Here is a 57,671-nt window from a genome sequence, read left to right on the forward strand (position 1 = left end):
ACAAGATAGTTTTTTCATATTTCCATAAAACAGGCTATAAAATTTTTGATAAAAAGGATTTTGTTCGTTCTTCCTGCGGATGAGAAAAAATAGCTTCCGGCGTACCTTCTTCACAAATAACTCCCTCGTCAATAAATAACACCCGATCCGCGACTTCTCTGGCAAATCCCATTTCATGCGTAACGATGGCCATGGACATTCCTTCTTTTGCCAATTTTTTAATAACATCCAACACTTCCCGTACCATTTCCGGATCCAAGGCCGATGTCGGTTCATCAAAAAGCATAAATTTAGGTTTCATAGCTAACGCTCTGGCAATAGCCACGCGTTGTTGTTGTCCCCCGGAAAGGGTTTCAGGATAGGCGTCTTTTTTATCTACTAAGCCCACTTTCTCCAACAGCTGCAGAGCAAATGTTTCCGCTTCACTTTTGCTTTCTCGCCGAATTTTCATAGGCGCCAATGTAATATTACGCAATACGGTCATATGGGGAAATAAATTAAACCGCTGAAATACCATACCGACTTCCATACGCATTTTATTAATACTTTTAACATCACCGGCAATCATTCCGTCCACTGCGATCGTGCCGGCCGTCGGTTCTTCCAAATGATTAATACAACGTAAAATAGTACTTTTTCCGGAACCGGACGGACCGATAATAACAACGACTTCTTTATCATGAATCGTTAAATTAATATTTTTCAGTACTTCATGACGACCGAATTTTTTTGCAAGTCCTTTAATTTCTATCATCTGTTGCAAACCTCCGTTCCAAATAGCTGACCAACTGTGCAATGCTCAGCGTCATCACTAAATATATGGCGGCAACGGTCAACCAAATTTCAAACGAACCGTATGTTTTAGCGATAATCAATTGCCCGCGCCGGGTCAATTCTTCAAACCCGATGACAGAAACCAGAGACGTTTCTTTCGTCATGGAAATAAATTCATTCCCTAATGGAGGTATAACTTTGCGAAAGGCTTGCGGTAAAATAATATACCACATGGTTTGCATCCACGATAATCCCAAGGAACGGCCCGCTTCCATTTGTCCCCGATCAACAGCCTGAATACCGGCACGGAAAATTTCCGATACATACGCGCCGCTATTGATGGAGCATGCCGCAACGGCGGCAAGAAAAGGATTGATACGTTGTCCGATTAACATGGGCAAGGCAAAATAAATAAGAAAAATTTGTACTAACAACGGCGTTCCGCGCAATATATTAACGTAGCATACGGCAACGGCTTTTAAAATTTTCCACCCTGAAAGACGGCACACACTCACTACCAACCCCAAAATAAAACCGAGTCCTACAGAAATGGCCGTAATTTCAATAGTTACACCGGCCCCGGCTATTAATAGGGGTAAAGAATCCCAAATAAGTCCGAAATCAAATGATGACATTATGTTTACACTCCTCTATTCCCACACTGTAAACAACGTATTTGTTTACGTAACTAACATTATAGTTGTATTATTATGCGTTGTCAACTCATAAAAAGAAAAAAGGTCGAGAAACGATATTTCTCGCCTTTTCCATCATTTTCTCCGGCCAATTTTAACGACCTAAAATATGAACCAACGTATACAAATTATGATCCAAAGGATAACGAAAAGCTTGGGCCTCTTCATAGGGAGTAGCTACAACCTGCTGTTCCCAAAGCCCGATGACACAATTTTTTTTGTGTGCCGCCAAACTGTCTACCGCACATTGGGCAAATCGCCCGGCCATAACCGCATCATACGCCGAAGGAGAACCGCCTCGTTGTACATAGCCCAGTACCGTTAAATTCGTTTCTAATGAGGTGTGCGCTTTTATATAAGCGGCCACTTCATTCCCCGTCGACGCCCCTTCGGCAACAATAACAATGCTGCTCATTTTTTTCTGTTCATGAGAGCGGGATAATTGCGTGCATACATCTTCTAAATTCACCGCATATTCAGGAACTAAAACCACTTCCGCACCTGCCGCCATCCCCGCTTCCAAAGCAATAAATCCGGCAGACCGACCCATTACTTCAATAACGGCTACGCGCTCATGAGAAAATGCCGTATCGCGAATTTTATTAACAGAAGATAAAACGGTATTCACCGCCGTATCGAAGCCGATCGTATATTGCGTGCCCGCCATATCATTATCAATGGTACCGGGAATAACCATCGTAACGATTCCGTAAGCACTGAGTCCCTGTGCGCCCCGCATTGAACCGTCGCCGCCGATAACTACCAACGCCTCAATTCCTTGATTTTGTAAAAAAGCGGCCGCTTCTCTTCGTTTTTCTTCCTGATAAAATGCGGCACAGCGCGCCGTACGCAACATGGTACCGCCGCGATGAATGATTTCTCCTACATCGCGACGCCCCAACGGTATCATTTCCTGATGTAAAAGACCTTCATACCCACGTACTATACCATATACTTGCCACTGTTTCGCCAAGGCATACCGTGTAACCCCGCGAATCACGGCATTCATTCCCGGCGCATCGCCGCCACTGGTGAGAATTGCAATTTTTTTCGTCATCCTTGTCTCACTTCCCTTTTACTCCGTTGTGCAAAAATAATATTTTTTTTACGAACGGTTTTTATAATATTATCCACAATTTGAATGGCGCCCCCGCCGGTTGTATCAATGACACAATCACAATAGGGGTATATCGTTTCCCATTCTTTTAACATCTTTCGAACAAAATCATGTAAATTATCATAATCAACCGTAGGCCGTTTGCCGATATGCCGACTTACCCGTTCTTCTACCCGAAAAGGCTCGGTAAGCAACGCGGCAATAAAGCCGTATCGATGCAAAATACGATACGTTTCTACGCTCATAGGAAAATTTCCTCCGAACGAAATAACCGCCTCATGATACCGACTCACTTGTTGCAAAATATTTATTTCCCGCTCTCGAAACGCTTTTTCACCGGCTGAAAAATAAAAATCCGCAAGAGACTTCTCTTCCACACGCTCTATTCGCCGATCAGTATCCACAAACTGCCAATCCAACCGTTGTGCCAATTTTCGACCGATGTGACTTTTTCCGCTTCCCATCATGCCGACAAGCACAATATTTCGTTTCATTGTATCGAGCCTCCTTTCTTTACTACTGCCATCAGAAATTTTCTAAATTTTATTATAACAAAAAAACAGACGATGTATACAAAAAAACTCTTCTCTTTTATTTTTTATCTATAATAGTAATATAATTCCCTATTACCCACAAAAAAGCGGCCCCGTACGGCCGAAATGTACCGACCTGTTCGCAACGGGACCGCTTTTTATGTGATCGTCTTATCGTTTTTTCTTCATGCGTTGCCAATTATGATAATAGGCAACCGAAGAACTGATAATAAACACAACGGTGAAAAATATGGCCGCATGAAAAATCGGGGGAGTATACGAAATCCATGTTTTTCCCCAACAAAAAACCGCGCATGCCAAAATGAACGTTCTTCCCATACCTGTGCAGAGTTATCTCCGCTCCTCACCCCCTCTACCGTATCATACACAAAAGCGCCGCAGTTGTCGATAATATGACTTTTACCGACAAGTAAAAAAATGCTATAATATGTATATTCTATAGTAATAGCAGGTGATACTATGAAAAAACGTTCCCTTAAATTTTATTGGCAACTTTTTACATCCACATTCGGTATTAGTGCCTTTACCGTAGGCGGAGGCTTTGTTATTGTACCGCTATTAAAAGCCAAATATGTAGATGAATATGGCTGGATTTCAGAAAAAGAAGCCTTGGATATGGTGGCGATTGCCCAAACTATGCCCGGTGTCATAGCGGCAAATTCAACCATTCTTCTCGGTTATCGTATGGCCGGCATTGCCGGCGCCGCTACAGCCTTATGCGGAACCGTGTTGCCTTGTTTGATTACCTTAACTTTAATTTCTTACTGCTACTCTTACATTGTAACGAATCCCTATATAGACCTGATTCTTCGAGGCATGCAATGCGGCGCTACCGCAATTATCGGCAACGTCGCTTGGAATTTATTTTATGCACAATGGGAAAAAAAATTTCTGTTGCCGTTACTTATTATTATCGTCACGTGTATTGCCAATTTATTTTTTCATGTACCCATTATGGCTTTATTGGGAATTGATGCCTTAGTCGGCCTCTTTTTATTACGTGATCCTAAATATAATTAGGAGGAACTATGCTCTATCTTATTTTATATGGAGAATTTTTCCGCATCGGTCTATGTTGTGTAGGCGGCGGCTATGCAGCCATGCCGTTTATTCAGGAAGTAGTCGTCTATCAGCACCATTGGTTAACCTTACGTCAATTTGTCGATATATTCACGATTTCACAAATGACCCCCGGTCCTATCGGCATCAATGCGGCGACCTTTGTCGGTACTAAAATCTCCGGACTCGGAGGAGCGCTTGCCGCTACCTTAGGGTTTGTCAGCCCTTCCCTCCTGTTGGGCATACTGTTGGCCCGTTTGTTACAAAAATATGGCGCCTTTGACCCTATTCGCGGCATACTGAACGGGTTGCGACCGGCCGTTATTGCCCTCATCTTACTTGCGGGGTTGAGTTTTTTTTGCCTTACCCTATGGCAAAGCGACTCGCTGCCGACACATCTTTCTATGCCTCATATGGGACATCTATGTATTCTCTGTCTCTCCTGGATAGGCCTGCGCAAAAAAATGAACATTATTATCGTTTTATTGTTATCAGGGTTACTAGGGTTACTGACCGGGGTCCCCGCCTTATTTTCATAAGAAATGCCGCGTATTCTTTTTCCTTCTGTAAGTGTTGCATTTTATCTTGTATTATGATAAAATTTTTTCTAGTGTTCTTATAGTCTAGGGAGGTGAACCAATTGCCGCAAATTAAATCCAATATTAAAACCATGGAAAAAGATGCAGCTCGTCATGCAGCAAATTCCCAAGTAAAATCTTCTGTTCATACAGCTATTCGTCGTACGGAAGAAGCTATTACGGCAGGAGATATTGAAGCTGTAAAAGTTGCCTTCAATAAAGCCGGCAGTGTCATTGACAGTGCCGCACAGAAAGGTGTACTTCACAAAAACACGGCTGCTCGTAAAAAATCCCGCTTGGCTGCTAAAGTCAACGCTATGGCAAAATAATTGAATGCTGATAAGCCCCGCCGCTGACGGGGCTTGTTTTCGTTTATATATAATAAAGTAAGGAGCGTGTATGTACTTGCCACATGCTTTTCAATTCAAACATTTTTTCACTCTATTTTTTCCCCTTTTACTTACACAAGCGGCGCAAGTCGGAACGAGTACCTTCAGCAGTATTTTCAGCGGACAAGCCGGGACCTTGGATTTAGCCGGGGTAGCCGTAGCTGTAAATATTTGGTATCCCCTTTTCGCCGGTATAAGCGGATTATTTTTCGGGGTTTCTCCCATCATCGCCCAATTACGCGGCGCCAAAAAAACGGCCGACATTCCGCAATACATTATACACAGTATGTACATAGCCATATTTTTTACAGTATTGCTTCTCTTCATCGGCTATTTTTGTCTTACGCCCGTATTACGACTCATGGGTTTGGAACCGACTGTGTATTATATTGCAAAACATTACTTATTGGCGCTCGCGTTCGGTATTTTACCGATTTTTTTACAAGCTACCTTACGGTATATTGTAGATGCCCATGGTATGACGCGAGTTTCTATGGCAATTCTATTACTGAATTTAGGAGTTACATTGCTGCTATTTCGTCTTTTAATTTTCGGTGCCGGTCCGATTCCGGCGATGGGAGGCATCGGAACAGGATATGCCATTACGATCGGCGCCTGGATCTCCTTTTTGATTTTTGCAGTTCTTCTTCATTATCTGGAACCGTTTCGTTCCTATCAACTTTGGACTAAATTTCGCCCCTTTTGTCGCCACTATTGTCAACAAGAATTAAAAATAGGTATTCCCATTTTTATTGCAGTATTTTGTGAAGCCGGTCTTTTCAGTGCTGTAGGCTTACTGATGGCGGAGTTCGGAACCGTTTACTTAGCGGCCAATCAAGCGGCAATCAGTTATTCCACATTTTTATATACCTTCCCGTGGAGTGTCAGTCTGACAGCGACCATCGTCATCGGCTATGAAGTAGGTGCGAAAAATTATGAAGGAGCTCGTCAATATGCCCGCCTTTGCCAAATGACCGCCCTGGGAACTTCGGTTATTATCGCCTTTTTGACGCATACTTTTATGACGCCCATCGGGCGCTTATTCACGCAAGATCCTATTACGTTACAAGCCATTACGCATTTTCTTTTTTTTGCCGTGCTATTTACGATTGCCGACGCTGCCGGCACACCGGTACAGGGAATCTTACGCGGCTATAAGGATGTAACGTTTATTACTTATATTGCTTTTGTAACCTACTGGCTAATCAGTATTCCTATGGGATATGTCATCGCGCATTATACCTCTCTGGGCGCGTACGGCTATTGGCTCAGCTCCGTTATCAGTCTGAGCTTAAATGCGGCTGCACTTAATTTCCGTCTTTGGCACTATACGGCCTATCCCGACCATACATAATTTATACGAAAGAGGTGTTTTCATGCCCGCACAACAAGTTTTACGTGCTTATGCACAGGTATTATTACAAAAAGGAATTAATTTACAAAATAAGCAACTATTAGTACTCAGCGCGCCTGTAGAAGCGCATGAATTTGTAGCTATTATCGCGGCAGAAGCCTATAAAGCCGGAGCCTCTCAAGTCATTATGGATTGGCGCTGTGATCCGCTTACCCGTTTGCGTTATGAACAGGAAGAAGTATCCCGTTTTACAGAATTTCCGTCGTGGAAGCGAGATTTTTATTTACATTATTATCATAAAAAAGCGGCTTTTATAAACTTAATTTCTGCCAATCTTTCCCTTCTGCAAGGCATATCGTCCGAAAAAATAACAGCATGGCAACATGCCCGTCATAGCGCGTTACAAGAATATATCAGCGGCATGATGGCTTCTCAGGTTCCTTGGCTGATTGCCGCAGTTCCCGGAAAAGAATGGGCGCAATTACTATTTCCCGCTGCCGGTACAAAAGCGATAGAGTTATTATGGCAAAAAATCTTATCGGCAGCCCGTGCAAACGGCGAAAATCCTTTGGCGGATTGGGACAGACATTTATTACAATTAGAAAGAAGACGCCGTTGGCTGACAGCGCATCATTTTGTATCGCTACATTATAAAAATGCCCGCGGTACCGATTTACAAATCGGGTTACCCGAGCACCATATTTGGCAAGGAGGCCAAGAAGAAACTGCATATGGTCATTTTTTTAATGCCAATATTCCGACCGAAGAAGTGTATACGGCACCGCGTGCAGATCAAGTAAACGGTACGGTATATAATACGAAACCCTTAGTATACAACGGAAATATTATTGATCAGTTTTCGCTTACCTTTCAAGCCGGCAAAGTAGTCGCCGCCGATGCCGAAATCGGCAATGAACTCTTACAAACTATCTTACAAATGGATGAAAATGCTTGCCGCCTTGGTGAAGTTGCGTTAGTACCGTATCATTCTCCCATTTCCCTGAGTCATACGCTGTTTTATGAAACCCTGTTGGATGAAAACGCCTCTTGTCATTTAGCGCTGGGTGCCGCTTATCCTACTTGTATTCAAAACGGTTCCGCCATGACCAAAGAAGAATTACAACAGGCGCATATTAATGATTCTGTCATTCATGTTGATTTCATGATCGGTTCTGAAGATTTGCAAATCACCGGACGCACAGCCGACAATAAAGAAATTCCCATATTTACAAATGGTGATTGGAGCGCTTCGGACCCGCAATCCTAAATCACATAACACAGCAAAAATCCCTCCCGGCGGACTACTTGCCGGGAGGGATTTTTGTTTATTTTTTTATTCCTTACAACATCTCACAAGGCGCCGGACCGTTCATTTCTTCCAACGAATGCAAGCCGTACCGACTTTCGGCAATATGCCACGGCACATACAGAGAGGGCGATATGTGTACCGCTTGTTTAGATGCCAATAAGGGCAACACCTCGGTCAACGCGGTCGCTTTACCGTCCGCTTCCACTTTAACCGCCGGGGGCGTATCCATTGCTCCCCATCGTTCCCATTCTTCCTGCAATCGCTGACATTGTGACTGCCATACATTTACGCCTTCTCCGACCAACCTGCCGTCTAAACTCATAAATTCATACTGCCGACGATTTACTTCGCGCAGTACAAAAATCTCCGAATTCGCCGGTATATATGCACCGGCTGCCCGCTGATAAACATATAATATATTAATAAAAATATTTTTTACCGGTATACCGGGCATTTTATCTTTTTTTAATAACGCCATAACCGTATCCAAATCACCGGCATATAAAGGGTCTATTTCTTTACGTGCAATAAAATTACCGCACAGCCGAAAATCCCGACCTTCATATTGTACCAACAGTTTATCGGACCGTCTGCCCAACCGATACAATAAAATGCTTTGATTGTCCAATTCCACTTGTGCCCGTACACCGGCATTCATCAGCCGCGATAACGCGATTAATGACTCTTCTCGTGATTTATGTAAAATGCCCATACCGTTTTGTCCCCCCATTCCCCGCTCTTAACGTATAGCATTTTCATTGCTTACCGCTCTTTACGGTGCCCCTGTGTATCCAACCCTTTTTCCGCAATAAAATCGGAAAGCATATCGGCGGCGGTAGCCGTAATATTAATGCAATATTTACGATATTCAGGCGTGCCGAATTGCAGCCGATTCAAGCACCTGCAACAAGTGGCGCCGAAATGTTTTTTAAACCGATCATGAAATTCACCGGTATATTGATATACCTCCGGTAAAGGCTTTTCCGACGGATCAACTCGGCCCGCTAAGGCCCCCAAAATGAGACAAGCCCCGGAAAGCGCCCCGCATACACAGCCGGATCGACCTAACCCGCCCCCCATACCGGATACCATACGAATAGCCGCCTCCGGCAAATGTAAAGATAAGCTGTCATTACAAGTTTTTACAATAGATTCGACGCAATTATTGCCTTCTAAATGGTATTTTCTTGCCAATTCATACTCTTTTTTCATAGAAAACTCCTTTCACTCTTCCACTTCATTTATAGCACATTGTTTTTTACGTCGCTGTCCTAAAAAAACATAGACACTTACAATAACCAATGCCGAAACCAGCAACCGCATGACATGTTCTTCACCGGACAAGACATCATGCCCTACGACCACTTCCAAGGCTACAGAAGGAAATTTTCCCACTAAACAGGCCAGCATGTAATCTTTGTACGACAATTGACTTACCGCCCCCAAAGCCGTCACCAATCCGTTCGGCGAATACGGTACAATACGTGCCGCCAACATCGCACGGAACGTACTGTATTGCTCTAACTTAGTTAACATGCGACTTTTGTGAATAAGAATTTGCGCTTGCCGCCGCAAAAAGGTTCTCATCAACCAAAAACTTATAATGACCCCGATCGTTTCGGATACCCACGAAAGGAGGATCCCCCCTACGAGGCCAAACACAATGCCGTTGGCTGCGGAAATAAAAATAGACGGCAAAATACCTGTCATGGTAACAAAAACAGTGATGCCGGCACTTAGTACCGCTGCCCGCATCCCGAACGAACGCAAATAAGAAACCGTCCCCTCTATATCGCCCGTATAAGCGAACTGCCAGACGTGCGTATAAAACCCGGGCATCAGAAGCCGCACCATAACCCCCAGAGATACCAAGGCGCTGAGCAGTAAGAGTTTCATCTGTGATTCCGTAATATCCGGTTTAAAAATCATATATCACTCAACTTTCTTTATGTTTCGTCAATTCTTCCGCATGTGCCAACCGATCATGTTTTAATTTTGTCAAATACATAGAGCCGCCGATGATACATAAGCCGCCGGCAACGGTCATGAAAGTCATCATTTCATTGAACACGACAAAGCCCCAAAATGCATTGAAAAATACGGCAATATACGCCACAAAACTGACAATCACCGGATTGGCATACGCATACGCATCGGTCATCAAAATCTGTGCAATAACCGTAATAATTCCCAACATAATGTACAGGAACCATTCCCATTCATCAGGCATTTGAAAATGACCGCCCATAAGAATAATCCCCGACAGGCACGCACACACTAAGAAATAAAAAACAATTTCATATTGATGATGTTTACCCGAGCCGGTCAATTTACTGATCGTAGTATACGCCGCCGCCGCACAAATTGCTTGTATAAGAACAAATACGGAATAGACATTAAAAGAAGAAAAATTCCATGGACGTACTACCAAACAAGCCCCTACCACAATAATAATAAGCGGCAATACACTATTACGGGGCATCACTTCTTTTAAAAATACAGCCGCAAAAATCATTACAAAAAAAGCGGATAATTGCGACAAAATAGATACATCCGCCAAAGGCATACCGCCTAAGGCGATAAACAAACAAATCATTCCTGAACCGCCCATGACACCGCGAAATAACAGTGTCCCTCTATCTTCTTTAGAAAAATGAATACCTTGCGCTTTCATCAGCGCTAAAATAATGATAGAACTGAACAGTCCGCGAAAAAACGCAATTTCCCCGGTTCCCATAGTATACGACAGTTCTTTGACAATCATATTTTGTACACTGAAAGAAAGAGCCGAAAAAATCATACAAATAACGCCTTTATTCATTCTTGTCACTTCGATTCCGTTGCATTACGGCAAAATCCAACACGGTTTGTGTTAACTCTGCCGGTGTTACTGTTTCCTTAAAACGGCGCGGTCGTGTGACCAATTCGCCCAATGCCGGCGGCACGGAAATACCGGTGTTCGCCTGTATTTGTAACGCCATGGCAAAAGGATCTTCCTGTTCGTCCAGATGCAACGCCCGCCCTACGGTAAAAGGAAATTTGTAAGGATGTGCCGTTGCCATAATCACCGTATGCGCCTCTCCCAATTGACGACGAACTTTTTCATAAACCCCATAAGCAACCGCCGTATGCGGATCACATACATATCCGTACGTATGATAGACATAACGAAGCCAATATTCGGTTTCCTTATCATCTAGATACCCTGCCAACCAATTACGCTGCATTTTTTCCAGCAACGCGTTGGGCAACGTAAATTTATTTTGCTCCGTCAATTGTGTCTGCCAACGGCTGACCGCCTGCCGATCGCCGTCCGACAAATAATATAAAAACCGTTCCAAATTACCGGCTGTCAAAATATCCATAGAAGGACTGTTCGTTGTATAAAAAGCTCGGTTCCTGTCGTATGTACCGGTCATTAAAAAATCCGTCAATACATGATTCCGATTAGAGGCACAGACGAATTTTCCTATGGGAATTCCCATTTTTTGAGCTAAAAATGCGGCTAAAATATTTCCGAAATTTCCTGACGGAACCACCACATTAAAGGACTCGCCGCGTTCTATACAGCCTCGTTCCACCAACTGCCGATATGTCCATACATAGTATGCAATCTGCGGCAATAACCGCCCGATATTGATAGAATTGGCACTGGAAAAAATATACCCTTGCCGGTTTACTTTCTCCCGTATACCTGGATCCGTAAAAACTTCTTTCACAAAGGTCTGCGCTTGATCAAAATTTCCGACCAATCCCACTACCTTGACATTCTTTCCCGTTTGCGTTTGCATTTGCAACTCTTGCAAAGGACTGACTTTTCCGGCCGGATAAAACACGAGAATATCTACGCCTTCTACATCTTTAAACGCTTCTAAAGCCGCTTTCCCCGTATCGCCGCTGGTGGCGGTTAAAATCAATATATCCTCCGTCGATGCCGATGTCTGTTTTGCCGCCGACAATAAATACGGGAAAATGGATAATGCCAAATCTTTAAACGCCAAGGTTGCGCCGTGAAACAATTCGCTGATCGTAACCTTTGCCTCCGGTGAATAAAAAGGTACAATATCCGCATGATCGAAGCGATTTTCTCCATATGCTTTTTGTACCGCTTCTTGTAAAACAGGGCCGGTAAGATCGGAAAAAAAATAAGACAACACATGAAGCGCTACGTCCTGATAAGATAATCCCGGTTCATCCCAATCTTGCAATACATTTTCCGGAAACACCTCCGGTACATATAGGCCTCCATCCGCCGCCAACCCGCGTAATAATGCCTCCGCGGTCCTTACTGTCTCCTGTGAACGCGTACTTTTATACTGCATAAGAGATTCCTCCCCCTATAATATCCGATATCTATACTGTATTATACCATATTTACCGCACTTCAACTATCGTACTCCGACATACATAAAGGACGCCGCTGTCCGCTGCGGCGTCCTTTCGTATTAAATAACTTGAAAAAGATAAAATTTTAAATAATTCGTTTCCGGTACATTCCAAAGAATCGGATGATCCGGCGCCTGCTGCCGTTCTTCAATTTGCCGCAACTGTACGCCCGCATCTTTGGCCGCTTCCCGTAACATGCGACAAAACAATTCATTCGTCATAAAATGAGAGCACGAGCAAGTCGCTAAATACCCGCCACGCGGCAACACCCGCATGGCCTTCATATTAATTTCTTTATAGCCGCGTACGGCCCGTCCGACAGTTTTTCCCGATTTCGTAAACGCCGGCGGATCCAAAATAATAAAATCATACTTGTTACATTTTGCTGCCGCTAATTGGGTCAGTAACTCGAACACATTCGCTTGTTGTACCGTTACTACCGATGCCAAACCGTTGCGCCTGCTGTTTTCTTCGGCCATCGCTACCGCTTCCGCCGATACATCTATCGCCGTAACGGCAGCGGCACCGCCTTTGGCGGCATTTAATGCAAACGCACCGGTATGCGTAAAACAATCCAATACATGTTTTCCCGCAGCCAATCCGGCCACTGCGCGACGATTATATTTTTGATCTAAAAAAAATCCCGTTTTTTGACCATTTTCCACATCTACAGTATACGTAATGCCGTTTTCCGTAATTTCCGTCAAAGTACTGCCGGGCGTCGGTAAAAAATCGGCTGTATACCAACCTTTTGTCTGTACCAATCCATCCAATTCTCGTACTTTTACATCGTTTCGTTCAAAAATCCCGCGCACGACAATCCCCATGGCGGCCAAACTCCGGACAAGGGCGCGAAAAATAATGTCTTTTCGTTGTTCCATCCCGTAACATAACGTTTGACATACCAATACGTCCCCATATAAATCTACCGTTAATCCCGGCATTTCATCCGCATCGCCGAAAATCAAACGACAACACCGCAAATCATCACCCATAACGGTTTGTCTATACGACACGGCATATTGTACGCGACGTTGCCAAAATGCTTCGTCAAAACGGTCATTAGCGTTATGTGACAACAAACGCACCCGAATTTTTGAGATGTCATTGGCAAAGCCCGTACCTAAATAACGCTTTTTAGCGGAATACACATGAACCAGATCACCCGTTCGGTAGTCGCCCTCCACCTTTGTAACTTCTGCGCCGTATACCCACGGATGTCCTGTTTTCGCTGCCAATTCCCCTTTTCGATTAACATATACTGCCGCAAATTTTTCCATACCGCTCCTTTATAAAATATAGTGACTCAAATCCGTATTATCTACAACCGTTCCCAGTTTTTCGTCCACAAACTCTTTCGTAACGGGAATTGTCTTTTCCGTAATATCCGGTGCGGCAAAAGCAATATCTTCTAAAATTTTTTCCAACATAGTATGCAAACGCCGCGCACCGATATTTTCCGTTTCTAAATTCACGCGATAGGCATATTCCGCCAATGCTTCAATGCCTTCCGCCGTAAAATCCAAGTCCACGCCGTCCGTTTGCAACAAAGCTTTGTATTGTTTTACCAAGGATTGATTCGGTTCTGTCAAAATACGTTTAAAATCTTCCGCCGTCAACGATTGTAATTCTACACGAATCGGAAAACGTCCTTGTAATTCGGGAATCAAATCACTCGGCTTGGATACATGAAAAGCGCCGGCGGCAATAAAAAGAATATGATCCGTTTTCACCGCCCCGTATTTCGTATTTACCGTAGCGCCTTCCACAATCGGTAAAATATCGCGCTGTACCCCTTCACGCGAAACATCGGGAGAACCGCCGCTGCGACTTTTTTCCGCAATTTTGTCAAATTCGTCAATAAATACAATCCCTGCCTGTTCAGTGGCGGTAATAGCTTTTTCAATCACCACATCCATATCCAGACACTTTTCCAACTCTTCCTGCCGGAAAATATCCCGCGCTTTCGCTACGGTCATTTTCTTACGTTTTTTTCGTTTCGGCATAATACTTCCCAACATTTCTTGAAAATTGTTAGTCAGTTCTTCATTTGAACTTCCCATCAACACGCCTTGAACAGGACGTTCCTGCGGACTTACTTTCACTTCAATTTCTTTTTCATCCCACTGATGACTGCTGATTTTTTCCAGCATCGCCTGCCGCTTATCGGAACCGACAGAAACGACGGAATCCGTACAACTCGTACTTTCCTTATGGTCATCGTCGGCAGCATGTTCTTTTTTGGGCCAGAAGATTTGTAAAATACGTTTATTAGCCGCCTCTTCCGCTTGTTGTTGAAAACGCCGACTTTCTTGTTCTTGCACCATGCGAACGGCATTGGTAACTAAATCGCGAATAATCTGTTCCACATCCCGTCCCACATAGCCGACTTCCGTATATTTTGTCGCCTCGACTTTTATAAAAGGAGCTCCCACCAATTTGGCCAGCCGCCGGGCAATTTCAGTTTTTCCCACCCCGGTAGGCCCGATAAGTAAAATATTTTTCGGAATAATCTCATCTTGCATGTCCGCCGGCAAGTGTTTCCGACGCCACCGATTGCGCAACGCAATCGCTACGGATTTTTTGGCTTCCGCTTGCCCGACAATATATTTATTTAATTCCCTGACAATTTCTTTCGGTGTTAATTCTGCAGTTCCCATCATTATCCCTCTTTTTTAATTTCTTCTACAATAACATTATGATTCGTATAGACACAAATGTCGGCCGCTATATGCAATGCTTTTAAAGCAATATCTTGTGCCGATAAATCCGTGTTTTGCAATAGCGCCCGTCCGGCCGCCAACGCATAATTGCCGCCGGAACCGATGGCCGTCAAGCCGTCATCCGGTTCAATAACTTCCCCGTTTCCGGAAATAAGTAAAATTCGTTCCGCATCCGCCACTAATAATAAGGCCTCCAATTTATGTAAAATTTTGTCGGAACGCCAATCTTTCGCCAATTCCACAGCACTTCGCACTAAATTGCCGTTATGTTCGTTTAATTTGCCTTCAAACCGATCGAATAACGCAAACGCATCTGCTACTGAACCGGCAAATCCGCTAATAATTTTTCCATTATATAAACGACGCACTTTTCGCGCCGTCGCTTTCATAATTACGGCATTTCCCAACGTAACCTGTCCATCGCCGGCAATTGCCGTCTGTCCGTTTCGTTGTACCGCAACAATGGTAGTTGCATGAAAATCGGTAGCCATATATTCATTCATTTATATCTTCTCCTTCATTCGTTCCACTTCCGCCAACGCCCGGGTCGCCAGCAAGGCATTTTTTTCTTTCTTCTTCATTCGCTTGCGAACGTCTAACGAGGCCATAATGCCGAAATTAATATTCATCGGTTGAAAATGAGGATTCGGTCCGGTGGAAATATATTGGCTCAACCCCCCTATTGCCGTTTGTCGGGAAAACGTAATACACGCATTTCCCGCTGCGCAATGCGCCGCATTAATTCCTGCCAATAATCCCGTCGCCGCCGATTCCAAATATCCTTCCACGCCGGTTAATTGGCCGGCAAAGAAAAGCCGCGGTTCTTTTTTATATTGCAGCGTCGGCAACAACAGTTCCGGAGAATTAATGTACGAATTGCGGTGCATGACCCCATAGCGTACAAATTCCGCCTCTTCCAAACCGGGAATCATGGAAAATACGCGTTTCTGCTCGGAAAATTTTAAATGCGTTTGAAAACCGACAATATTATATAATGTGGCACTGCCGTTATCTTGTCGTAATTGCACGACGGCATACGGAACTTCCCCCGTGTCCGGGCGTGCCAAACCGACCGGTTTCATAGGGCCGAACCGCATCGTATCCACACCCCGTTGCGCCATTATTTCAATAGGCATACACCCCTCAAAAACTCCGTCATTTTTTTCAAAATCATGTAATGCCGCACATTCGGCAGTCGTTAAGGCTTGCCAAAATCGTTCATATTCCGCTTGCGTAAAGGGACAGTTTAAATAATCGGCACCGCCTTTGCCGTATCGTGCCGCGCGATATACTTTGGTCATATCCAGCGATTCGACCGTAACAATCGGTGCGGCCGCATCATGAAAATGAAAATAATCCTGTCCCGTAAGCGCTTGAATATACGCTGCCAGGTCGCCGCCGGTCAACGGTCCCGTGGCAATAATACAAAGCCCCTCCGGCGGCACTTGAGTCCTTTCTTCCGTCCGTATCGTAACTAACGGCTCCGCTTGTAATTTTTCCGTGATATACTTGCTGAATGAAATGCGATCCACAGCCAACGCTCCGCCGGCGGGAACACGTGTCGCATCGGCGGCTTCCATAATTAACGAGTGCAGCTGCCGCATTTCTTCTTTTAATAAGCCTACAGCATTTTCAATATTCGCCGCACGCAACGAATTACTGCACACCAATTCGGCAAATAAATCCGTATGATGTGCCGGCGATTGTTTATACGGCCGCATTTCCGCCAATTCCACCGGTACGCCGCGCCGACAAAGCTGCCAGGCCGCTTCCGCGCCGGCCAGTCCGGCGCCGATGACCGTTACCTTACGTTTCATTTACAACTTCACCCTTTTTATGATTTTCACATGTATCATTACTGCAAAACAGTTTATCCGGTCCCTTTTTATAATGCTTGATCACCATAATCTCACCGCAACGTGCACAGCGTTTATTGACCGGCTCATTCCAAAGCATAAATTCACATTCCGGATACTTACTGCACCCATAAAACACGCGTCCTCGTTTTGATTTTCGACGAATTAACGAACCTTGACCGCATTTCGGGCAAGGAATTCCCAAATCATCGACAATCGCTTTCGTATTTCGGCACTCCGGAAAATGGGAGCATGCCAAAAACTTGCCGAAGCGACCGAATTTAAACACCATAGGAGACCCGCAAAGCTCACATATTTGTCCCGACTCCTGCCCGGCAATGGTCACTTTTTCCATGGCCTCTTCCGCCTCTTCCATTTCCGGTTGAAAAACATTATAAAATCCTTGCAATACATTTTCGTATGAATCTTTTCCCTGCTCAATCCGATCCAATTCTTCTTCCATATGCGCCGTAAAACCGACATTAATAATTTGCGCAAAATATTTTTTTAATAAATCCACAATAATCCCGCCTAATTCAGTGGGAATAAATTGCTTATCTTTCTTTTCTACATAATTTCGTTTCTGTATAGTATCCATAATAGGCGCATACGTACTGGGGCGCCCGATGCCCTTTTCTTCCAACGTTTTAATCAGACTGGCTTCGGTATACCGTGCCGGCGGTTGCGTAAAATGCTGCGTCGGTTCCAATTTTTTATTATGCACCACCGTTTGCGGCAACGGCTCCGGCAATTCTTCGGATTTATCCTTTTGATTATCCTCATACAATTCAGTAAAGCCTTTAAATATCACCTTATATCCGGCCGCCCGCAATTCATACTTGCCGCAACCTAACAAAATAGCCATATGTTCCGTTTCAACAGCTTCCATTTGACTGGCTAAAAACCGATTCCAAATTAAAGTATATAACCGTAATTGGTCTCGTGTTAAAAACGGCGCCACTATTGCCGGCGTATATTCCAATGACGTCGGTCGAATCGCTTCATGGGCATCTTGACTGGATTGCTTTGATTTGTATATTCGCGCTTGTTTCGGCACATAGGCGGCACCGTACTCTTTTTCAATATAAGCGCGTGCCGCCCGAATCATATCCTCATTAATGCGAATAGAATCGGTACGCATATACGTAATCAGACCCACATGACCGTGTTCTCCCATTTCCAAGCCTTCATACAGCTGTTGCGCCAACATCATCGTTTTTTTCGCGCCGAAATTCAACTTGCCTACCCCTTCTTGTTCCAATGTGGACGTAGTGAACGGCGGCTGCGGCTGACGTCGACGACGCCGTTTTTCCGTTTTCTGAATACGATCCGGATCATGCGGCAAGTCTCCTCGTTGTTCCCAACGCAAATCGGCCAGAATTTGTTGTACCTGTGTTTCGTTCTTAATCTCCGCTTTTTTACCGTTAATTTTAAATAATTCCGTATGTAACGTAATACCGTCATCGGTTTGATAGGTACCGGCAATCGTCCAATACTCTTCCGGAACAAACGCCTTTATTTCTTCTTCCCGTTCACAAATAAGCCGTACCGCCACCGATTGTACGCGACCGGCACTAAGCCCTTTGCAAACTTTTTTCCATAGCAACGGACTCAATTTATAGCCTACAATTCTATCCAGTACACGCCGCGCCTGCTGCGCATCCACTTTCGGTAAATCAATGGAAGCCGGACGGGCAATCGCCGCTAATACCGCTTTTTTAGTAATTTCATGAAACATAATGCGACAAGGTGATTTCGGATCCATTTCCAATAAATGGGCTAAATGCCATGAAATCGCTTCTCCTTCCCTATCCGGGTCAGTCGCAAGAAATACATTTTTAGATTTTACATATTCTTTTTGCAATTCCTCTATCAATTTTCGTTTATCCCACATATTCGTATATGTAGGTGTAAATCCGTCCTCAATCTTCACGCCTAATTGATTTCGCGGTAAATCCCGTAAATGACCGCGACTGGCCAATACTTTATAATCTGCTCCCAAAAAACGTTCAATCGTCTTAGCTTTAGCCGGTGATTCGACAATAACCAGATTTTTTGCATTCTTCGGGGGTACAGCAGGCTTTTCCAATTTCGGTTTGGGACGCACATTAACCGTACCGTGAATAACGGTTTTTTCACCGTCTTTTTTCTTGCGCCCCTTCTTTTTTGTATCATCAATAATAATGGTTCGTTTTATCGGGAACTTCAGCATATTCGCCCTCCATATTTTCTCCTCATTCCACCCAAAATGCCTACCAATCTAATTTCTAATAATACACTATAATATCAACACTAGCAACTGTCTCTGTGCGAACGGAAAAAATTCCTGTACCGCCTTCCTTAGTGCCGACTGTTAAAGAAGAATCATTCTTGTCAAAATGAAAAAAGACACGTATACTGAATATATCGTGTACGTAGTATTTATACAAGGAGAACTATGATGAAAAATTATGATGTTATTATCATCGGCACAGGCGCCGCCAATATTGTTGCCGATGCGGCCATTGCCGACCACAAGTCCGTGGCGATTATTGAACGGGGAAAATTTGGCGGCACCTGTTTAAATCGCGGTTGTATTCCTACCAAAATTTTAGTGACCGCCGCCAATCGTATTCGTGAAATCCGTGAAGCCGCCCATTTAGGTATTCACGTAGAGAGCGTGCATGCGGATTGGGCTGCCGTCAGCCGTCGTATGTGGCATAAAGTTAATGAAAATGACAGTATTCGTACTTATTATGAACAATTTAAAAACGTAACAGTCTATGCCGGAACGGCTTCGTTTGTAGATAAAAAAACCGTACGCATAACCGATGCAAACAATCACACGGAAGAAATAACCGGAACCGCGATTATTATCGCTACCGGCGGACGCACGCATGTCCCCTCCGTAGCCGGACTGCAAGAAAGCGGCTATATTACTTCCGAAACCTTTTTCGGTGCGGCTTATCCTCCCGAACCTTACAAGAGTCTCATCATTATCGGCGGCGGGCCTATCGGTTGTGAATTCGCCCATGTCTTCAATGCCTTCGGCACTCATGTAACTCTTGTCCAGCACAATATCAGGTTATTACCTAAGGAAGATGAAAGTGTATCCGCCTATATGTTACAACAATTTGAAGATTACCGTATTCAAGTTCATCTCAATCAGGATACACTTTCCGTACGTACAGAAAACGGAGAAAAAATTCTTACCTGCAGCGATCGCACAAACGGAAAAAAATAGAAGTGCACGCGGAAGAAATTCTGGTCGCTCCCGGCATCAAACCTTTGTCGGATATACTGCACACCGAACGTGCCGGCTTGGCTACGGATGCGCGCGGGTATATTCGTACAAATGAATTTTTAGAAACAAATGTGCCGGGAATATGGGCTTTAGGTGACTGTAACGGACAAGCGCCCTTTCGTCATAAAGCCAATTATGAAGCGGAAACCTTAGCGCATAATCTGTTTAGTCATCAACCTCCGGAAAATTGGCGCTGGGTTCGCTATGATGCGGTTCCGGCGGTCACCTATACCTATCCGGAAACAGCGCATATCGGATGGACGGAAGCAGGCGCAAAAAAAGCCGGCTTTACCGTAGAAACCGCCATAAATCACTATTCGGCGACGGCCAAAGGATATGCCTTGGGATTTGAAGAAGGTGCAAGAAATGACGGGTTTGTCAAACTCGTATTGGATAAAGACAGCAAAAAAATTCTCGGCGTACACATTGTCGGTCCCGAAGCATCCATTCTGTTACAACCGTTTTGCAATCTCTTCTACTGCGGCACGCAAACCATCCAAATAAGAGAAGCGGAAATTGCATCCCCAACGGCCGCACGATTGCGAAAGCTCCCCTTAACACGTACCCTCCCGCCGCTTTCCGTGTATACGCTGAGTGAAACCATGACCCCTCATCCGGCTTTATCGGAATTAACAATGTGGACGCGTTACTATTATGAAAAAAAATAGCGGCACATTAGCATAATCGCCATCATATAAGAATTGAAAACAGGACGATTTTCCTTTATATTATGGAAAAATCGTCCTGTTTTCATGCTGTCTTCGCCCTTTCTATGTTCGAACACCCTACAACAAAAAAAGAAGCCTGTCAAAAGACAGACTTCTTTTAGGAGAAAAACGCTTAAGCAATACCTTTATGCTTTTTAACAGCTTCGATAATCAACGGCAATACTTCATGAGCATCTCCTACGATACCGAAATCGCATACATTAAAGATCGGAGCGTCTTCATCTTTATTAATAGCGACAATGCAATCCGATCCGAGAATACCTGCTAAATGCTGAATAGCGCCGGAAATACCTGCTGCAATATAAAGTTTCGGGCTGACAGTTTTACCCGTCTGACCAATTTGGAACAACGGATTGATCCAACCTTGGTCGGTAACAGCACGAGAAGCTGCTACGGCGCCGCCTAATATATTAGCTAATTCCACTAAGCAACCGCCTTCTTTGAAATCTTCTTCTTTCATGCCGCGACCGCCGGATACAACAACATCCGCTTCTTCCACTTTAATTCCGTCGCCGCCGACTTTAATCAGTTCAATAAATTTCGTTAAGAAATCTTTTTCCGTCAAATCGGCTTTTTCATCAATCACATCACCGGCAGCACCTTCTGTCGGTTCCGGTTTTTTAAATACATTCGGGCGAACAGTCCCCATTTGCGGACGATTATTCGGGCAAATAATTTCCGCCATAATATTGCCGCCCAATGCCGGACGCGTCCAAATGATGGTTTTCTTATCGTCATCCACACCCAATTCCGTGCAATCCGCGGTTAAACCGGTTTTTAATTCATTGGCAATACGAGGACCGAGATCACGGCCGATATTCGTAGCGCCGATTAAAAATACATTCGGTTTATGTTTTGCTGTAAAATCTTCAATAACTTTTGTATACGCCGTAGTATTATAATTTTCCAAAGCAGCGTCATCATACACATATACTTTTTGTGCACCATAATTCAAAAGTTCCTGTGCCAACGGTTTTACATTATGGCCGATTAATACAGCACCCACTTCTTCTCCGAGGGTTTCCGCCAATTTTTTTCCTTGTCCCAACAGTTCGAAGGAAACGTTACGTAATTTGCCTTCAAATTGTTCAGCTATTACATACACGCCTTTGTATTCTGCTAAATCCATCTTCACTATACCTCCTCAGTTTAAATAACTTTCCGTGCAATTAATTTTTCCATCAGTTTATCCACATTTGCCTGCGCTTCTTCTTCTTTGAAGATTTCGCCCTGTGTTCTCTGAGGCGGAGTGAAAATTTTATGAACCTTTGTCGGAGAACCGCTCAAGCCGATACGAGTTTCGTCCACACCGATGTCGGCCGCACTCAACGTCGGAATTTCACGACGTTTTGCCTTCATCGTACCGCGAATGGTCGGGAAACGAGGTTCATTTAAGTCTTTAGTCGCCGTAATTAAAACGGGGAAAGCCGCTTCCGTAACAATATACCCTTCTTCGTTTTGCTGTTCTACACGTGCTTTTCCGTCCGCAACCGTCAATTTGGCAGCGCCCGTGATCTGAGGAATCCCCAATTCACTGGCTACTTGCGGGCCGACCTGTGCCGTATCGCCGTCAATAGCCTGTTTGCCGCATAAAATCATATCGAACATTTCAATGCCTTTATCTGCGGCCAATTTTCTGATAGCGGTAGCAATGGCATAGCCCGTAGCTAACGTATCGGAACCGCCCAATTTACGATCCGATACCAATACCGCATCATCGGCACCCATGGCCAATCCTTCACGAAGTACATCTTTCGCTTGTTCCGGTCCCATGGACAACAACGTAATATGTACGTCATCCTGTGCTTCTTTCAGTTGCAATGCCGCTTCCAAAGCATTTTGGTCAAAGGGATTGAAAATGTTCGGTACACCGGCACGAATGACCGTATGCTTTTCCGGATCAATCTTAACTTCCGCAGTATCCGGAACTTGTTTCACACACACCAATATTTCCATTTACGTTTTCCTCCTAAAATATCTTTATTTCAACGGGCATGATTTTATCCCAAAATCATGCCCGAAGAAGACAACAATTAGCGTAACAAAGCTCCTGATGTAACCATCAACATAACTTCGTTCGTACCTTCATAAATCTGCGTAATTTTGGCGTCACGCAAATGACGGGCCGCCGGATATTCTTCACTATAGCCGTAACCGCCGAAAATTTGTACGGCTTCCACCGATACTTCCATAGCGACATCGGACGCATAGCGTTTGGCAATCGCCGCATCCACTGTAAACGGCTGGCCTTCCTGTTTTTTGAAAGCGGCCTTATATACAAGATTCCGGGCAGCTTCCACTTTCATTTTCATATCCGCCAGTTTAAAGCCGATATTTTGGAATTTGCAAAGCGGTTTACCGAACTGTACACGCTGTTTGGAATATTCCACCGCGTCGTTTAATGCCGCTTCCGCAATTCCCAATGCCTGTGCGGCTACGCCGATACGACCGCCGTCCAGAGTCATCATGGCAATCTTGAAGCCTTCCCCTTCTTTACCGAGCAAGTTTTCTGCCGGAACTTTCGCATCTTGGAATACCAATTCCATTGTTTTGGAAGTATGAATCCCCATCTTATCTTCCAATTTGCCGAAGGTAAAGCCTTCCGTTCCTTTTTCTACAATAAAGGCACTAATTCCCTTGGTGCCTTTGGATTTATCCGTCATGGCGAACACGATATAAATATCTGCCGAACCGCCATTGGTGATAAATACTTTGGAACCGTTCAAAATATAGTAATCGTCTTTCTTGACCGCTACCGTTTGCTGTCCCGAAGCATCCGTACCGGCATTGGGTTCCGTCAAACCGAATGCGCCCAACTTTTCACCTTCAACCAACGGCGTCAGGAATTTTTCTTTTTGTGCTTCCGTGCCGAACTGCCAAATCGGATTCGCACAAAGAGAAACGGTTGCCGACAAGGTAATGGACATACCGGCATCATATTTTGCCAATTCTTCTACTGCCAAAATATAGCTGAGCACGTCACATTCCGCACCGCCGTATTTTTCTTCAAAATACGCTCCGGTCAACCCCAATCCAAGCATTTCCGCTACCAATTCTTCGTTAAATTCACCCTTGTGATCACGTTCCATAACGGTCGGCAATAATTTCTTTTCACCAAAATCCTTTGCAAGTTTTACAAATTCCTGTTGCACGTCTGTCAAGTTGAAATTCATGATGGTCACTCTCCTCAATAGTATGTTGAACCACAAAATTAAAGCAAATTTACTTGAGCCAGTTCCGGAATCTGACATTGTCGACTTCAGCAGCGCCAATATCAAATAAAACCATAAGTTTTTTACAGTCTTGTTGACACGAAGACACAACCTGAAATACTTATACATGAATTGTACAACTTTTCACATGGTAAATCAATAGATAAATCATAAAATCATCATTGTCATTATTCCATTTTGTCATTATAAAACATCAAAGAGACCTTTTGTTACTACCTTTCATGTGGCATTACTATCGTATTCGACAAAACCCGCTCCTTTTTCACCCCATCATTATCATCAATTACTATGCGTTCCGCGCAAGTAACAAAGACGTGCGAACAACTTTTCGAAACAATAAAAATTTATAAAAAATAATACGTTAACCAAAATATAGCTATTGCAAATATTAAGGCTGTCTTACGTTTGTATTATAGCACGAATGCCCAGGAAGTTGTCAAGGATTTGCGCAGTAATTCCCCATATTTTATAGTTTTTATAGGTGAATATCTTCACTTCATAAGTAGTACGCGGTCGCCAATTTTCCGGAACCCCCATCGTTATTAGCGAGGGACTGAGCGGGCGTCCTTGTAATTGAAAATAAGCAATTTCCGGAGTTTGCTTCTGCAAAAACGAAAGCGGTATCGTAAATACATGGTCCACTTCCGCCCGTGCCGGACGCCATCGACGAGTATCCAGGCGGGCCGCAAACGGATAGACCCGCACGCCGATCGGCGATTCCACATAATCCAGGGCGCCTATATAATGAATCCCGGCAGCGTCAATCCCCAATTCTTCCGCGGTTTCCCGCATAGCTGCCGCCCAAGGAGAAGAATCGGCAGCTTCTATATGTCCCCCGGGAAAACAAATTTCTTTCGGTTGCCGTCGCAATCCGGCACTCCGCACTTCCAACAGCACTTGTTCTTCCGTTGTTTCCCGATCATAAAGAAGAGGTACTAATACTGCACAATCTTCGGTTTGTAAACAAGAATTTTGCCTTACAGCTCGTACAGGCCATGACGTATATCCGTTCATCGCATCTCCTAAAAAAAGCGGGAGCTGCTATCTTCTCCCGCTTTTATACTATTTCACAACCAGATTAATAATTTTTTTCGGTACAATAATACATTTCACTACTGTTTTATCTTTCAACCATTCCTGTATACGAGGTTGTTGTAAAACCGAAGCTTTAATATCTTCGGCGGTGCAATCCGTCGGCACCGTAATATGCTCTCTCACTTTACCGTTAATTTGTACAGGCATTTCTATTGCCGCCACTTTCAGCGCTTCCGCTTCCACTTCCGGCCAGGACTGCCCGTGTATACTGCCGGAAAAACCGGCCTGATGCCAAAGTTCTTCCGCAATATGAGGCGTAAAGGGCGCTAAAATTTTCAACAAATTCCGTATTGCTTCTACGCCGACTTCTTTTTGAATCGTCTTTTCTTTGCCCGCATAGGCATATAAAGCATTGACATATTCCATGATAGAACTTACAGCCGTATTAAAAGAATATTTTCCGTCTCTTCCCTGAATATCCTCGCCGACTTTGGCAATCGATAAAAATTCCTGTCGCCGCAGTGCTTTTTCCGCCTCTGTATACGGTCTCTTTGCCGTTTCGGCCGTATCAAGCATGTCCATATATTGTTCAACAATACGCCACACGCGGTGTAAAAACCGATACGAACCTTCTACGCCCTGTTCGGACCATTCCAGATCCCGTTCGGGCGGCGCGGCAAAGAGAATGAACAAGCGTCCTGTATCGGCGCCGTATTTGGCAATAATATCTTCCGGCGACACTACATTTCCTTTGGATTTCGACATTTTACTGCCATCCATCAACACCATTCCTTGGGTCAACAAACGTTCAAACGGTTCTTTAACGGCGACCAACCCGGCATCATGAAATACTTTCATACAAAACCGGGAATACATTAAATGTAAAATGGCATGTTCAATGCCGCCGATGTATTGATCGACACCCAACCATTTTTTTGCATATTCGGGATTCCACGCCTGCGCAGTATTCCTGGCATCTATATATCGCAAATAATACCAGGAAGAGCAGACAAAGGTATCCATCGTGTCCGTTTCTCTGGTTGCAGGTCCCCCGCATTTCGGGCATGTGCAATGAACAAACTCCCGACTCGTTGCTAACGGTGAAACGGCACCGGCCGTAAAGGTCACATCTGTCGGCAACGTAACCGGCAATTGTTCTTCCGGTACTAATTGCTCGCCGCATTGCGGGCAATAAATAATGGGAATCGGTGCGCCCCAATACCGTTGTCGGGAAATTAACCAATCACGCAGCTTGTAATTCACGGTGCCTTTTCCCAGTTTTTTCTCCTGCAGCCACTGCGTAACGGCTTTTCGCGCTTCCGCATCGGTCAGGCCGTCAAAATCGCCGGAATTTACTAACGTGCCGCTTTCATGATAGGCCTCGGTCATGGTTTCTATAGATAACGTATGCGTCTTATTTTGAATGACGAGGTGCACCGGCAAATTAAATTCATGCGCAAAATCCCAATCTCGCTGATCATGTGCCGGTACCCCCATGACCGCACCCGTTCCGTAATCCGCCAATACATAGTTGGCGATCCATATGGGGACCTGTGCTCCGTTTAAGGGGTTTACCGCATAAGCGCCTGTAAACATCCCTTCTTTTTTCGCATCATTCGCCGTACGTTCTATATCACTCATATTTTTCATACGTGTAATAAACGCTTGCAGTTCCGCTTCATTCTCTTTATCTTTGATTAATTCCGCCACATACGGATGTTCCGGCGCCAATACAATATACGACACGCCGAATACCGTATCTACCCGCGTAGTAAACAGTTGTACACGTTTATGAATCGACGGAACGTCAAAAGACAGTTCCGTTCCCTCGCTGCGACCGATCCAATTTTTTTGCATCGTTTTTACACGTTCGGGCCAGCCCGGCAAAAGTTTTAAATCCTCCAATAACTGATCGGCATAGTCCGTAATTTTAAAAAACCACTGCTTTAAATCTTTTTTCACAACCGGCTGATCACATCGCCAACAGGTACCGTCTATTACTTGTTCATTGGCCAACACCGTATTGCAATGTTCACACCAATTCACTTTTGCTTCTTTTCTGTAAGCCAGCCCGCGTTTATAAAACAATTCAAAAATCCATTGTGTCCATTTATAATACTCTTCATGACACGTTGCCACTTCTCTATCCCAATCATAGGACAGTCCCAACTCGCGCTGTTGTCGCGTCATATTTTCAATATTTTTATATGTCCATTCTGCAGGAGGAATATTATGCTTTATTGCGGCGTTTTCCGCCGGCATGCCGAACGCATCATAGCCCATGGGATGTAATACATTAAAGCCTTTCATGCGTCTATATCGGGCCATAACATCGCCGATAGTGTAATTCCGCACATGCCCCATATGCAAATTTCCGGACGGATACGGAAACATTTCCAACACATAATACGGGGGACGCGCATCTTCATTTTTACAACCGTCACGATGCTCTTGCCGCCATATTTCTTGCCATTTTTTTTCAATTTCTTGGGGAATATATTTTTCCAAGGTAACATCCTCCTAACCTGCGTAGCTGCCAACCTACTCTTATATGGTATTTATTATAGTGTGCCGCCTGAATCAAGTCAATTCATATTTTATAAAATATTGTCAAAACTTAAAATTCGCAAATTATTTTCACTACCCATACACTTCCCCTAAATTATATTTTAAAATAATATTATTTTTTTCATACAATCCCGGTTTATCTTCACCGCCTGTTTGTACGCGTCCTTCCGAAATATTTCGTAATTTCTATGTAAATCATGTATAATAAATGCGGTTTATGTTGCTATTGCCCGCAAGTATCTATGCAAGGAGGTTTTTACATTGCATCAATATCTTTTTTTTATAGGTTCCTTTCCCTTACGTGCCTACGGCTTACTTTTTATGTTGGGAATTATTTGTGCCGCCATTACCGCCTATGTATTGACAAAAAAAGACGGACACGGCCTGCATCGACATATTTTGGACTTTACAATGTGTTGCGCCGTCGCCGGCATTATAGGCGGACGTCTGTGGGATGTCTTTTTCTTCGATTGGAGTTATTACGGTCGACACCTGCTGCAAATTCCCTTTGTCTGGCAAGGAGGTATGGCTATTCAGGGGGGCATTGTTTTCGGCACACTGGCCGGCATAGCCTATACCAAAATACATCACATAGATACCTGGCGGTTTGCCGATTTATTAGCACCGGCCATCATCCTCGGCCAATCGGTAGGGCGTATGGCCAATGTAATGAACGGCGATGCTTTCGGTCATCCGACGGGAGGAAATTTCGGGATCCTATACCCCGACACCACGTTAGCCTATGCGACCTACGGCAATCAACCGCTCTGGCCGGCAGAAATTTGGGAAGGGCAAATTGATATCCTTATTTTTGTCGCTCTCCTGTTATTCAGTGTCTTTCCCCATCATAAAGGGCAAGTATTCTGTTTATATGTCATGTTATACAGCCTAGCCCGTTTTTTCTTGGAATTTTTACGTGGCGATTATACGGTCTTGGCGCTGGGATTGAAATCGGCGCAATGGACTTCTTTAATCGCCTTTATCGTCGCCCTTATAATCTTCATTTTTCTTATCTATTACCGTCGTACACCAAAAATAAAGAATACTTGCCGTGCTTAAAAGTAAGATGGTTTATTATTTATGTATCTAGCTATTCCGTTCCCCCGCCTTATTTCGCCTATTATATGCAAATACGGACACATGCCTATCTTTTTAGTTGACGGAAAATGATTTTCTATATTATAATAATTATCAGTAAGATTTCTTTTTCTCGACACTTTTCCAATAGGACTTGAAAAAGAAAAGTTGATGGCATACGAATCTCGTTTTTCACGCGTATGCCCGATGTATTCCGACCTGAAGGAGGTAAAAAGATGAAACTGACCAATGAAATGAAAGAACTGATCAAAGTGCAATTGGCTTATATTGCAACCGTTGATGCGAACGGCAATCCGAATATCGGACCGAAACGCACGATGCGAGTTCTCGATGATACACATTTGATTTTCTGTGAAAATACCGACGGCCAACATCATGCCAATATTAAAGCCAACGGAAAAATTTCCGTAGCCTTTGTAGATCGCGAAGCAAACAAAGGCTTTCGTTTTTCCGGAAAAGCCACCAGCTATACGGAACCGGAAAAAATGGACTTGGCTGCAAAATTAGTAGGAGCCGCGCCGAAAGCTGCGGCAGTCATTATTGACATTGAAAAGATGTATACGCTGGATTCCGGACCCAAAGCCGGTAAATTAATTGAAGAATAAGATTGCACACCAAAAAGGAAGGCACTTGTATAATTACAAGTACCTTCCTTTTTACTATCATTTTTAACGATTTCCCTCGTTATACTCCCCATAACGAGCGGCAAAAGGGAATATAAGCCGCGCTTTTTCTCTGTGTTCCGGTTTGATATACGTGCCGGCAAAACGAACGGTCCAGGCAATGACCGCCGCATCATCCAACCATCCGATAACCGGAACGGTATCCGGCAAAACATCCCATGGTACCATAAGATATGCCAAGGCTCCCATAAGCAATACTTTTACCGTCTTAGGGGTATCCGCATCGCGCAGGCAAAAAAAGAGCATCCATGCACGCGGCAAAAAAGAAAGCTTATGTTTTATGTGCTGTACAAAATCCAACCATTTTTGCGCAGTATACCGACGTGCCAAGCGAGAAATAAATGCCATATGCCCGACCTCAATTATCGTCCAACGGCAATTTGGCATTCGCAATCGCTGCCGCTACTTGTTCTTCCGCCAAGGTTGCTCCCGAATCTTTTCCGTCCGGTGCCGGTGCGGCCTCTCTATCCGCCGCCGCATCCGTAGCAGAGGCGGCCGAGTGCTCGTCCGTTTCTTCCGTTTCCGCATCTGCCGATGCTGCTGCAGCCTTTTTTTTCTGTTCTTCCGCAAGAATTTCATCTACCAAATCATCATAGTGCGTGACGGAATGATAAATATCCTGCCCTTTTTCTTTAACGACTTGCCATTTTTCAACAGCCAGCCGCCCCCATCGCTTCATGAAATCAATCGTTTCATCCCCGAGCGGTAAATTTTTTAACGGATGATCTTTTAATTTTTCAACTTGATCCCGCGCTTTATCTTTCCATTCGTCCATCATCTTCATATAAGGTTGCATATCTTCCGGCATCCCGTCCTGTAACCAGCGTTGTGTTACACGCCCTAAACTGTACGTAATACCGACTGCTACCGGAACTTGTATCACGGAAAACGGAATAAGCGTGGTTAACAGATGTCCCGCCACCCGGCTGATTAGCGCTCCGACAAACCCCATTAACGCACGTTCCGTCAATTTAACATGATATAAGCGGGCAATCCGACTGACCATATAAACTTCATTAGCCATAAGTGCCGCCGTCCCTACTACCGGGGCAATAACAATCGCTCCCGCTCTGGCGGCCCCCCAACGACACAAGGTTTCCGCTTTAATTTCAATATCTTCATCCGCATCTTCCAAGGCTTCCCATACTTGCTCCGATTCTTCCGCGGTCTCTTGTGTCGCAGATTCTTCCGCCTGCGTTTCCTTCAACCGCTTTACTTCCGCTTGTAAAGCCTGTAATTCCGCCTGTAATTCTTCTTTCGTTTTATCCTCACCGGATACGGTTCCCGTGTCATCCGACAGCCAATCCTTTGTTTCTTTGCTCATTATACCCACCCCATTTTCAAAAAGGCCAACATCATTCTATTATCATTTTCGCACGTTTTTACCAGCTTGTCAAACCTCCATCCACCGGTACTGCAGTGCCGGTCATAAAGGAAGCTTTCTCACTTAGAAGGAAGGCAATAACCTCCCCTACTTCAGCCGGTTCGGCAATTCGATATAACGGATAATGTTCCCGCAATTCCGACATGGTCAATTTCGGGTTTCGTTGCAACTGTTCCCGTAATAAAGGCGTTTGTACATCACCGGGGCAAACGCAATTTACGCGAATACCGTACGGAGCCGCCTCCAGGGCATAGGACTTGGTAAATGCCACGATCGCCCCTTTAGTAGCTCCATAAACCGAGCATGCCACATTGCCCTGCAGGCCGGCATCACTGCTGACCGTGACAATACTGCCGCCGGCACTGCGTCGTAAATACGGCTGTATAAGGCGGCACAATGTCATCGTACCGTACACATTCACTGCAAAAAGCTTCTCGATCGCGGCAAGTGTTTCATATTGTAATAATTTTTCTTCATATTGCCCGGCGGCTGTCACTAACCCATGTACGGCGCCGAAATATATCTCTCCTTGTGCCAACGCACGTTGACATGCGCTTTCGTCACATACATCAGCGGCGATAAACCGCACTTGTCCGGCATATGCCGCTAATGTATCAACCGCTTTTTCCCCTTTTTCAACACTTCGTCCCAACAAAATAACATTATGTCCCTGCGCAACTAAAATACGAGCGGTAGCCAGACCGATACCGGAAGTGCCGCCACTGATGACAATTGTTTTTTTACTGTCCATATAGATTTCTCCTAGTACACAAAATACTGTATAATCAGCTTAATAATTAAGGCGCACGTTACGGTCAACATCACATACCGTACAAATCGTATACCCTTACGAATTGCCAAGCGAGCGCCGAAAAAAGCTCCCAAAAAAATACATACGGCCATAAGTATGCCATATACATAATATACTTTACCGCAAGCAACAAAAATAACAAAGCTTGTCAAATTGCTAATTAAATTTAATACTTTAGCATTGCCGGCGGCCAATACAAAATCAAATCCCAACATAGCAAAGAAAACAATGAGAAAGGTACCCGTACCGGGGCCGATAAATCCGTCATACATGCCCAGGACAAAGGCCATAAGAGAAGACTTGATGAGAACCGTACGACTTGCACCGCTATACGTCATGGCGGCCCCCAAATGCCGCCGAAAAAATACAAAAAACGCAGAGCCTATAAGCGCTATAATAATAATCGGTTGTAACCACTTTGCCGATATATATAACATTAACACGCAACCTGCAACGGCTCCTAAAAAAGAACACGGAATGAGTCGACGTAACAACGACATATCCGTTTTACCGGCACGGATAAACTGTCTGGCACTCATACAAGCCCCAAACGTAGCGGAAAATTTATTGGTTCCCAATGCCAAATGCGGTGTCATTCCGGCAGCTAAGAGTATGGGCAAAGAAATAAGCCCTCCGCCCCCGGCAATAGAATCTACAAACCCGGCCATAAAGCCGCCAATCATAATAAAAAAAATCGTCTGTATACCGGAAGATGCACTCATTATATCCATTCCTTTTTCCTCACTCTCGTACGATTTCCGAAATTTACGAAAAAAGTAGTCGCAACCGTCTGTCCGCCTGCGACTACTTTCAGCTTTGTTCTCTTATACACGGCTTTTTATTCCATATGGTCTCCGGTCGTTCCGCCGGATATAATACTTGTCTTATTTGCTCACCGATTAATTCGGCGCCATGCTGATGACACTTCCTGCTGGCTACAGACATTGCCCGTAATCTATCGGGGTGAGTCAACAATTCCGCTACCACCGCACTAAGTTCTTCTTTGGTCTTAACCCAACGCGCACAACCCTTATCTCGCATATATGCCGCATTGGCTTCTTCCTGTCCGGGAATAGGACTATATAATACCAGGGGAATTTGAACCGTTACCGCTTCCGTACAAGTTAAGGCTCCCGGTTTGGTTACCAACAAGGCCGATTGCGCCATTAATGCCGGTATATCATTCGTATATCCCAATACTTCCACCGGATGCCGTAATTCTTGACGGAGCCGACAAATTTCATCATATAAGTCTGCATTATGTCCCGTCACGACAGAAAAAGAATCAATCGCCGTCAAGCGATCCAGCGCTACCAGCGATTGGCGAATAGATCCCATCCCCAAACCGCCGCCCATAATGAGCACATTATTTCCCTTTTTCCGGGTGTTTCCCCATTGACGATAAGAAAAAATATTCCGTACAGGAATTCCGGTTACTGCAATTTTTTCAGCTTCAATACCTTGTGCCGCCAATAAATCTTTTAACGGCGAGGCGGCTACACAATACCGATCAATTTGCGGATACACCCATAATTGATGCACCGCAAAATCAGTAATAACGCCCATCATCGGTACCTGCAGACGATGTTGTCTTTTCAACAACGCCGCTGTACCGGCAGGAAAAGGATGTGTAAAAATAAGAAGATCCGGATGTTTATCCGCCAATACCCGCAGCATGCGTCGTTTGAGTCCCCACGAAAACATGGTTTTCACAAACCACCCTTTTTTATACCCTTGTGAAGAATAATACATCAAATCATATAACATGGGAAAGAGATCCAAAATTTTAATATAGGTTTCTTTCACAATATTATCTATAGATAAGGCTTCATTGGATAAAAAATCAATATGCTCCACTTCATACTCTTCCGCCGCCTGCTGCATATATTCTTCAATCGCCCGGGCCGCTTGTGTATGCCCGGTTCCGATAGAAGCGGACAGGATAAGTACCTTCTTTTTCATCATGCCAATTCCTTCTTTATGACAATACTATGTTCCCAATCTGCAAATCTTGCCTTTCGTTTTTTCGCCGGACGCTTGACCGACTCGAAAAGAAAAGGGCCGTGTACATGGCGGCCCTCCTCTGCGGTAAGATTATTATTTGTTGTTTACTAAGTCTTTTAACTGTTTGCCTGCCTTGAAAGCCGGAGTTTTCGATGCTTCAATTTGAATCGGTTCGTTGTTACGGGGGTTACGTCCTTCACGAGCTTTACGCTGCCGAACTTCAAAGGTTCCAAAGCCGATAATTTGTACTTTATCACCCTTTGTCAAGCTTTCGCTAATGGATTCAAAAACAGCTTTCACTGCTTTTTCCGCATCCTTTTTTGTCAAATCGGATTTTGTTGCTACATTAGCAATCAATTCTGTTTTATTCATTAAAAATCCTCCTTTAAATAGTTACATCTGTGTGATTTTTCTAACAAAATCCTTTACAACGCCTGTCTTCGCTCCTGCCGTTTAGCTTCCTGCCAAAAAGCATCCAACTGTGCTAAAGAAAACATTTGCCACGGTTTTCCCGATTGACGAACCTTTTCTTCTACGTAAGAAAAACGTCGATAAAATTTTTTGTTAGCCCGATGTAACGCGCATTCCGGCTCTATGTGATAGCGTCGGCATACATTGGCAAAGATGAACAAGACATCACCGGCTTCTTCTTCGGCATGAGCGGCATCCCCCTCTTGCAGCGCTTCACGAAATTCTTGCCATTCTTCTGCCGCTTTTGCCCAAACAGCCGCATCTGTGTCCCATTCAAAACCGACACCTGCCGATTTCTCCTGCAGCTTATAAGCAGTCAACAAAGAAGGCATTCCTCCCACTACGCCGTCTAACAGCCGTTTATGCTGTTGACGCCGTTCTCTCTGCTTTAATCTATCCCAGTTTAACATACTCACAGGCATATTTTCAAGCCCTTTTACATGAAAAACATAGGGATGTCGCCGAATCATCTTGTCACATACCTGTGTAACAATATCTTGCGCAGTAAACAAGCCCTCTTCTTCCGCAATACGGGCATGAATAATAACTTGATAGAGAATATCTCCCAATTCTTCACAAATACCATCTTTATCATCTTTATCAATAGCATCTAAAGTTTCATATACTTCTTCTAATAAAAAGCGTCGCAAACTGCGATGCGTTTGCTTTTTATCCCATGGACAGCCCTGCGGTCCGCGCAAGGCGGCCATAACCTGTACCAACGGTTGCACATCAAAAGGGCACCGCTCCCATTTTTCGACCCGTTCTTGCGCCGCATGTTCCAACATATCCTTTACTTTCGCAGCCATTGCCGGTCCTCCGGGAACGGTATGTACTACATCTCGCACAGCCGCCGTGGTCAACAAATAAGAAATAATCGGCTTATATCTTTCTTCAAACGACGGTTTCCGCCAATACGTTTCTTCCCGATCCGTTTCTTCCGTACCGAGATATACAATTTCAATTTCTTTCATATTTTCCCCTTATCCTTATGTTTTACGAAAAAAAGAAATCGCTCCCAAATCTTGCCTCGTTACCGCTTTCGTGCCCCATAAACCTATGCCATAAATGACTAATCCTACAACCATTGCCAGCAGGGTCACTTCCGTACCTCCCATATGCGCATACAACAAACCGTATATACCGCGCGCCGCCACCGCCATACTCACTGCGGCGACCGCAATACGTGCCAACTGTCCTCCCTGTATACGATACGCTACGAATCGCCGTGCAAAATATAAATTCAACAATGCCGCCGCCAATAATCCGGCATTCGTCGCCCATGCGGCGCCGACAATACCGAGAGCAGGAACCGCCGTCAAATGCCAACTTAAGAAAATTTTAATACCCGCACCTATGGCCATATTCACCAACGGAATGACGGTCCGCCCCATTCCTTGCAATAAAGCACCCGTAATTTGCTGCACGCCTACTAAAAAAACAGATATAGAAAGAACGCAAATGGCCGCTCCGGCAGCCGGCGTGGCATACAATAATCGTGAAATAGGTACGGCTAACACCGCCAATCCGCAACAGGCCGGAATCGTAATAACATTGGCAATCCGCATAACCGTATGTACCCGCTGTATAATAACAGCATGCTTTCCATTAGAAAACGCAGCCGACACAGCCGGAACCAAACTGGTGGCCAAGGCCATTGTTAAAATAGCAGGTAATTGAATAACCCCGTTCGCCATTCCGCTTAAATAGCCGAACAATGCCGTAGCTTCATGTACCGTATAGCCTGCCGATTCTAATTGTTTCGGTACAATAAACAAATCAATCCCCGCCACTGCCGGCAACAACATATTAGCTGCCGCCACGGGAATCGCCAATGCCAACAGCCTTTTAATAACGCCACCGGCAGTAACGTCACGTACAACGCCGGAAACGGATTGGCGGCGTATATGGCGCCAAAAAAATGCCAACATGATCAATAAACCGATCGCGGCTCCCGGTACGGCTCCGGCGGCCGCGCCCGTAGCTGCCGCCGGAATGCCGCGCGACATCAATGCCATGGCAAATACCAACATCGCACAGACCCGAACCGCTTGATCCGCCATTTGCGACACGGCTGTAGGCGTCATTTGTTGCAACCCCTGAAAATAACCGCGAAAACAGCAGGCAATAATAGACAACGTCAATGCCGGTGACAATATCAATAACGGCATAAGCGCTCTGCTGTCCCGCACCCAACCGGCATGAATAAACAACTCCGCACTCGCTGCTAAAAGAAGTCCGAATCCGATTGCCGCCGGAATCATAAACGCTAAAATAATATGGAAAACACGGCCGGCCTCAGCCGTTTCGCCTTTCGCCATTTTCTCCGCAATCATAATGGAAACAGCAATAGGAATTCCCGCGCCGGCAATACTGAGGAAAAGAATATAGATAGGATAGGCCATCTGATATAATCCGATTCCTTCTCCGCCTAACAAACGAGATAAAAGAATACGATTAATACCGCCTAATACTTTAACAACAATCCCTGCCAGCGTAAGGATCATCGCCCCGCGCAAAAAATTAGATTTATGCAAGAGCCCCCTCCTTTCTCCGCGTTTCCAAAGATTTTAAAATATATTGTACATAGGATAACACATCTTCAATTCCCGTTAACGAAAACCGTCGTACATTCGGTAATCCCCGGACAATTTTCATCCGCGATCGCAATACAGGTTCCATTGCTTCCGGGAGAGGTGCCGCCTGTGCCGACTGCCATTTTATTTCCAGTAGTTCTTTTTTTTGCGACAACAACACAATCCCCAATTGCTTAGCCCGCATACGGATAGCCGCTACCCGCAACAAGCGTTGCACAGGCGGCGTCGCTTTGCCGTAACGATCCTGCAGCTCGTTTTTCAACTCCTGTAATTCTTTCTCCGTATCTGCCAGGGCCAATCTCTGATACATTTCAATTTTTTGGCCGCTTACGGGAATATACGCATCATCCAAAAACGCATCCACTTGTATGTCAAGTACCGTTTCCAAAGGTGCGGTTATTTTTTCCTCTCCGTGTTTTACCCGTTTAATTGCCGCCTCCAACATTTGGCAATACATCGCAAACCCCACCCCGGCAATATTGCCGTGTTGTTCACGACCCAATAAATTACCGGCACCGCGAATTTCCAAATCACGCATAGCAATTTTAAATCCGGAACCCAACTCTGTAAATTCCTTAATCGCTTCCAAGCGCTTTTCCGCCACTTCCGAAAGCACCTTTTGCGGCCGATAAAAGAAATAAGCATATGCCAAATGATGACTGCGTCCGACCCGTCCGCGCATTTGATAAAGCTGCGATAACCCGAAATGATCGGCGTCATAAATTAATATGGTATTCGCATTGGCTACATCCAAACCATTTTCCACTAAACTGGAACAAAGCAACAGATCATATTTTCCTTCATAAAAATCAAACATCGCTTCTTCTAATTTCCCGCCGCTCATTTGCCCATGAGCCATGCGAATCGTCAACTCCGGTAATAAGGCGGCCAATTCTTCCTGCATGCGTGCCATCGTATCTACTCGATTATAGACAAAAAAAACCTGACCGCCCCGTCGTTTTTCCCGCATAACCGCATCCCTGACAATACGCGCATCATATTCCGTCACATACGTTTGTACGGGAAATCGGTCTGTAGGCGGCGTTTCAATCACGCACATTTCTCGTAAATTGACCAACGACATGTGTAAGGTGCGCGGAATAGGCGTAGCACTTAAAGAAAGCACATCAATCGTCTCGGCCCAGGCTTTCCACTTTTCTTTTTGCGCCACTCCGAAACGTTGTTCTTCATCGACTACTAAGAGTCCCGGATTTTTAAATTTCACCTTTTTATTCAGCAAACTGTGCGTGCCGATCAAAACATCCACGTCCCCGGTCAACGTACGCGCTAATATCTCTTTTCTCTCTTTATACGAACAAAAACGATTTAATACGGCACACTTTACCCCGAAAGGAGATAATCGTTCGGTAAACGTCTGATAATGTTGTTGCGCCAACACCGTTGTCGGTACCAACACCGCTACCTGTTTACCGCCCATAACCGCTTTAAAAATTGCCCGCATGGCGACTTCCGTCTTGCCGAATCCGACATCTCCGCAAACCAGACAGTCCATAGGATACGGTTTTTCCATGGCCGCTTTAATATGCGCCACCGCCTTCAACTGATCGGCCGTTTCCTCATACGGAAAAGCTTCTTCAAACTCTCGCTGAAAAGGCGTGTCCGGCGGATATGCAAACCCCGGTACCACTTCCCGTTTAGCGTATAAGGTAACTAATTTTTCCGCTAAATTATCCACCGATTTTTGCGCTTTGGCACGAGTTTTTTGCCAATCCTTACCGCCCATTTTATTCAGTTTGGGTATCTCTCCTTCATTCCCGATATATCGCTGGATAAGACGCAATTGATCGGTCGGTACATAAAGTATGTCGCTGCCGGCATAATGAATTTCCAAGTAATCTCGATGTACGCCGTCAATTTCAATTGTTTTTAAACCCACATATCGACCGATCCCGTGCGCATGATGCACTATATAGTCACCGGATTTTAAGTCTGTAAAAACATTAATTTTTTCACTCTTGCCGGCATAACGATGTACTCTTTTTTTCTGCATGCCGTAAATATCCCGTTCGCAAAGAACGATTACGCCCGCATAAGGTAATTCAAAACCGTTTTGCAATTCACCGTCGACAATATAGATCTTGCCGGCACAGCACTCGCTGTTTGACGACGGTGACACGGAAATATGTTCTTGCCGCAACCGGGCTTGTAAAGAAGCGCGCCGTTTACAATCGGTCATAACCACAAAAACAATTTTTCGTTCCTGTTGCCAATGTACCAACTCTTCACACAACACGGGCCATTGTTTTTGAAAGCTTGCCATGCGTTTGGCGACAAAACCGGCAGAACCGGTCAGCAAAAAATCGGGAACCGCTTGTGCCATAAGGGATAAAACAATTTGCGTACATGTACGCGGTTTCTTTACCCAACGTGACCACGGGCAAAGGCGCTTTTGATATTCGTCCGATTCTTTTCCTATTTTTTTTAAACTTTCACGAATGCGATTCGGTTCATCCCAAACGACACAACCTTCCGAAAAATAGTCCGGCAACGTACTGTCCGTTACGGAGGCTAAAGACGGTAAGGTAAACGGCAAAATACGCACTTGCTCCACCGCTTGACATGAAATCTGTCGCTGTACCTCAAAAAAGCGCATACTGTCCAACGTATCGCCAAAAAACTCCAGCCGCAACGGGTCACGGTGATTCACTGCATAAATATCAATAATATCACCCCGCACAGAAAAATGCCCGCGTCTTTCTACTAAATCCACCCTTTCATAGCCGCTTTGTATAAGTTGCTCCACAAGCGCTTGTCGTTCATATGATTCATGGCAACATAACGGCACGGCGGCCGCATCCAAGTTCTCCGGACTTATGGTATACTGTGCCGCTTCTTCCGCCGCCGCAATCACAATGCACGGTTTCCGTTCCCGCAAATGTGCCAACACTTTCATTTGTTCGGCAACGCGTTCCAAACTTTTTACAGCCGTAGTAAACACTTCCGAAGTCACAAACGGAAAAGTATATAGCGGCATTTCCGGTAATAAAAATTGCAGATCCGCCATCCATTGCGCAACCTGTTCTCGACCTACCGCAATAATCAAAACGGGGTGCTGCATATTTCGTATACCTTTGGCAGTAATAAAACTTTTAGCGGAACCGCCCACTCCGTATATGCTATAACATCCGGTCTGCGAAAATTTATCTGCCGCCGCTTTTATAGCGGCATCATGATCCGAATACGTAAATAATTGCTCCATGCTAACGCTTCTTTCATATAAATTCCGATCCGTATCCTATCTTTTCGATAATACTTTGTAATTATAGCATATCTCATTAAAATTTGCGACGCCGCAAAAAAAGCAGGTTGCCGTCACGCAACCTGCTTGCTTTATTCTGCAGAATCTATCGATTTATGAATTTCTTCCAATAACCCGTCGACCAATTTATCTTCTTCTACTGTACGCAATATTTTACCGTGAGAAAATACAATCCCCTTTCCGTATCCGCCGGCAATGCCGAAATCCGCTTCACGCGCTTCTCCCGGACCATTAACGATACACCCCATAACCGCCACCTTTACCGGCGTATGTATCGTGGCCAGAGCAGTCTGTACCTGTTCCGCCAAATGAATAAGATTGACCTTCGTCCTGCCGCACGTAGGACAAGAAATTAAAGTGGGACCGAACGTCCGTAAGCCTAACGCACTGAGTATTTGTCTCCCCACTTTAATTTCTTCAATCGGATCACCTGTCAGAGACACCCGTATCGTATCGCCAATTCCCTGTGACAATAACGCACCGATCCCAATTGCCGATTTAATGGTTCCTTCCTGCACCAGCCCGGCTTCCGTAACTCCCAGATGCAACGCATAGGGAACTTTTTCCGCCAATTCTTGATACGCAGAAATCATTAAGGGTACGTCTGAAGCTTTAAGCGATATGACCATACGCGAATATTGCAACCGTTCTAAAATTCGAATGTGCCGCAACGCGCCCTCCACCATGGCCGCAGAGGTGGGATGTCCGCCATGTGCCGCCAGAATATCCGCCGGTAATGACCCGGTGTTAATCCCGATGCGAATGGGAATTCCTTTAGGGCGTACCTTTTCTACAACTTTTATGACTCGCTCTTCATCTCCTATATTCCCGGGATTAATGCGTAATGCGTCAACTCCGCTATCTACCGCTTGTAATGCCAAGCGATAATCAAAATGAATGTCCGCAATAATCGGGACCGGCGAAGCCGCTACCACCGCGGCCAAACCCTTGGCCGCCGCCATATCCGGAACTGCAAAGCGAATAAGTTCCGCACCGGCATCCGCCAGCCGTAATACATCGGTTACCGCCTCTGCTTCTTTTGCCGGCGTGACGGTCGACATGGTCTGCACGGATACGGGATACGTACCGCCGATTCCCACCTTGCCGACCTGTACGGCTAATGCTTTTCTGCGTTTCATGCCTTACTCCTATTTAAAATAATCGGGTAATATCTTTAAACATGGAAAAAAGAAACAATGCCCCTAAGATAACCATCCCTGCCGTCTGTACATATACCAACGCTCGCGCCGGTAATTTTTTACGTCGAATCGCTTCGACAAGCAAAATAATAATGTGACCGCCGTCCAATAACGGCACCGGCAAAAGATTTACAATGCCTAAATTCGTACTCAAAAACGCCGTAAATACAAGTAAATCGGCAAACCCCACCGAAGCCGCTTTACCGGCAATTTGCGCAATGCCTATGGGCCCGGCTAAATCCGCTTTCGCCTTACCTGTCACCATTTGATAAATCCCCTGCACCATAAACCCGCTCAAATGACCGACTTGAAAAGCCGCCAATTTTCCGGCCTGTAAAAATCCGTGCCGTTGTTTTTGTTCTACCGGATAAATCCCTATAATTTGCCTTTGTGAAGAAGCATCCGTTTCCGGTATAAGATGCGCGGTTTCTTCCTTTCCCTGTCGTTTAAACGTGACCGTTACCACATCTTTTTGATGTTTACTCAATACTCTACCGATATCCTGCCACTGATATATCGGTTCTCCGTGAATTGCCAAAATGCGATCACCGGTTTGCAAGTTTGCCCGGGCGGCCGGAGAACCGTTAATCGTTTGCCCGATAATCGGTTCCGGCGATATTTGTACCGTGCCCGCTACAAAAAAAACACCCCAAAGCAAACAAATCGCTAAAATAAAATTCATCAAAGCTCCGGCCGCCATCACGAGCAACCGTGCCGGTAAAGATTTAGAAATAAAACACTTGTTCCGTCGAACCGCGGTCATCGCTTGCTCCGTATCGGTCATCCCGGCAATACGGTTGAATCCGCCCAGAGGAATTAATCGCAGAGAATATACGGTAGACCCGACCTTATGACTGATCAGTTTCGGGCCGAAACCGACAGCAAACTCATCGACTTGCATGCCCGTCATTTTAGCCGTCATAAAGTGTCCCAATTCATGAATAACAACAATCACACTAAATACAAAGATCGTTGCGATAATCGTAATTCCCATACAGTCATCCCCTTTCCCGACGGTTATAATTTATCATGCACATAGGCCCTTGCCCATCGATCGGCTTCCCGAACAGCCGCCAACGAAGTTGCCGGTTGTACGTGGTGGGCGTCCACCGCCGCCGCTACCAACGAAAAAATCCGTGTAAAAGAAATTTCTTTTCTTAAAAATGCATATACTGCTTCTTCATTCGCCGCATTTAACACCGCCGGCAAGGTCCCCCCCGCTTTTCCCGCTTCATAAGCCAGCGGCAAAGAAGGAAATTTTTCAGGACACGGAGCAAAAAAATCCAAGTGCCGTAACTCTTTCCAAGAAATCTTTTTAGCACCGCTTACGGGAAAACGTGCGGGATAGGAAAAAGCATATTGAATCGGCAAACGCATATCGGGCATACCTAATTGTGCCAAAACGGAACTATCGACAAATTGTACCATAGAATGAATAATGCTCTGCGGTTGTATCACCACTTCAATCCGATCGAACGGCAGGTGAAATAACCAATGGGCTTCAATGACTTCCAATCCTTTATTAAACATGGTGGCCGAATCAACGGTAATTTTCTTCCCCATATGCCAAGTAGGATGCGTCAAACATTCTTCTACAGTAATCTTCGAAAATTCGGATGCAGGCCGATGAAAATGCGGGCCTCCGGAAGCAGTAATCAACAGTGAATCCACTTCTTCCGCACGACGCCCTTGTAAACATTGAAAAATAGCGCCATGCTCACTATCTACCGGCACGATATGCACGCCCTTGTCTTTAGCCGCCTGCATCACCAATTCCCCGGCAGCCACCAAGGTTTCTTTATTCGCCAACGCAATATCCATGCCCTTTTGTATGGCATAAAGGGTCGGTTCAATCCCCGCGGCGCCCACCAGCGAAGTTAAGACCATATCCGCCTGTACGGCATCCATTAATTGTAACATGCCGGCGGTTCCGGAAAATACCGTACATTGCCTTCCCATTTCCTGTTGTAACGCCGCCGCGGCCGCCGCATTTGTCATACAGGCAAACCGTATATGATATTGTCGTATCTGCATTGCCGCTTCTTGCCAATGCGTATGAGCCGCTACCGCACACACTGAAAACTGCTGTTCATGTGCGGCAATCACCGACAGGGCTTGCCGTCCGATAGACCCGGTACTGCCGAGAATCATAATTCTTTTCATATCTGTCCCTTCTTATCGGGCAATAAAATATAAATATACACAAACAACGGGCGCTGCCAATAACAAACTGTCAAATCGGTCCAATACGCCGCCATGCCCCGGGATTAACGAACCCGAATCTTTCGTCCGGCAAGTCCGTTTCATAATAGACTCGATTAAATCTCCCGCCGGCGCCGTAAAGGCAATTAAAATTCCCAACACTCCGCCGTGCAAAAGAGAAAATTGTCCCCCAACAGCTACTGCCAATGCTACCACAATCGTGCCCGCAATCCCGCCGACCATGCCTTCCCGAGTTTTTCCGGGACTGATGGCAGGACATAGTTTATGCCTTCCCCAAAATTTTCCCACAAAAAACGCACATGTATCACTGGCCCAAGTGGCAAAAATTAACAAAAACACGAGAATTCGCGAAGGATCAATGAACTGCGAAGAAAATTGGTCGGATAACTGTAGTCCCAAATTACCGCAACGCAAAACAAGCAATGCGGCAAATCCAATGCCGACATATACCAACCCCAGTAAGGCATATGCGACATCACGCAAGGTACTATACTGATGCCGAAAAACAGGCTGCAATAACAGTCCGTACAACAATATAGCGCCCATAAGCAACACCGCTTGCCACGCGCCGCACCATATGGTACCTAAAAAACAAAGCAACCACACCATACCGACTCGCAAAGGAACTTGTACAGACACCTTATCCATAAGCTGCGCATATTCCTTCCACGCCAATACGGCTAACAACATCATAAAAATAAAAAAGAGCCAATTTCCCTCATAAATAACACCTATCGTAATCACTCCGCCAATCAATCCGGAAATAATTCTTTTTCCCAGCATGCTCTTCGCTCCTATCTTATTTCAATCCTCCAAAACGACGTTCTCTCCCTTGATACGCATACAGTGCTTCCAGCAACGTGTCTTTGGTAAAATCGGGCCAACAAATAGGAGTGTACCAAAATTCGGCATATGCAATTTGCCATAATAAGAAATTGCTGATCCGAAAATCATTTCCCGGACGAATCACTAAATCCACGTCATTATCCGGTGCCGTATATAACTCCCCGGCAAGTCGCGCTTCATCAATTTCCCCTGCCCTTACTTTCCCTTGTTCCACCTGTTCGGCCAACGTACGTACAGCTCGCGTAAGTTCGGCACGTCCCCCATAATTCACAGCAATGTTCAACAATAACCCCGTATTGTTTTCCATAGATTGAACGGCGTCGGCAAATGATTTTTGTAATTCCGGAGCCAAACAAGATATGTCGCCGATAAACTGCAATCGCACATTATGTTCAGCCAACTCCAATAAATTTTTCCGCAAATAGTCTTGCATCAATTTCATAATATATGAAACTTCCGCTTCCGGACGCTTCCAATTTTCTGTCGAAAACGCATAAACGGTCAACACCTTAATTCCCAAGTCGTCGGCGGCGGTAACAATTTTTTTCAAAGTATCCGCGCCGACACGATGCCCTATATGCCGCGGCAAATTTTTACGTTTCGCCCATCGCCCGTTGCCGTCCATAATAATGGCCACATGTCGTGGTAAACGAGAAACATCCAACATATTTTCCGTGATCTTTTTAGGATATTCCGTCGATGCCGTCTTCTTTTTAAATAAATGAAACATTTGCCTATCTCCCTGTCAACACCTGTCTCACCGAATCACTTTGCTCCAAGCTATAATTTACCAGCAAGCATAGTTCGCCTGCCGCTTCTATAACCCGAATAACATATTCTTCCTGTTCATTACAAACAAAAAATCGACTTCTACTGCCGGTACGTTCTATACTATAGGGTATATGTTCGGCCTCTAATACAGATTTGGCATACCGCAACGGCATGCCAATAAATTTTTCTTTATCCATTATACTTCCATTACTTCTTTTTCTTTTTTTAATTTTAATTCATCAATAAATTTAACCTTTTTATCCGTCAATTTTTGAATTTTATCTTGTACATCCTTGCTTTCATCCTCTGTAATTTCCTTAGCTTTTTCCGCTTTCTTAATCGAATCATTGGCATCACGACGGATATTACGGATGACGACCTTCGCTTCTTCCGCATACTTGCTTACTTTTTTTGTTAATTCTTTGCGACGTTCTTCGGTAGGCTTGGGAATTTCCAACCGAATCATGGCGCCGTCATTATTGGGATTTAACCCCAAATCGGATTTTAAAATAGCCTTCTCAATATCCCCCAAAATTTTTCGTTCCCACGGCACGATCGTTATCAAACTCGGCTCCGGTGCCGAAACATTAGCCACTTGCTTAATCGGCGTAGGCGTCCCGTAATATTCCACCGTCACCCGATCTAATAAACTCGTACTGGCCCTGCCCGTGCGAATAGAAGTGAAATCTCTCTTCAACGCTTCAATTGTCTTATCCATTTTCTCTTCATAATTTTGTACTACTGCTTTGCCGTCCATATGCTTTCCCTTTCTCTCCAGGTAAACTATATACCAATATATTTGTTACCCCTTCTTGTCCACTAAAGTTCCTAAGTCTTCTCCTTTAGCGGCGGCAACAATGTTTTCCGATACATCTAAATTAAACACTAAAATGGGAATATCATTATTCATACACAAGGTGGTAGCCGTTGCATCCATAACTTTTAAGTCTTTATTAATTACATCTAAATAAGATAATTTTTTAAACATTTTAGCCTGCGGATTAAGTTTAGGATCACTGTCATACACTCCGTCCACTCCGTTTTTAGCCATTAAAATGGCATCCGCTTCAATTTCCGCTGCCCGCAATGCGGCGGTCGTATCCGTAGAAAAATAAGGATTTCCTGTTCCGGCGCCAAAAATTACGACCCGTCCCTTTTCCATATGACGAATAGCCCGACGACGAATATACGGTTCCGCCACTTGTTGCATATTAATTGCCGTTTGCACCCGTGTAGCAATCCCGAAATTTTCCAAGGCATCTTGCAATGCCAACGCATTCATCACTGTCGCCAACATTCCCATATAGTCGGCGGAAACGCGATCCATCCCTTTCGCACTACCGGAAAGACCGCGCCAAATATTGCCGCCTCCCACGACAATAGCCGCTTGAATGCCCAATTTATTTACTTCTACTACTTGTCGGGCAATATGCTCTACTGTAGTCGTATCAATTCCGTATCCCTGCGACCCCGCCAATGCTTCGCCGCTTAATTTTAACACCACGCGCTTAAATTTTTTCGCTTCCATACAAGGCCTCCGCTATCTTACTATGGTTAGTAGAAAATAAGAGAACACGAATAAAAGGTGTCCTCTTACTTATGATTCTTATTTAACTTGTGCCATTACTTCAGAAACGAAATCATCATTGCGTTTTTCCATACCTTCGCCCAATTCATAGCGAACATAACGACGAATATCGATTTTTTCACCAATCTTGGCAATTTGTTCAGTAATTACCTGACTGATGGTCTTATCGGAATCTTTTATAAATTCTTGATCCAACAAACAATTTTCTTTATAGTATTTTTCAATACGTCCGGCAATCATTTTATCAACGATTTTTTCCGGTTTCCCTTCATTCAAGGCCTGTTGACGTAATACTTCCCGTTCATGGTCCAATACTTCCTGCGGCACTTCTTCCCGTTTCAAATATGCCGGTTTGGCAGCGGCAATTTGCATAGCAATATCTTTGCACAACGCTTTAAAACCGTCCGTCTGTGCAACAAAGTCGGTTTCACAATTCACTTCCACCAACACGCCGATGCGGCCGTTTCCGTGAATATACGAATATACCAGGCCTTCCGCCGCAATACGATCCGCTTTTTTAGCGGCTGCCGCCAATCCCTTTTCACGTAAAAAGTCAACCGCTTTATCCATATCACCGTCTGTTGCGGCCAACGCCTTTTTACAATCCATCATACCGGCACCGGTTTTTGTTCTTAAGTCTTTTACCATACTTGCTGTAATAGCCATAATCTTCCTCCTCCATATAGATGTACAGTTGGAATAAAGGTAAGGAAATGTCCTTACCTTTATGTATATAGTATTGTTTTATACTTAATTTTCTTCCGCAACACCGGTATCGTCTGCAACAGGTTCTTCTACTTGTTCACCCTGATTACCTTCCAACACGGCATCCGCAATTTTTCCGGACAACAATTTTACAGCCCGAATTGCGTCATCATTTGCCGGAATGGGGAAATCAATCAAATCCGGATCACAGTTCGTATCTACTGTAGCAATAATGGGAATATGTAATTTCCGTGCTTCTGCAACGGCAATTTCTTCTTTTTTCGGATCAATAATAAACAGTGCGTCCGGAAGTTTTTTCATTTCCTTTATGCCGCCGAGATATTTATGTAATTTTTCCATTTCATGTTTTAAAATGGTAACTTCTTTTTTCGGTAATACATCAAATGTTCCGTCTTCGGCCTGTTTTTCCAATAATTTCAACCGTTTTACACGTTTTTCAATCGTCTGAAAATTGGTAAGCATACCGCCCAACCAACGTTCATTAATATAAAACATATTGCAACGTTCCGCTTCATTCTTTATGGACTCTTGCGCTTGTTTTTTCGTCCCTACAAAAAGAATTTTGCCCCCGTCCGCAACTAAATCACGAGCGAAATTGTACGCTTCTTCCGTTTTTTTCACAGTTTTTTGTAAATCAATAATGTAAATGCCGTTCCGTTCCGTAAAGATGAAGCGTTTCATCTTAGGATTCCAACGACGCGTCTGATGCCCGAAGTGTACACCTGCTTCTAATAATTGTTTCATTGATACTACTGCCATAATTCTGATTCCTCCTGTTGTATCCGCTGCTCCGTCATCATCTGCCATCACCCTTGCGGGCACAGGTACAGACTCTTTGAGCATGTGTAAATTAAACCTTTGCTATTATAACATAAGACGCCATACGTAACAAGTTTTTTCTTTTGAGAATAAAAAAACATCTAAAACAAAACGCCTTTTGTTTTAGATGTTCTCTCTTCTCTATTTACTCTACGGTCACACTTTTCGCTAAATTACGCGGTTTATCCACATCATTTCCTTTAAGAACCGCTGCATAATACGCTAACAATTGCAAAGGAATAACCGCCAGTATAGGCACGACAAAATTATCGGAATCCGGTACATGCAACACTACATCCACCGTCTTCCCCACTTCTCTGTCCGAAGCTTTGGCAATGCCGATAACATATGCGTCACGCGCTTTTACTTCCTTAATATTACTGATCATTTTTTCTTCTACATCCCCTTGGGTTGCCAGTGCAATCACGGGAATGCCGGGTACAATCAAAGCCAGAGTTCCATGTTTTAATTCACCGCCGGCATAGGCTTCGGCATGAATATAAGAAATCTCTTTTAACTTCAACGCCCCTTCCATAGCTAAGCCGTAATCCATCGATCGTCCGATAAAAAACGCATCTTCATGATCCGTAAACGCTTTTGCCAAAGCCTTAACTGTATTTACTTGTGAAAAAATATCCTCACATTGGTCCGGCACCTTCTTTAAATCCTGCAACAACTTTGTTACCGCCGTCGTGGTCAATACGCCGTTCAATTGTCCCATATAAATCGCCAACAAAAGCAACGCCGCCAATTGGGTCGTATAGGCCTTTGTGGAAGCAACGGCAATTTCCGGTCCGGCCCAAGTATAGACAACCTGATCCGCCTCTCTGGAAACAGAAGAGCCTACTACATTCGTGACGGCCAACGAGCGTGCGCCGCGGCGTTTTGCCTCTTTTAACGCTGCCAGTGTATCAATCGTTTCGCCGGACTGACTGATAATAATACTCAACGTTTTACTGTCCGTCAACGGATCACGATAGCGATATTCCGAAGCTATATCCACTTCTACCGGGATCCGTGCCAATTTTTCAATAAAATATTTTGCCAATAATCCTGCATGATACGCCGTTCCGCAAGCAATAATCAATACTTTGCCGATGGAACGAACGTCTTCCGGCGTCCAATTCAACTCATCAAACCGTACCTGTTTGCCGTCCGCAGTCATACGACAGCTTAACGTATCGCGAATCGTCTTGGGTTGTTCGTAAATTTCTTTCAACATAAAATGTTCAAAGCCGCCTTTTTCCGCCGCTTCCGCATCCCAATTTACAACAAAGACTTTTTTAGAAATCGGTTTCCCTTCTAAATCGGTAACCCAAACGCCGTCTTTTTTTACAATTGCCATTTCTCCGTCATTCATAATATATGTTTTACGTGTATAACTTAAAATAGCGGGGATATCGGAAGCAATATAATTTTCCCCGTCTCCCAAACCGACAATTAAAGGATTGTCTTTTTTACAACAAATAATTCTGTCCGGGGCAAACCGACTCATAAACACCAAAGAGTACGAACCGCGCAGACGCCGTAAAACATTACGAACAGTATTTTCAAAATCGCCGTCATACAAATCGGCACAAAGATGTGCTACTACTTCCGAATCGGTTTCAGAACGAAAAACCACACCTTTCTTCAGTAATTCTTCCTTTATTTCCATATAGTTTTCAATAATTCCGTTGTGAACAATAGCAAAATTGCCGTTCATATCCGTATGCGGATGAGAGTTAATATCGGAAGGACCGCCATGCGTCGCCCATCGCGTATGCCCGATACCGATAGTACCGGATACGGGGTGCTCTTTTATTTCCTGCAATAAATTGATTAGCCGTCCCATTTTTTTACGTACGGTAATACGATCTTGATCATATACGGCAATGCCCGCCGAATCGTATCCCCGATACTCCAATTTAGCCAATCCGTCTAATAAAAAATCAGCCGCTTCCCTTGTCCCTACATAGCCAACAATACCGCACATCTTACTTTCCTCCCAGCTTTCTTACAAGAGGCTCATTCCTCTTACTCTATTTTACTCCCCATACAGCCTTATTCCTGCCGTTACCGCCGGTTTTTGTTATAGATTTACAACCGGAACGGCCGAGAGGCCTCCGCCGCCTCTTTTTAATCCGCTTCCCCCTCGTCTGTCCGAAGGTACCGGTGCCATCCATTTTACGAAGGATTTCTAAACGACTGCCAAAAACAGGAATAGAGCGCCACACTCTATTCCCACATTTTAATATATTTACTATACACGGTCAATACTTACTTTACGCCGCCCATCTCATGTTCCACGACCAATGCAATATCCGCTACAATACGTTCTAATTGTTCTAAATCCGGGCCTTCCGCCATCACTCGAATGAGCGGTTCCGTCCCGGACGGGCGCACCAAAATACGACCGTTTTCACCTAATTCTTCTTCCCCTGCCGAAATGGCCGCTACAATCAAATTATTTTCTTCCCATCCGGACTTGGTCTGGACTTTTACATTCTTTAAGATTTGCGGATAACGAGTCATCATTTTTCCCAACTCGGACAACGGCTTCTGCCAATGTCGCATGTTGCGCAACAGTTGTACGGCAGTTAACAACCCGTCTCCGGTCGTATTATAATCCAAAAAGATAATATGCCCTGATTGTTCGCCGCCAAGACAATAGCCGTCTTTTCGCATCCGTTCCAACACATACCGATCGCCTACTGCAGTTACTGCACTCTTGCATCCATGTGCCGCCAACGCTTTATGAAAACCGATGTTACTCATTACCGTACCGACAACCGTATCTTTTTTTAACCGCCCTTCTTCTTTCAAGCGCAACGCACAAAGAAGCATCATTTGATCGCCGTCCAATTCCTGCCCCTTTTCGTCAATAACCAAACAGCGATCGGCATCCCCGTCATTCGCAATTCCTATGTCCGCACCGGTTTCCAACACGGTTTTTCGTAAACTTTCTAAATGAGTGGACCCGCAAGCGGCATTAATATTAACCCCGTCCGGATTCGTATGAATCGCAATAACTTCCGCACCCAAACGACTGAATAAAGCGGGACCGATAAAAGATGCGGCACCGTTGGCGCCGTCATATACAATTTTTAATCCCTGTAAATCAATATCGCACGTCTTATATAAGAAATCGCTATATTCCTGTTGCAAATCGTTCCAGGCGGTAATCGTGCCGATAGCGGCTCCGGTAGGCCGACTTTGCCCGCCGCTGCGTTCATCTTTCAACATGAATTCTTCTATACGATCTTCCATATTGTCGGGCAATTTATAGCCGAACGAATCAAAAAATTTAATACCGTTATACTCAAAAGGATTATGCGATGCGGATATCATCACTCCGGCATCCAAGTGATGCGTACGTGTTAAATAGGCAATGGCCGGTGTCGGAATAATTCCCGCCATATGGCAAATTCCGCCGGCGGACGCAATGCCGGCGGCCAAAATACTTTCCAACATGGTACCGGAACGCCGTGTATCTCTGCCGATCAAAAAGGTCGGGTGTTCCTTTTCCTGCCCTAACACATACGCCGCCGACCGACCCAAATGATACGTCAATTCCGGTGTCAAAGAATCGTTTACTACACCGCGTACACCATCAGTTCCAAACAATCTAGCCATCTACCTGTACCTCCAAAGGTTTAAATTTACGAATAATAGTTAATGCCGTTTCCATACCGTCTAAAAAAGCGCTCATAATGCCGCCGGCATATCCGGCGCCTTCCCCGATCGGGTATAAACCTGCCGTACCGACAGACATGCGGTTTTCATCACGCAATAGTCGTACCGGCGCACTGGTTCTGGTTTCTACCCCCGTCAGTACCACTTGCGGAGCGGCAAATCCCTTTATTTTTCTTTCAAAATACGGCAATGCCTCTTGTAAAGTTTGCGTAACAAACGCAGGTAATATTGCCGACAAATCTGTCCAAGTTACTCCCGGCATATAGGTATGAATCCCCGGAGAAACCGCGGCAATCCGCAAAAAATCACCAACAGTTTGTGCAGGAGCTTTATAATTGTGACCGCCGGCCGCATATGCCAGTTGTTCATACCGGCGTTGAAAAGCAATGCCGCGCAAAGGATCCGTTCCCCGAATGTCCCGCTCCGTTACATTGACGACCAACGCGCTGTTTGCCGCGCCGCTATTACGCGCATATACACTCATACCGTTAGTTACGACACCGCCCGCTTCCGAAGCCGCCGCCACTACTTCTCCCCCCGGACACATACAGAAAGAATAACAGGAGCGCCCGTCGGGACGATGGTATGCCAGTGCATAAGAAGCCGGCTCCAATCCCAATGCCGAGGCCGTATTCCCATATTGCCCGCGATCGATCACGTGCTGTTCATGTTCAATCCGCACGCCTACGGCAAAGGGTTTGAACACCATCGCCATACCGTGCCGATGCAACATTTCGTACGTATCCCGCGCACTATGCCCAATGCCCAAAAGCAGCACGGAAGTATCATAATGTTCCTTATGATTCACTACAACCGACTGCACCTGTCCGCGGTCATTACATATAATATCCGTAACACAAGAAGCGAATCGTACGTCTCCTCCGGCTTCCATAATCATATGACGCAAATTTTTTACCACCTGACGCAGCCGATCGGTGCCGACATGAGGATTATACGTATACAATATTTCTTCCGGTGCCCCCGCTTTTACCAAAATGTGTAAAATATTGCGAATTAACGGATGATTGACCCGGGTGGTCAACTTGCCGTCGGAAAAGGTTCCAGCTCCCCCTTCACCGAATTGCACATTCGTATGATCACACAAAATCCCTTCATGTCGAAATTTTTCTACACACGCTGTCCGTGTTTCCACATCTTGCCCTCGTTCCAATACCAGAGGAGCAAAGCCGTATTGCGCCAACATGAACGCCGCCGCCAAACCGGCCGGCCCTGTCCCCACAACAATCGGACGCTGCCGTAACGGTAAATTGCCCCTTGCCGCCGCAATCGCCGGCGCCTCCGTCACCATTTTTATATCTTTATTATCCCGACAGCCGCGCCATATCCGTGCTTCTTGCCGGACAATAATATCCGCCGTAAACACAATATATACCTTCGGTTTTCTTCGTGCATCCACGGATCTTCTGACAATCCGCACTTCTTCAATATCTTGCACACGACAACGTATTTTTTTTGCCGCTAAAGCGGCTACGGTTTTCCGCATCGGCACTGCTGTACGAATATTACTTACTCTTAACACCTACGGTTCTCCTTTATTCTTTAGTAGTCAAAAGCATGACATCAATCGTATCGGGAGTTACAGTGACGCCATTAACAAACGGCATTTCCAATTTCCAGGTTTTGTTTTTAGTAATGCCCGTAACGGAAACAGCGGGTAAATCCCAATGATCCAAAGACTGTAATTGTGCGGCATCCCCACGTAACGTAACGGTCTTAGGATTGGCAATGACGTTTTTTTCTGTCAATCCCTTATGAAATGTACCCCGCGTATGTACTACGACAGGAACTTCTTTCGTTGCCGCATTCGGTTCCAAATTCACTGCCACACTGGTCTGCCACGGGGTTACCGTTAAGCCTTCTACAACAGTGCCGTCGGCACGCAACAACCGCACCGGAGTCATTGCGGTAAAACCGTCGGGTTTATCACTTATACCGACTTCCACCATCGCATTATCAACCTGACGCACCAAACGTCGAGCCCCGCTGACCGTAACTTTTTGCGGTAATACGGATATGTTGCCGACATACGCATTGCCGTTTACCTGCCCGCGAATATGCGGTGTAACGCTGAATTCTTTTACAGCATACACATCAATAAGTACGGTAGCCCGATTTTGACTCTGTTTTTTCAATTCTGTTCCGCCGGGAATTTCCACATGAATAGGAGCCTCTACAGTCCCCTCTTTCACTGCCGATAAATCAACATACGCTTTAATAGACGAAGGATCAATATTAATAATGGTATTACGCGGTCCCGCCAAACGCACATACACCGACCGCGGTACATGAGATGCTATATATCGTGAATCCAGATTTTCCACTGCTACCGGAACCGTATAGCTGCCTTCACTTGTCGGATTCTGCTCGCCGATAATAACAAACCATAAAAAAACCGCTACTACCAGACAAATAAGCTTAACTTGCCACTTTTTTTCAATTCGCGTCATTATTTTGCCGGCCTCCATTTAAAAATATTCGTCCACCCCTGCGGTGCCGGGCGCAAAAAGTTTAATAAAATTTTTTGCAAACTTTTTACCTCTAAATGACGATAAATATGTCCCCCATATGTATACGAAATAGCGCCGGTTTCTTCACTGACCACGACTACCACGGCATCGGCCATTTCACTGATACCAATCGCCGCTCGATGTCGCGTTCCCAATTCAGTCGACAAAGAGCGATCGGATGTCAACGGCAATAAGCAGGCGGCCGCCATAATTTTATTTTCCCGAATAATAACGGCCCCGTCATGAAGCGGTGTATTGGGGATAAAAATATTGCCTAATAACTCTCGAGAAACGGTCCCGTCAATAAAAATTCCCGTATCAATGTAATCATTTAATCCGACTTCCCGTTCAAATACCAACAAAGCGCCTGTCCGTGTTTTGGATAAAGACTCGGTAACAGCTGCAATTTCTTCTACTAAACGGTTTAATTCTTCCGTATTAATGCCCTGCCCGGAACGCAAAAAACGGCCTCGACCGATTTGTTCCAATGCCCGACGCAACTCCGGTTGAAACACTACCGGTAAGGCAACTAAAATAACCGTCATGCCCTGTTGTAACAACCAATTAATAACATGTAAATCCAATACTTTGCTGACTACCGTTACCGCTCCCAAAACAAGCAGCCCTTTAATTAAAGCCACAGCACGTGTATTACAAATCAAATAATACAATTTATACAAAACAAAGGCCACCAGTAAAATATCCACTATGTCAAGCAACCGAAAACTGCTGATAAACCCTTGAATCGGCACATACATATTCATCGTTTTTGAGCTCCCTCAACGAACTTACATAATTATGTTTTATTGTACACTATTTTTTTTATAAAAGAAAGACAATGACGCATTTTCCTCAATGGCGTCTGAACAACGACCCCAATCGTTCCACAACGGAAGAGCTGGAATGATTCACCTTCGGAAAACGACGCAACGATGTATTTTGTTCAATCAATGATAAAAAGTCATCCATCGCTTTTTCCATAGCCGCTAATTGCTCCCAATCCAATTGTTCCAAAACCGCTGAAGTATGCTCCGCCGCTTCCAACTGCCCATGCAAACGGGAAAAATCATATGCCGCTACCGTTTGAGGCGAACAGGTTCTATCCAACAATACCCGACATTGTTCCCATAACGAAACCCTTGACACTTGTACAGCCTCTATTTGTACCATCCAACGTTCCAATACACACGCAAAAAAGTTTTGTAACGAAAGAAATGCGGCCCGTTCATACCGCCGTGCTAAAAAATCGCCTTTTTTTGTCCCTTTTTTCCAATATTCTTCCGCCCTATGTCGCATAGATAAATAATCCTGCCACAATTCCGCATAAATGCACTGCTTCCAAACATGCATATCCCCATTTCCGAAAATGGTTACATCCAATCTTGATTTCACCTGCTGTTCTCCTTTACTGGCGACATATAATATGCACACACGAAAAGACTCTCGATCATTCGAGAGTCTTTTCGCACTGTTTTTACACGTCTTCATCGTGTTTACATTGCCGCATACGTCCGGCCTGTTCCATGCGCTCCAAAATAACCGTATAGCCGCCCGCACCGTGCTGAAGACAACGATTAATACGGCTAATTGTAGCCGTACTGACGCCGGTTTTTTTCACAACATCTTCATAACTGTCCCCATTTTTTAACATACGGGCAACTTCCAGCCGGGCCGACATGGCTTTCCTTTCTGCAATTGTGCAAAGATCCTCAAAAAAATCATGGCATTCCTGCACATTCCGTAATTCCAAAATAGCGGCAAAAAGTTGTGCATGTGCCGCATCTTGCCGACTTTTTTCGGCACTCATAGGCGCCACCTCTCACTTTATTAATTTACTATACTAAATCTTCTATTTTATTATAAAACAGCCCCTTCTGAATGTCGATAGTTTACATAGCAAAGAGATCCATTTGCTCATCTTCCGGCAACTCCTTCAGACACCCGGCTTCCGTCATGACATCCAACAAAGATTGCCCTATTTTTCCGCGCAATCGCAAATCTTCTTTGGAAGAAAAGGGCGCTTTTTCACGAGCCGCCACAATTTGTTCCGCCACATTATCCCCTAAGCCGTCAATCGCCGTAAAAGGAGGTAATATTTTCCCGTCACAAATAATAAACTTTTTAGCTTGCGAACGGTGAATATCCACATTTAAGAAAGAAAAACCTCGTAAGCTCATTTCTACTGCCAATTCCAACGCCGAGTACAAATCCGTTTCTATTTTTGAAGCTTTCGTTCCCTTGGCCTCGATGTCCTTCATCACCTTTTTTTGTACTTCCAACCCATGAATCATAGCGGACAATTTAAAGGCCTTGGCACGAATCGTGAAATATGCCGCATAGTAAGCCAACGGATAATGAATCTTAAACCAGGCAATCCGAAACGCCATCATAACATAGGCGACCGCATGCGCACGCGGGAAAAGATAGCCGATTTTTTTACAGGACTCAATAAACCAGTCGGGAATATTACCGGCTTTTAATTCCCCCTCAAAATCCGTTGTCTTTTCACCTACCTTGTTGACCTTATCTATGCCCTTTCCCTTCCGCACATTTTCCATCACTTTAAAACTTGTTTTCGGCTGAATCCCGTGCTGAATTAAATAGTTCATAATATCATCTCGCGTAGACACCGCTTCTTTTAACGGTACCGTTCCGGAGGTAATCAAATCCTGCGCATTATTCAACCATACATCCGTTCCATGTGAAAAACCGGAAATACGCACTAATTCAGAAAAGGTTTTCGGTTTAGTATCCAGTAACATTTTCCGCACAAACGATGTACCGAATTCAGGTATTCCCAAACTCCCTACAGGCGACCCCAATTCTTCCGACGTCAATCCCAAGGCTGCGGGACTGCAAAATAAGCTCATCGTTTCCGCATCATCAAAGGCGATCGTACGAGCGTCTACACCGGTTAAATCTTCCAACATACGAATAACGGTCGGATCATCATGTCCTAAAATATCCAACTTTACCAACCGACCTTCAATCGAATGATAGTCAAAATGCGTGGTAATAATACCGCTATCTTTCTTATTCGCCGGATATTGTACAGGGGTAAAATGATGCACATCCATATCTCGCGGAATAACCATCACCCCGCCGGGATGCTGCCCGGTCGTATTTTTCACGCCCGTACATCCGCTGACCAGACTGTTGATATACGCATCATTTACCTTAATACCGCGTTTTTCCGCCCACTTCATAACATACCCGTACGCCGTCTTATCTTTAACGGCGCCGATAGTCCCTGCACGAAATACATTGTCTTTACCGAACAATTCTTCAGTGTACTTATGCGCTTGGGGATGATATTCCCCGGAGAAA

General features: G+C 44.8%; 54 protein-coding genes and 1 pseudogene (1 of these 55 running past the window's edge). 8 read left to right on the plus strand and 47 right to left on the minus strand.

The window, feature by feature from the left end:
* Nucleotides 1-34: 34 nt before the first annotated feature.
* The 5 genes from HMPREF1039_RS00715 to HMPREF1039_RS08090 all read right to left on the minus strand — a co-directional run bounded on the left by HMPREF1039_RS00715 (nucleotide 35) and on the right by HMPREF1039_RS08090 (nucleotide 3,458).
* Nucleotides 35-754 (minus strand): amino acid ABC transporter ATP-binding protein, encoded by a 720-nt coding sequence (locus tag HMPREF1039_RS00715; RefSeq protein ID WP_007390521.1) that lies wholly within the window; start codon nucleotides 752-754, stop codon nucleotides 35-37.
* On the minus strand, nucleotides 741-1,409 hold the full coding sequence (locus HMPREF1039_RS00720; RefSeq protein ID WP_007390571.1) for an amino acid ABC transporter permease: 669 nt from the start codon (nucleotides 1,407-1,409) through the stop codon (nucleotides 741-743). The genes HMPREF1039_RS00715 and HMPREF1039_RS00720 overlap by 14 nt, the downstream gene beginning before the upstream one ends.
* 154 nt (nucleotides 1,410-1,563) lie before the next feature.
* Nucleotides 1,564-2,526, minus strand: a complete 963-nt coding sequence (locus HMPREF1039_RS00725) for an ATP-dependent 6-phosphofructokinase (protein ID WP_007390518.1) — start codon at nucleotides 2,524-2,526, stop codon at nucleotides 1,564-1,566.
* Nucleotides 2,523-3,080: a shikimate kinase gene (locus tag HMPREF1039_RS00730; protein ID WP_007390465.1), complete on the minus strand. Its 558-nt coding sequence runs from the start codon at nucleotides 3,078-3,080 to the stop codon at nucleotides 2,523-2,525. Before HMPREF1039_RS00730 ends, HMPREF1039_RS00725 begins: the two co-directional genes overlap by 4 nt.
* Before the next feature lie 210 nt (nucleotides 3,081-3,290).
* A complete protein-coding gene (locus HMPREF1039_RS08090) occupies nucleotides 3,291-3,458 on the minus strand; it encodes a hypothetical protein (RefSeq protein ID WP_009369983.1) in 168 nt (55 codons plus the stop codon).
* Between the two features lie 141 nt (nucleotides 3,459-3,599).
* On the opposite strand from HMPREF1039_RS08090, the gene HMPREF1039_RS00735 reads away from it, so the two are divergent.
* The 5 genes from HMPREF1039_RS00735 to HMPREF1039_RS00755 all read left to right on the plus strand — a co-directional run bounded on the left by HMPREF1039_RS00735 (nucleotide 3,600) and on the right by HMPREF1039_RS00755 (nucleotide 7,787).
* Complete coding sequence (locus HMPREF1039_RS00735) at nucleotides 3,600-4,160, plus strand: chromate transporter (protein ID WP_007390575.1); 561 nt, start codon at nucleotides 3,600-3,602, stop codon at nucleotides 4,158-4,160.
* Between the two features lie 8 nt (nucleotides 4,161-4,168).
* A complete protein-coding gene (locus HMPREF1039_RS00740; RefSeq protein ID WP_007390483.1) occupies nucleotides 4,169-4,738 on the plus strand; it encodes a chromate transporter in 570 nt (189 codons plus the stop codon).
* Between the two features lie 101 nt (nucleotides 4,739-4,839).
* Nucleotides 4,840-5,106 (plus strand): 30S ribosomal protein S20, encoded by a 267-nt coding sequence (gene rpsT / locus HMPREF1039_RS00745; RefSeq protein WP_007390523.1) that lies wholly within the window; start codon nucleotides 4,840-4,842, stop codon nucleotides 5,104-5,106.
* Between the two features lie 70 nt (nucleotides 5,107-5,176).
* On the plus strand, nucleotides 5,177-6,520 hold the full coding sequence (locus HMPREF1039_RS00750; RefSeq protein WP_007390498.1) for an MATE family efflux transporter: 1,344 nt from the start codon (nucleotides 5,177-5,179) through the stop codon (nucleotides 6,518-6,520).
* A gap of 22 nt (nucleotides 6,521-6,542) precedes the next feature.
* The gene (locus HMPREF1039_RS00755; protein ID WP_007390558.1) at nucleotides 6,543-7,787 is read left to right on the plus strand and encodes an aminopeptidase; all 1,245 of its coding nucleotides are present in this window, start codon (nucleotides 6,543-6,545) and stop codon (nucleotides 7,785-7,787) included.
* A gap of 73 nt (nucleotides 7,788-7,860) precedes the next feature.
* Here the strand turns inward: HMPREF1039_RS00755 and HMPREF1039_RS00760 are convergent, their stop codons facing one another.
* From HMPREF1039_RS00760 to topA, 10 genes are all read right to left on the minus strand, one after another.
* The gene (locus HMPREF1039_RS00760) at nucleotides 7,861-8,559 is read right to left on the minus strand and encodes a hypothetical protein (RefSeq protein ID WP_007390476.1); all 699 of its coding nucleotides are present in this window, start codon (nucleotides 8,557-8,559) and stop codon (nucleotides 7,861-7,863) included.
* A 32-nt stretch (nucleotides 8,560-8,591) separates the two neighbouring features.
* Nucleotides 8,592-9,041 carry a C-GCAxxG-C-C family (seleno)protein gene (locus HMPREF1039_RS00765; RefSeq protein ID WP_007390517.1) on the minus strand — a complete coding sequence of 150 codons (450 nt, stop codon included), beginning with the start codon at nucleotides 9,039-9,041 and terminating at the stop codon, nucleotides 8,592-8,594.
* A gap of 12 nt (nucleotides 9,042-9,053) precedes the next feature.
* Nucleotides 9,054-9,758 (minus strand): TVP38/TMEM64 family protein, encoded by a 705-nt coding sequence (locus tag HMPREF1039_RS00770; protein WP_007390536.1) that lies wholly within the window; start codon nucleotides 9,756-9,758, stop codon nucleotides 9,054-9,056.
* A gap of 7 nt (nucleotides 9,759-9,765) precedes the next feature.
* A complete protein-coding gene (locus HMPREF1039_RS00775) occupies nucleotides 9,766-10,629 on the minus strand; it encodes a DMT family transporter (RefSeq protein WP_235720013.1) in 864 nt (287 codons plus the stop codon).
* 13 nt (nucleotides 10,630-10,642) lie between these two features.
* Entirely contained in the window at nucleotides 10,643-12,151 is a 1,509-nt protein-coding gene (gene thrC, locus HMPREF1039_RS00780; protein WP_007390482.1) for a threonine synthase, read from the minus strand.
* Nucleotides 12,152-12,274: 123 nt separating this feature from the next.
* Entirely contained in the window at nucleotides 12,275-13,495 is a 1,221-nt protein-coding gene (locus tag HMPREF1039_RS00785) for a class I SAM-dependent rRNA methyltransferase (protein ID WP_007390582.1), read from the minus strand.
* A 9-nt stretch (nucleotides 13,496-13,504) separates the two neighbouring features.
* Nucleotides 13,505-14,878, minus strand: a complete 1,374-nt coding sequence (hslU, locus tag HMPREF1039_RS00790; protein ID WP_007390556.1) for an ATP-dependent protease ATPase subunit HslU — start codon at nucleotides 14,876-14,878, stop codon at nucleotides 13,505-13,507.
* Entirely contained in the window at nucleotides 14,878-15,441 is a 564-nt protein-coding gene (gene hslV, locus HMPREF1039_RS00795; protein ID WP_007390568.1) for an ATP-dependent protease subunit HslV, read from the minus strand. The genes hslU and hslV overlap by 1 nt, the downstream gene beginning before the upstream one ends.
* The gene (trmFO, locus tag HMPREF1039_RS00800; protein ID WP_007390541.1) at nucleotides 15,442-16,755 is read right to left on the minus strand and encodes a methylenetetrahydrofolate--tRNA-(uracil(54)-C(5))-methyltransferase (FADH(2)-oxidizing) TrmFO; all 1,314 of its coding nucleotides are present in this window, start codon (nucleotides 16,753-16,755) and stop codon (nucleotides 15,442-15,444) included.
* Nucleotides 16,745-19,006, minus strand: coding sequence for a type I DNA topoisomerase (gene topA / locus HMPREF1039_RS00805; protein ID WP_007390460.1), 2,262 nt, complete (start codon nucleotides 19,004-19,006; stop codon nucleotides 16,745-16,747). Before topA ends, trmFO begins: the two co-directional genes overlap by 11 nt.
* Before the next feature lie 228 nt (nucleotides 19,007-19,234).
* Between topA and HMPREF1039_RS08470 the strand changes: the two are divergent.
* A pseudogene (locus tag HMPREF1039_RS08470) lies at nucleotides 19,235-20,745 on the plus strand (dihydrolipoyl dehydrogenase family protein).
* A gap of 172 nt (nucleotides 20,746-20,917) precedes the next feature.
* On the opposite strand, the gene HMPREF1039_RS00815 reads toward HMPREF1039_RS08470, so the two are convergent.
* The 5 genes from HMPREF1039_RS00815 to leuS all read right to left on the minus strand — a co-directional run bounded on the left by HMPREF1039_RS00815 (nucleotide 20,918) and on the right by leuS (nucleotide 27,581).
* On the minus strand, nucleotides 20,918-21,934 hold the full coding sequence (locus HMPREF1039_RS00815) for an electron transfer flavoprotein subunit alpha/FixB family protein (RefSeq protein ID WP_007390529.1): 1,017 nt from the start codon (nucleotides 21,932-21,934) through the stop codon (nucleotides 20,918-20,920).
* A gap of 20 nt (nucleotides 21,935-21,954) precedes the next feature.
* Entirely contained in the window at nucleotides 21,955-22,761 is an 807-nt protein-coding gene (locus HMPREF1039_RS00820; RefSeq protein ID WP_007390508.1) for an electron transfer flavoprotein subunit beta/FixA family protein, read from the minus strand.
* A 77-nt stretch (nucleotides 22,762-22,838) separates the two neighbouring features.
* Nucleotides 22,839-23,978, minus strand: coding sequence for an acyl-CoA dehydrogenase (locus HMPREF1039_RS00825; protein WP_007390539.1), 1,140 nt, complete (start codon nucleotides 23,976-23,978; stop codon nucleotides 22,839-22,841).
* A gap of 459 nt (nucleotides 23,979-24,437) precedes the next feature.
* Nucleotides 24,438-25,052 carry an NUDIX hydrolase gene (locus HMPREF1039_RS00830; protein ID WP_007390512.1) on the minus strand — a complete coding sequence of 205 codons (615 nt, stop codon included), beginning with the start codon at nucleotides 25,050-25,052 and terminating at the stop codon, nucleotides 24,438-24,440.
* Nucleotides 25,053-25,100: 48 nt separating this feature from the next.
* Complete coding sequence (gene leuS / locus HMPREF1039_RS00835) at nucleotides 25,101-27,581, minus strand: leucine--tRNA ligase (protein ID WP_007390495.1); 2,481 nt, start codon at nucleotides 27,579-27,581, stop codon at nucleotides 25,101-25,103.
* 321 nt (nucleotides 27,582-27,902) lie between these two features.
* Between leuS and lgt the strand changes: the two genes are divergently transcribed.
* Both lgt and HMPREF1039_RS00845 read left to right on the plus strand, forming a co-directional pair.
* Entirely contained in the window at nucleotides 27,903-28,700 is a 798-nt protein-coding gene (gene lgt, locus HMPREF1039_RS00840; RefSeq protein ID WP_007390472.1) for a prolipoprotein diacylglyceryl transferase, read from the plus strand.
* 254 nt (nucleotides 28,701-28,954) lie between these two features.
* Nucleotides 28,955-29,344, plus strand: coding sequence for a pyridoxamine 5'-phosphate oxidase family protein (locus HMPREF1039_RS00845; RefSeq protein WP_007390549.1), 390 nt, complete (start codon nucleotides 28,955-28,957; stop codon nucleotides 29,342-29,344).
* A 63-nt stretch (nucleotides 29,345-29,407) separates the two neighbouring features.
* Here HMPREF1039_RS00845 and HMPREF1039_RS00850 read toward each other — a convergent pair whose 3' ends face one another.
* The 27 genes from HMPREF1039_RS00850 to HMPREF1039_RS00980 form a co-directional block, all read right to left on the minus strand.
* The gene (locus tag HMPREF1039_RS00850; RefSeq protein ID WP_007390583.1) at nucleotides 29,408-29,770 is read right to left on the minus strand and encodes a YkvA family protein; all 363 of its coding nucleotides are present in this window, start codon (nucleotides 29,768-29,770) and stop codon (nucleotides 29,408-29,410) included.
* Nucleotides 29,771-29,780: 10 nt separating this feature from the next.
* Nucleotides 29,781-30,746, minus strand: a complete 966-nt coding sequence (locus tag HMPREF1039_RS00855; RefSeq protein ID WP_007390573.1) for a hypothetical protein — start codon at nucleotides 30,744-30,746, stop codon at nucleotides 29,781-29,783.
* Between the two features lie 58 nt (nucleotides 30,747-30,804).
* Nucleotides 30,805-31,557, minus strand: coding sequence for an SDR family NAD(P)-dependent oxidoreductase (locus tag HMPREF1039_RS00860; RefSeq protein ID WP_007390547.1), 753 nt, complete (start codon nucleotides 31,555-31,557; stop codon nucleotides 30,805-30,807).
* Between the two features lie 11 nt (nucleotides 31,558-31,568).
* A complete protein-coding gene (locus HMPREF1039_RS00865; RefSeq protein ID WP_007390478.1) occupies nucleotides 31,569-32,348 on the minus strand; it encodes a sulfite exporter TauE/SafE family protein in 780 nt (259 codons plus the stop codon).
* A gap of 79 nt (nucleotides 32,349-32,427) precedes the next feature.
* Nucleotides 32,428-33,582 carry an MGDG synthase family glycosyltransferase gene (locus tag HMPREF1039_RS00870; protein WP_007390522.1) on the minus strand — a complete coding sequence of 385 codons (1,155 nt, stop codon included), beginning with the start codon at nucleotides 33,580-33,582 and terminating at the stop codon, nucleotides 32,428-32,430.
* Between the two features lie 132 nt (nucleotides 33,583-33,714).
* Complete coding sequence (locus tag HMPREF1039_RS00875) at nucleotides 33,715-33,993, minus strand: HU family DNA-binding protein (protein ID WP_007390494.1); 279 nt, start codon at nucleotides 33,991-33,993, stop codon at nucleotides 33,715-33,717.
* Nucleotides 33,994-34,046: 53 nt separating this feature from the next.
* On the minus strand, nucleotides 34,047-35,066 hold the full coding sequence (gene mazG, locus HMPREF1039_RS00880; protein WP_007390589.1) for a nucleoside triphosphate pyrophosphohydrolase: 1,020 nt from the start codon (nucleotides 35,064-35,066) through the stop codon (nucleotides 34,047-34,049).
* A 15-nt stretch (nucleotides 35,067-35,081) separates the two neighbouring features.
* Nucleotides 35,082-36,629, minus strand: a complete 1,548-nt coding sequence (locus HMPREF1039_RS00885) for a putative polysaccharide biosynthesis protein (protein ID WP_007390550.1) — start codon at nucleotides 36,627-36,629, stop codon at nucleotides 35,082-35,084.
* Nucleotides 36,622-39,909, minus strand: coding sequence for a transcription-repair coupling factor (gene mfd / locus HMPREF1039_RS00890; protein WP_007390586.1), 3,288 nt, complete (start codon nucleotides 39,907-39,909; stop codon nucleotides 36,622-36,624). The genes HMPREF1039_RS00885 and mfd overlap by 8 nt, the downstream gene beginning before the upstream one ends.
* Nucleotides 39,910-40,040: 131 nt before the next feature.
* Nucleotides 40,041-41,108: a flavodoxin-dependent (E)-4-hydroxy-3-methylbut-2-enyl-diphosphate synthase gene (gene ispG / locus HMPREF1039_RS00895; protein WP_007390534.1), complete on the minus strand. Its 1,068-nt coding sequence runs from the start codon at nucleotides 41,106-41,108 to the stop codon at nucleotides 40,041-40,043.
* 13 nt (nucleotides 41,109-41,121) lie between these two features.
* Complete coding sequence (gene rseP, locus HMPREF1039_RS00900) at nucleotides 41,122-42,162, minus strand: RIP metalloprotease RseP (RefSeq protein WP_007390572.1); 1,041 nt, start codon at nucleotides 42,160-42,162, stop codon at nucleotides 41,122-41,124.
* Nucleotides 42,163-42,185: 23 nt separating this feature from the next.
* Nucleotides 42,186-43,331 (minus strand): 1-deoxy-D-xylulose-5-phosphate reductoisomerase, encoded by a 1,146-nt coding sequence (locus HMPREF1039_RS00905; protein WP_007390491.1) that lies wholly within the window; start codon nucleotides 43,329-43,331, stop codon nucleotides 42,186-42,188.
* Between the two features lie 12 nt (nucleotides 43,332-43,343).
* Complete coding sequence (locus HMPREF1039_RS00910) at nucleotides 43,344-44,174, minus strand: phosphatidate cytidylyltransferase (RefSeq protein ID WP_007390477.1); 831 nt, start codon at nucleotides 44,172-44,174, stop codon at nucleotides 43,344-43,346.
* Between the two features lie 16 nt (nucleotides 44,175-44,190).
* Nucleotides 44,191-44,967, minus strand: a complete 777-nt coding sequence (locus tag HMPREF1039_RS00915; protein ID WP_007390504.1) for an isoprenyl transferase — start codon at nucleotides 44,965-44,967, stop codon at nucleotides 44,191-44,193.
* Nucleotides 44,968-44,971: 4 nt separating this feature from the next.
* Nucleotides 44,972-45,205, minus strand: coding sequence for a hypothetical protein (locus tag HMPREF1039_RS00920; RefSeq protein WP_007390496.1), 234 nt, complete (start codon nucleotides 45,203-45,205; stop codon nucleotides 44,972-44,974).
* Entirely contained in the window at nucleotides 45,205-45,765 is a 561-nt protein-coding gene (frr, locus tag HMPREF1039_RS00925) for a ribosome recycling factor (RefSeq protein WP_007390569.1), read from the minus strand. The genes HMPREF1039_RS00920 and frr overlap by 1 nt, the downstream gene beginning before the upstream one ends.
* Before the next feature lie 45 nt (nucleotides 45,766-45,810).
* A complete protein-coding gene (gene pyrH, locus HMPREF1039_RS00930; RefSeq protein ID WP_007390511.1) occupies nucleotides 45,811-46,536 on the minus strand; it encodes a UMP kinase in 726 nt (241 codons plus the stop codon).
* 78 nt (nucleotides 46,537-46,614) lie between these two features.
* Nucleotides 46,615-47,262: a translation elongation factor Ts gene (gene tsf / locus HMPREF1039_RS00935; RefSeq protein ID WP_007390497.1), complete on the minus strand. Its 648-nt coding sequence runs from the start codon at nucleotides 47,260-47,262 to the stop codon at nucleotides 46,615-46,617.
* A gap of 84 nt (nucleotides 47,263-47,346) precedes the next feature.
* A complete protein-coding gene (gene rpsB / locus HMPREF1039_RS00940) occupies nucleotides 47,347-48,081 on the minus strand; it encodes a 30S ribosomal protein S2 (protein WP_007390562.1) in 735 nt (244 codons plus the stop codon).
* 205 nt (nucleotides 48,082-48,286) lie between these two features.
* A complete protein-coding gene (gene glmS / locus HMPREF1039_RS00945; RefSeq protein WP_007390493.1) occupies nucleotides 48,287-50,116 on the minus strand; it encodes a glutamine--fructose-6-phosphate transaminase (isomerizing) in 1,830 nt (609 codons plus the stop codon).
* Nucleotides 50,117-50,400: 284 nt separating this feature from the next.
* Complete coding sequence (glmM, locus tag HMPREF1039_RS00950) at nucleotides 50,401-51,756, minus strand: phosphoglucosamine mutase (protein ID WP_007390466.1); 1,356 nt, start codon at nucleotides 51,754-51,756, stop codon at nucleotides 50,401-50,403.
* Nucleotides 51,749-53,356: an NAD(P)/FAD-dependent oxidoreductase gene (locus HMPREF1039_RS00955; protein ID WP_007390527.1), complete on the minus strand. Its 1,608-nt coding sequence runs from the start codon at nucleotides 53,354-53,356 to the stop codon at nucleotides 51,749-51,751. The genes glmM and HMPREF1039_RS00955 overlap by 8 nt, the downstream gene beginning before the upstream one ends.
* 13 nt (nucleotides 53,357-53,369) lie before the next feature.
* Complete coding sequence (locus tag HMPREF1039_RS00960; RefSeq protein WP_007390475.1) at nucleotides 53,370-54,284, minus strand: CdaR family protein; 915 nt, start codon at nucleotides 54,282-54,284, stop codon at nucleotides 53,370-53,372.
* Nucleotides 54,284-55,102 carry a diadenylate cyclase CdaA gene (cdaA, locus tag HMPREF1039_RS00965; RefSeq protein WP_176603329.1) on the minus strand — a complete coding sequence of 273 codons (819 nt, stop codon included), beginning with the start codon at nucleotides 55,100-55,102 and terminating at the stop codon, nucleotides 54,284-54,286. The genes HMPREF1039_RS00960 and cdaA overlap by 1 nt, the downstream gene beginning before the upstream one ends.
* Before the next feature lie 94 nt (nucleotides 55,103-55,196).
* Complete coding sequence (locus HMPREF1039_RS00970) at nucleotides 55,197-55,736, minus strand: hypothetical protein (RefSeq protein WP_007390563.1); 540 nt, start codon at nucleotides 55,734-55,736, stop codon at nucleotides 55,197-55,199.
* A gap of 82 nt (nucleotides 55,737-55,818) precedes the next feature.
* Nucleotides 55,819-56,151 (minus strand): YerC/YecD family TrpR-related protein, encoded by a 333-nt coding sequence (locus HMPREF1039_RS00975; RefSeq protein ID WP_007390503.1) that lies wholly within the window; start codon nucleotides 56,149-56,151, stop codon nucleotides 55,819-55,821.
* Between the two features lie 82 nt (nucleotides 56,152-56,233).
* Nucleotides 56,234-57,671, minus strand: the 3' end of a protein-coding gene (locus HMPREF1039_RS00980; protein ID WP_007390564.1) for a PolC-type DNA polymerase III. Its footprint extends 2,162 nt past the window's final position; the window shows 1,438 of its 3,600 coding nt (coding positions 2,163-3,600); its start codon lies beyond the right edge, outside the window; its stop codon occupies nucleotides 56,234-56,236.

The organism is Megasphaera lornae, from assembly GCF_000214495.1.
In the GTDB taxonomy this organism is placed as follows: Bacteria; Bacillota; Negativicutes; order Veillonellales; family Megasphaeraceae; genus Megasphaera; species Megasphaera lornae.

Coding starts and splice junctions, on each gene's coding strand:
- HMPREF1039_RS00715 (WP_007390521.1), bottom strand. CDS start 754: ATGATAGAAATTAAAGGACTTGCAAAAAAATTCGGTCGTCATGAAGTA.
- HMPREF1039_RS00720 (WP_007390571.1), bottom strand. CDS start 1,409: ATGTCATCATTTGATTTCGGACTTATTTGGGATTCTTTACCCCTATTA.
- HMPREF1039_RS00725 (WP_007390518.1), bottom strand. CDS start 2,526: ATGACGAAAAAAATTGCAATTCTCACCAGTGGCGGCGATGCGCCGGGA.
- HMPREF1039_RS00730 (WP_007390465.1), bottom strand. CDS start 3,080: ATGAAACGAAATATTGTGCTTGTCGGCATGATGGGAAGCGGAAAAAGT.
- HMPREF1039_RS08090 (WP_009369983.1), bottom strand. CDS start 3,458: ATGGGAAGAACGTTCATTTTGGCATGCGCGGTTTTTTGTTGGGGAAAA.
- HMPREF1039_RS00735 (WP_007390575.1), top strand. CDS start 3,600: ATGAAAAAACGTTCCCTTAAATTTTATTGGCAACTTTTTACATCCACA.
- HMPREF1039_RS00740 (WP_007390483.1), top strand. CDS start 4,169: ATGCTCTATCTTATTTTATATGGAGAATTTTTCCGCATCGGTCTATGT.
- HMPREF1039_RS00750 (WP_007390498.1), top strand. CDS start 5,177: ATGTACTTGCCACATGCTTTTCAATTCAAACATTTTTTCACTCTATTT.
- HMPREF1039_RS00755 (WP_007390558.1), top strand. CDS start 6,543: ATGCCCGCACAACAAGTTTTACGTGCTTATGCACAGGTATTATTACAA.
- HMPREF1039_RS00760 (WP_007390476.1), bottom strand. CDS start 8,559: ATGGGGGGACAAAACGGTATGGGCATTTTACATAAATCACGAGAAGAG.
- HMPREF1039_RS00765 (WP_007390517.1), bottom strand. CDS start 9,041: ATGAAAAAAGAGTATGAATTGGCAAGAAAATACCATTTAGAAGGCAAT.
- HMPREF1039_RS00770 (WP_007390536.1), bottom strand. CDS start 9,758: ATGATTTTTAAACCGGATATTACGGAATCACAGATGAAACTCTTACTG.
- HMPREF1039_RS00775 (WP_235720013.1), bottom strand. CDS start 10,629: ATGATTTTTTCGGCTCTTTCTTTCAGTGTACAAAATATGATTGTCAAA.
- thrC (WP_007390482.1), bottom strand. CDS start 12,151: ATGCAGTATAAAAGTACGCGTTCACAGGAGACAGTAAGGACCGCGGAG.
- HMPREF1039_RS00785 (WP_007390582.1), bottom strand. CDS start 13,495: ATGGAAAAATTTGCGGCAGTATATGTTAATCGAAAAGGGGAATTGGCA.
- hslU (WP_007390556.1), bottom strand. CDS start 14,878: ATGATGGGAACTGCAGAATTAACACCGAAAGAAATTGTCAGGGAATTA.
- hslV (WP_007390568.1), bottom strand. CDS start 15,441: ATGAATGAATATATGGCTACCGATTTTCATGCAACTACCATTGTTGCG.
- trmFO (WP_007390541.1), bottom strand. CDS start 16,755: ATGAAACGTAAGGTAACGGTCATCGGCGCCGGACTGGCCGGCGCGGAA.
- topA (WP_007390460.1), bottom strand. CDS start 19,006: ATGCTGAAGTTCCCGATAAAACGAACCATTATTATTGATGATACAAAA.
- HMPREF1039_RS00815 (WP_007390529.1), bottom strand. CDS start 21,934: ATGGATTTAGCAGAATACAAAGGCGTGTATGTAATAGCTGAACAATTT.
- HMPREF1039_RS00820 (WP_007390508.1), bottom strand. CDS start 22,761: ATGGAAATATTGGTGTGTGTGAAACAAGTTCCGGATACTGCGGAAGTT.
- HMPREF1039_RS00825 (WP_007390539.1), bottom strand. CDS start 23,978: ATGAATTTCAACTTGACAGACGTGCAACAGGAATTTGTAAAACTTGCA.
- HMPREF1039_RS00830 (WP_007390512.1), bottom strand. CDS start 25,052: ATGAACGGATATACGTCATGGCCTGTACGAGCTGTAAGGCAAAATTCT.
- HMPREF1039_RS00845 (WP_007390549.1), top strand. CDS start 28,955: ATGAAACTGACCAATGAAATGAAAGAACTGATCAAAGTGCAATTGGCT.
- HMPREF1039_RS00850 (WP_007390583.1), bottom strand. CDS start 29,770: ATGGCATTTATTTCTCGCTTGGCACGTCGGTATACTGCGCAAAAATGG.
- HMPREF1039_RS00855 (WP_007390573.1), bottom strand. CDS start 30,746: ATGAGCAAAGAAACAAAGGATTGGCTGTCGGATGACACGGGAACCGTA.
- HMPREF1039_RS00860 (WP_007390547.1), bottom strand. CDS start 31,557: ATGGACAGTAAAAAAACAATTGTCATCAGTGGCGGCACTTCCGGTATC.
- HMPREF1039_RS00865 (WP_007390478.1), bottom strand. CDS start 32,348: ATGGATATAATGAGTGCATCTTCCGGTATACAGACGATTTTTTTTATT.
- HMPREF1039_RS00870 (WP_007390522.1), bottom strand. CDS start 33,582: ATGATGAAAAAGAAGGTACTTATCCTGTCCGCTTCTATCGGAACCGGG.
- HMPREF1039_RS00875 (WP_007390494.1), bottom strand. CDS start 33,993: ATGAATAAAACAGAATTGATTGCTAATGTAGCAACAAAATCCGATTTG.
- mazG (WP_007390589.1), bottom strand. CDS start 35,066: ATGAAAGAAATTGAAATTGTATATCTCGGTACGGAAGAAACGGATCGG.
- mfd (WP_007390586.1), bottom strand. CDS start 39,909: ATGGAGCAATTATTTACGTATTCGGATCATGATGCCGCTATAAAAGCG.
- ispG (WP_007390534.1), bottom strand. CDS start 41,108: ATGAAACGCAGAAAAGCATTAGCCGTACAGGTCGGCAAGGTGGGAATC.
- rseP (WP_007390572.1), bottom strand. CDS start 42,162: ATGGGAATTACGATTATCGCAACGATCTTTGTATTTAGTGTGATTGTT.
- HMPREF1039_RS00905 (WP_007390491.1), bottom strand. CDS start 43,331: ATGAAAAGAATTATGATTCTCGGCAGTACCGGGTCTATCGGACGGCAA.
- HMPREF1039_RS00910 (WP_007390477.1), bottom strand. CDS start 44,174: ATGCTGGGAAAAAGAATTATTTCCGGATTGATTGGCGGAGTGATTACG.
- HMPREF1039_RS00915 (WP_007390504.1), bottom strand. CDS start 44,967: ATGTTTCATTTATTTAAAAAGAAGACGGCATCGACGGAATATCCTAAA.
- HMPREF1039_RS00920 (WP_007390496.1), bottom strand. CDS start 45,205: ATGGATAAAGAAAAATTTATTGGCATGCCGTTGCGGTATGCCAAATCT.
- frr (WP_007390569.1), bottom strand. CDS start 45,765: ATGGACGGCAAAGCAGTAGTACAAAATTATGAAGAGAAAATGGATAAG.
- pyrH (WP_007390511.1), bottom strand. CDS start 46,536: ATGGAAGCGAAAAAATTTAAGCGCGTGGTGTTAAAATTAAGCGGCGAA.
- tsf (WP_007390497.1), bottom strand. CDS start 47,262: ATGGCTATTACAGCAAGTATGGTAAAAGACTTAAGAACAAAAACCGGT.
- rpsB (WP_007390562.1), bottom strand. CDS start 48,081: ATGGCAGTAGTATCAATGAAACAATTATTAGAAGCAGGTGTACACTTC.
- glmS (WP_007390493.1), bottom strand. CDS start 50,116: ATGTGCGGTATTGTTGGCTATGTAGGGACAAGGGAAGCGGCTGATTTT.
- glmM (WP_007390466.1), bottom strand. CDS start 51,756: ATGGCTAGATTGTTTGGAACTGATGGTGTACGCGGTGTAGTAAACGAT.
- HMPREF1039_RS00960 (WP_007390475.1), bottom strand. CDS start 54,284: ATGACGCGAATTGAAAAAAAGTGGCAAGTTAAGCTTATTTGTCTGGTA.
- cdaA (WP_176603329.1), bottom strand. CDS start 55,102: ATGTATGTGCCGATTCAAGGGTTTATCAGCAGTTTTCGGTTGCTTGAC.
- HMPREF1039_RS00975 (WP_007390503.1), bottom strand. CDS start 56,151: ATGAGTGCCGAAAAAAGTCGGCAAGATGCGGCACATGCACAACTTTTT.